The sequence below is a fragment of the Haematomicrobium sanguinis DSM 21259 genome, assembly GCF_000688395.1.
Lineage (GTDB): Bacteria > Actinomycetota > Actinomycetes > Actinomycetales > Micrococcaceae > Haematomicrobium > Haematomicrobium sanguinis.
Genome location: NZ_JIAG01000018.1, coordinates 1 through 46,210, shown reverse-complemented (window position 1 = coordinate 46,210; position 46,210 = coordinate 1). Strand labels below are relative to the sequence as shown.

The window sequence follows — 46,210 nt, the reverse complement described above, 5'->3', positions numbered from 1 at the left end:
CGAGCAAGACCGCTTTAGTGACGAAATCGCTGGTCTGCCGAGGATGCGAGAGAGGCTTTCGCGAGCCCTTGAGCGCAGCGTCCTGAACACCCTGCTCGCGCACCAACGCACGGACCCGGTAAAACCACGACCGTGATACTCCATGCCGCAAGCAAAACGCTTCCACATCACCATGAGAGGCGTTCTGCGGCCAGGAGAGAACGAGCTGACGAATTTGATCAGGAATACGAGTCATCCCCGCATTCTCAACCGCCACAAACCAGCACGCTCAAATGTCCACTATGTATTGAGACCTAACTGTCCACTATGTATTGAGACTTCACAGAGGCGAAAATGTGGTTTGCTTGACACATCGCATGTGTTGACAGAGTCGTTGACGCTTTGACCTTCAGGAGACCCCATGAAGAATCTCATTGACGTGCGTGAGCTTAGGAACCGGATGACCTCCGGTGAGCACACCGTCATTTTGGATGTCCGTTGGCAGTTGGGCGGACCCAACGGCCACGAAGAATACCGCAAGGGACATATTCCCTCAGCGGTATATGTTGATTTGGATGCCGAGTTGGCGGCGCCGCCGGTGGCCGCCGAAGGGCGGCACCCCTTACCGGAAGCCTCGCTGTTGGAGGACGCCGCACAGCGCTGGGGGATTCATCCGGGCGATACCGTGGTGGTCTATGATGACTGGTCCTCGATGGCCGCGGCCCGGGCCTGGTGGCTCTTGCGGGACGGCGGTCTGGATGATGTGCGCGTGCTGGACGGCGGGTTGGGCGCGTGGAAGGGCCAGGGCTATGAGGTGGACACCGGGGAAGAAACGCATTCCTTGGGCTCGGTGACGCTTTCGCCCGGGAACATGCCGCGATTGGCATTGGAGGACGTGCTGGAGTTCGCCGCGGACAACATTCTTTTGGACGCGAGAGCTCCGGAACGGTATCGCGGGGAGAGCGAACCGGTGGATCCGGTTGCCGGGCATATTCCGGGGGCGCTCAATGCGCCGACCTCGGCAAATGTTGACGAGGACGGTCGGTTCCTGGATCGGGGCGCGCTCGCGGATCGGTTCGCATTTCTCGGTGAACATCCGGGCGCCGAACTTGCCGTGTACTGCGGCTCCGGCGTCAGCGCGGCGCACGAAATTTTCGCGCTGGACCTTATCGGAAAGAGAGCGGCGCTGTATCCGGGGTCCTGGTCGCAGTGGTCTAACCACCCCGAGTTGCCGGTAGCGACCGGGGCATAGCGGCAAAGGGAACGCGGGGCTTAGCGCGCGAAGCATATTGCGCACCGCTACCGGAGCGGACTACGGTCAGAACATGACTGAAGCGATTGCCTATGCGTACACTTCCCCCACGACCGGCGCCACCCGTACCACCTTGGAGCGCCGCGCGACCGGGCCCGACGATGTCAACATTTCCATCGACTACTGCGGGCTGTGCCACTCCGATATTCACACCGTTCGAGGAGAATGGGGCGAGATCCCTTACCCCATGACTCCGGGGCATGAAATCGTCGGCACGGTGCAAGAAGTCGGGGAGAACGTGTCCGATTTCTCCGTGGGCGACCGCGTGGGCGTCGGGTGCATTGTCGACTCCTGCCGCGAGTGTGAAAGCTGTCAGGACGGATTCGAGAACTACTGCGAAGGCACTGGAATGGTCGGCACCTACAACGGTGTGGACCTGCGCCACGACGGCGAGATCACTCAAGGCGGCTACAGCACCTCGATCGTGGTCGACAAGCGCTATGTGCTGTCGGTTCCCGAGAGCTTGGATCCAGCGGCGGCAGCCCCGCTGTTGTGTGCGGGCATCACCACCTACTCGCCGCTACGTCACTGGGGCGTGCGCAAAGGCGATGCCGTCGGCGTGATCGGGCTGGGCGGACTTGGCCATATGGGCGTCAAGCTCGCCAAAGCCATGGGGGCAACCGTCACGGTCTTCACCACCTCGGAATCCAAGGTGGACGCGGCCAAGGAACTCGGCGCGGACCGCGTGGTCATTTCCAAGGATGAGAACGCGATGGAAGAGGCACAGAGTTCGCTCAACCTCATTTTGGACACTGTCGCCGCGTCCCACGACCTGAACCCCTACCTGGCGACGTTGAAACGGGACGGCGTCTTGGTACAACTGGGACTGCCCGAGGATGAGATGCCCCCGATCAATCCGGGGCTGATGATTCCCCGCCGGCGCAGCTACGCTGGCTCCATGATCGGCGGCATCCCGGCGACGCAGGACATGCTCGACTTTTGCGCCGAACACAACATCACCGCCGATGTCGAAGTCATCAAGGGAGACTATCTCGACCAGGCGTACCAGCGCATGATGGATTCGGATGTGAAATACCGCTTTGTGCTGGATTTGACGGAGGAAAAGTAGCGATGAGCACGCTGTTCACGAAAATCATCGAGGGCGAGATCCCCGGCAGATTTGTCTACCAGGATGATGACTGCGTCGCATTCCTGACGATCGCGCCACTCGCCGACGGACACGCTTTGGTGGTCCCGCGGGCCGAAATCGACACGTGGACGGACGCCGATCCGGCGCTCATGGCGCACCTGACCGAGGTCGCGCAGCGGATTGGCAAGGTGCAGACCGAGGTTTTCGAGACCGAGCGCGCCGGGCTCATCATCGCCGGGTTCGAGGTCCCGCACCTGCACATCCACGTGTGGCCCGCGCGCGGCCTGGAAGAGTTCAGCTTCGACAAGGTGGACAACAACCCAGACCAGGCCCGCCTAGACGAGAACGCCGAGCGGCTCCGCGAAGGGTTGCGCGCGGCCGGTTTCGCGGACAACGTCCCCGGCCCCGGCCCCCTGTAGCAAGTCGCCGTTAGACTCTTCTGCACCTAATTTCACCCACATTACGTGCAGAAGAGTCTAACGGCGTCACGCTGTCGCCGGACGCCCCCTCTCGCCTGTGGATAACTTCTGCGAGCGCGTCGAAAATGAGCTTGAATGCCTTCATGGCACGTACTCCTCGACCGTTTCCGAACGACCTTCCGCGGCGAGCTTTCCGCGTGAAGGACGCGAAAGCTCTCGGGATAACGCGAGGCGAGCTAAAACGCGCCTCGGTCAGCACGTTGAGCCGGGGAATACGTCTTGTCAAGGTGGAGACACCTGGCGAAGATGAAGCATATTTCGAGCGGCTCCTCGCCGTGCTAAACGAAACTCCCGGCGCAGTGGCGAGCCATCTGAGCGCCGCCCGCCTCCACGGCTTGCCCATCCCTCACAAGTTCCCCATCAAGTCCACGCGCAGCCACGGCCGTCTGCTACGGTACGCGCCGTGGTACGCATTGCATGTGACCCGCCCGCGAGGTAGCCACTCACCGCGGCGGCGGGGTGTACTGGGGTATTCCCGCGACGTGTCCCAAGACGAAATTGTGAGGGTCTCAGACATTGCGGCAACCTCGATCCCCAGAACGCTTCTCGACCTCGCTACCTGGTTACGGCCGGTTGAGCTGGTCATCGTCCTCGATCACGTAATGAGTCACGGAGAACGCGGTCCGCGGTTTATCAAAACGGCGAAGGTCTCTCGAGCCGAACTGGAAGCATATGTCGCCACGAAGTCGGGTTATCCAGGCGTCAAAAAATTGCGACTTGCACTCTCACGGGCGGTGGAGCGCGCTGACTCGCCGCCAGAGACACGGCTTCGACTTGCCTTGGAGGACAGCGGGCTACCGCTCTTCCACGTAAACGTCCCCATAATGGACGAGACCGGCGCCCCCATTTGCTGGCCAGACTTGTCTAACCATGAATTCAAGGTCTGCGTTGAATATGAGGGCGCCCACCACCTGACTCCCGAACAGCAACACCTCGACGCACGTCGCGATTACGCCGTTCATGCAGCGGGATGGTTGCAGGTAAAGATCACCAAACTAGACATGAGGTACCCGGAAATCGCGGTGGGAAAGGTGCGCTCCGCTCTGATGAAGCAGGGGTGGAAGCCGTGACGAGCTGGGAGCACAGCCGCCGTTAGACTCTTTTGCACGTAATGCTGGTGAGATTACGTGCATAAGAGTCTAACGGCGGGAGGGCTAGCGGAGGGCTTTGTGCAACGCCGCCCGGACGCGTTTCGCCGAGACGGTGTACGCGGTCCCGAGTTCTTGCGCGAAGAAGGACACGCGCAACTCTTCTAACATCCACCGCACGGCCCGTAACGCGCTGGGAATGAGCGCCCCGGCCCGCAGGGATGCAATCGCATCGTCATATTCGTCTTCCAACTCCTGCACCACGCGCATGCTCTCCCCATCGCGAACATACCCGGTCGGCAGTTTGTCCAAACGGCGCACCATCGCCTCCAGATAGCGCGGCAGCTGCGCGAGCTGCGCGTACCCGGTCGCAGCCACGAACCCGGTCTTCACCAGCAACCCCAGTTGCGAGCGCATGTCCTGATACGCGCTCTCCAACACCGGCGCCGGCGATTCATCCAGCGCCTTCTGTACCTGCACGGCCAGCCCCAGAATCCTCGCCACCAGCGACACCACCAGAAACGTCCGGTCCACCAATTCTGCCCGGACATTCTCGCGAACGGCGTCAAATTCCGCGCGCGTAAAGGGGAGCGCTTCGGGTAGCAACGAGTCGATCGCGGCGAGCGTGGAATCCGCAATGAGCGCGTCCACGCTCCCGTGCGGATTCTGCGTAAACACCAGCTTCTCGGTGTTGCTCAGATGCTCGGACACGTACCGCGCGGGGCTGGGCACCGATAGCGCCAACAGCCGCATCACACCGCGGCGCATAAACTGCGCCTGCGCGTCCGCGCTATCAAAAATCCGCACATTGACGCTCTCGCCGGCATCCACGAGCGCCGGATACCCTCTCACCGTGCGGCCCTGCACCTGCCGCGACACCTCGCGCGGCAGATCGGGTTCCGGCCACGTTGTCAGCCCCGTGCGTTCCAGCCCCGGCTTACCTTGGGCTCGGGTTCTGATGCCCGACGGCGTGTCCCCGACCTCGGCACCCCGGCTCACCGTGGCATTCCGGGCACCAGAGGGCCGAGTCTTGGGGGTCGCACCGACACTCGCAGCAATCGCGCGGCGCAACGCCGGGGTCAACTCTTCTTGCAGACGCGCCAAGTCTTGGCCCTCGCCGAGCGTATTTCCGCGCTCATCCAGGACGCGAAAGTGTGGTTTGAGGTGCACCGGGACCTGCTCCCAATTCCAGGACCCGGCCGGAATCACGTGTCCGCGCAGCCGGCGGAGAGCCAACTCGAGAGACGTCTCGAAATCGTCAACATATTCGGTAAAATCCTGCGCCAACATCGGCAGCACGAGGCGCGCAACCTCGGGTGCCGGCACCACGTTCTTGCGCACCGGCTTGGGAAGCGAGCGGATAAGAGCCGACACGAGTTCTTCACGGAGACCGGGGATCTGCCACCGGAACGGGGCCGGGTCGAGCTGGTTCAGGAACAGGATCGGCACTTTCACGGTGACCCCGTCTGAGTCAGCCGGATTCATGCGGTCCGCGGAAAACTCGTAGTCCAGCGATAGGTCCATGTCGCCGACGTGCCAGGTGGTCGGAAAAGATTCCTCGTCCAGATCCTCGGCACGTTCGTTGAGCAGCAACTCGGGGTCGAAATCAAGCAGATCGGGGGTCGAGTGCCGGGCGTGTTTCCACCACTTATCAAAGTGCCGCTCGCTCGTGACCTCCTTGCCGATGCGCTGGTCGTAGAAATCGAACAGTGTTGCGTCATCGACCATGAGGTCGTTGCGGCGCATGCGGGTTTGCAATTCTTCGACCTCGGCCAGGCGCTTGCGGTTGCGGTGGAAGAACCGGTGGTGGGTGCGCCAGTCACCCTCGACCAAAGCGTGCTGAATGAACAGTTCGCGTGCGGCAACCGGGTCCACGCGGGAGAACTGGATACGGCGTTGAGCGATGATCGGCACACCGAAGAGCGTGACCTTTTCGTAGGCCATCGCCGCCCCCATTTTGGAGGACCAGTGCGGCTCGGAAATGCTGCGTTTGACGAGGTGCGGGGCGATCTCCTCGGCCCATTCGGGTTTAAACACCGCGACGGTGCGCGCCCATAACCGGCTCGTTTCCACGAGCTCGGCCGCCATGACCCATTCGGGGTTCTTCTTGAACAGACCCGAGCCCGGGAAGATCACAAACCGGGTGCCACGCGCGCCCAAGTATTCCCGGGTGCGCTGGTCGAAGCTGCCGATATTGGACAGCAAACCGGAGAGCAAGCTCTGGTGAATCGCGTCTTCGCGTCCGGCAGGGTCAATCGGGCCTGGCTTCACCGTGACACCGACGGGTTTCGCCAATTGACGTAACTGGGCAATCAGGTCTTGCCACTCGCGCACGCGCAAATAGTTAATGAATTCGCGTTGGCAGAGCTTGCGGAACTGATTTCCGGAGAGCTCCTTCTGCTTTTCTTCCAGGTACCGATACAGCAGCAAATAAGAGGAGAAATCGGACTTCTCGTCGGCGAACCGCTTGTGCAGTTCCTGGGCGCGAGCCCGATCCTTGGGCCGCTCCGGACTGGGAAGTTCCCGGGGGTCTTGGATGGTGAGCGCCGCGGCCAAGACCATGACCTCCTTCACTACATCGCGGCGTCCAGCTTCCACCATCATGCGCGCCAACCGCGGATCGAGCGGCAGCGCCGCCATTTTCTGGCCGATCGCGCTCAAACCCGGGGCACGCTTGCCACACCGCGACGGCGTGGAACCGGCGCCCTGGCGACCACCGGCTCGGGAGGCTCCGGCACCTTGGCGTGCATCGCCGTCGTTCTTCTGTGCAGCGTTGTTGCGTGCGGTGGCGAGCGCACCCAGCTCGCGCAACAAGGTGACCCCGTCATTGACCGCTTTCGCGTCAGGCGGCTCGATGAAGGGGAAATCGGCAATGTCGGCGGGGGTGCGCGCAATGCCCATGGCCATCATGTTCAGGATGACCGAGGCGAGCGAGGTACGCAGGATTTCCGGCTCGGTGAATTCACGCCGGGAGGTGAAGTCCTCTTCGGAGTAGAGGCGGATGGCGATGCCGTCCGAGGTGCGCCCGGCGCGGCCGGAACGCTGGTTGGCCGAGGCTTGACTGACGCGCTCAATGGGGAGGCGTTGCACCTTGGTGCGGTGCGAGTAGCGGGAAATGCGGGCGGTGCCCGGGTCGATCACGTACTTGATGCCGGGCACCGTGAGCGAGGTTTCTGCGACGTTGGTCGCGAGCACTATGCGGCGACGGATCCCCGGCGGCCGCGACCCGAAGACGCGTTGCTGTTCGGACAGCGAGAGCCGCCCGTACAAACTGAGCACCTCGGTGTGCGCGAGAGAACGATCCCGCTCGATGAGGGCGCGCACGGCGTCCGCGGTGTCGCGGATTTCGCGCTCGCCGGAGAGGAAGATGAGGATGTCCCCGGGGGCCTCTTTCGCGAGTTCGCGGATGGCGTCTTCGATCGCGTCGGTCGGGTCGCGCTCCTCCTCGAGCGGGTCCTGGTCCGGGTTGTCGGTGTCCACCTCGCGGGGTAGGGCGAGCGGGCGGTAGCGGATTTCCACGGGGTAGGTGCGGCCCGAGACTTCAATGATGGGCGCTGGCCGGGGCTCGGCCCCATCACCGTCCGCCGCGCGCGCAAAGTGCTCGGCAAAGCGCGCGGTATCAATCGTCGCCGAGGTGATCACGAGCTTCAGATCCGGGCGCTGGGGCAAAATGCGCGCCAGATAGCCGAGCAGAAAGTCGATGTTGAGGCTGCGCTCGTGCGCCTCGTCGATGATGATGGCGCTGTAGCGTTTCAAGAGCGGATCGTCGGCGATTTCGGCAAGCAGGATGCCGTCCGTCATGAGCTTGATGCGCGTCGCCTTGGACACGTCCGCGGTGAAGCGCACCTGGTAACCCACCACGTCGCCGAGTTTTGTGCCCAGTTCCGTGGCAATGCGTTCGGCGACCGAGCGCGCGGCGAGCCTGCGCGGTTGCGTGTGCCCAATGAGGCCGCGCTCGCCGAGGCCCATCTCCAAAAGCATTTTTGGGATCTGGGTGGTCTTCCCGGAGCCCGTTTCCCCGGCAACCACCACAACCTGGTTATCCCGAATCGCCTCCATGATCTCCTCGCGGCGCGCGGAGACGGGAAGGTTCGGCGGGTAGGTCACGGTGATTGGCACAATTCAACTATTCTATGTGCCGCGGGCCGCCTCACGCGATTTCGCGCCCTGCGAAAGGCGCGCGGACACCGCACGCGCATAGTCGCGCAACGGCGCGGGTTCCACAATCTCAAAATCCTCATTCACACTCACGAGCATCCCGAGGATATAGGGAAGCGAATCGAACCCCGCGCGCACCGTGCAGGTGGCCCCATCCGTGCCCTCCTCAATGGTGGCAAAGTGCTGGGGGAAGCGTTCCACCACCCGGTTCGCGGGCGCCAAAAAACGTACGACGGCGATATGCCGGTAGGGCGATCCGGTGACACTTTCGGACACATACAGTGAGAGGTCCTTGGCCGGCGGCGTCCGGGGCGTGAACCGCTCCCGGTGGTGCGGGACGGACTCGAATCGGTCGGCGCGGAAAATGCGCCAATCCACCCGCACCTGATCCCAAGCGACCAGATACCAGCGCAGACCGGTATCGACCAGACCATAGGGTTCCACCAGTCGCCGGGCCGACTCGCCATCCGCCCGGGAGTACCGGAAACCCACCGCGCGGCGCTCGGAAATGGCGGTGGACAGGGAGGTCAGCACTTCCGGGTTGACCGGGGTCACCGGGCCGCGCGTGCGCTGCACTGCCGCACGCAGGGAGGCGAACTTAGGCCGCAGCCTCGACGGGAGGACCTGTTCCAGTTTGGTCAGCGCCCTGATCGCCGCTTCGCCAACGCCGGACACCGGGCTTGCGGTGACCGAGCTCAGCCCGAGCGCCACGGCCAGGGCTTCATCATCATCGAGCAAGAGCGGCGGCAATTGGGCACCGGAACCGAGCTGATAGCCCCCGGCCACACCGGGGGAGGCGTTGATCGGGTAGCCCAGCGATCGCAGCTTCTCAATATCGCGCCGCACCGTCCGCTCGGTCACACCCATCCGCTCGGCAAGCATTGGCCCGGTCCATTCGCGTTTGAGCTGCAGGAGCGAGAGCGCCTGGAGCAATCGCGCCGAAGTTTCTATCATGTGCACAGCCTAATCGCGATTGCGGACTGATGCTGTCCGGATTGACCTCGACTGGCCCCGCGGGCTGCGAGTAGCGTCAGCAGCATGACCGAGACGCAGCAAGAAACACCGAAGAAAAACTTCATCGCTTATCTGCCGCAACAGATGGCCGACTGGGAGATCGGGATGGCCGTCGCGGAACTGGCCAACGGGGACTTCACCACCCAGCCCGTCAACCTCACCTATGTCAGTGTGGACGGCAAACCGCTCGCCACCATCGGAGGCATGCGTGTCACGCCGGACAAAAGCGTGGACGAGGTCGACTGGGAGGGCGTGGACGGCCTCATTCTTTCCGGCGGCGAAGGCTGGTGGAAGGGCCTTGAGGGTGACGCCGTACTCGACCAGGTTCCCGGCCTCTTGAGCCGCGGCGCACCGGTCGGCGCGATTTGCGGTGCCGTGGACGCGCTGGCGGACAAGGGGATCTTGAATGGCCGCGAACACACAGGCAATCATCTCGACGGGCTAAAAACCAAGCCCGGTTATGACGGAGAAGCGACGTTCCAGGCGAACCCGGTGGCGGTGGACGGCACACTGGTGACCGCCAGCTCCAACGGCGCGATTCCGCTCGCCAAGTCCTTGCTCCTGCTCTCTGGCGCGCTCAGCGCGGACTTGGCCGAGGACTGGGCGGCCTATTGGGACGACTATGATCAATCCGCCATGATGCGGCTGTTTCAGAAGGCGGGCTACATGGACGCGGACGGCAATTGGCTTGAGCAGGAGTAATCCCGGCTTAAACGACAGTGGCGGCGGGGAGAAAACTCCCCGCCGCCACCATGTGTGACGTTTAGGCGTTGGACTTGCGGCCCGTGATCGCGCCGTAGACTCCAGCGACAACCAAACCACCAACAATGGCGAGAATCCAGGAACCGATGTTCCAGAATTCCATCTTTCCGCCTCCGAAGAGAAGGTCGCCAATCCAACCGCCGACGATTGCCCCCACAACGCCGAGAATAAGGCTAGTTACCCAACCGCCTTGAACTTTCCCGGGCATGATTGCCTTCACAATTGCGCCGACGATCAAGCCCAAAATGATCCAACCTAGAAAACCCATCGTGATCTCCTTACATAGATGTAGACAACTTCAGGACAACTAAATATTACCGCTCACATGGGTAAATGCTGGGAATGACTTTTTCGAGTCGGATTGGCGGGCATTGTGGGAGCCTCATGATGTACGACGGCGTTGCCACCAATTCTTTTTGCGCGCCTTGGGTTGCGCTAAAGGAGGCGATGGCTGGGAGGCGGGCACGCGCCGTCGTTCTTTCCATGCCTGCACTTCGGCGTCGATGTCTTTGGGGTCGGTCAACACCGGCGGCCCGCCCATCAACTGCAGTTTTGCCTCCTTAACCCGGGCGTTGAAGTCGTCGAGATGCTCGCGGACCTGCGTTTCGGAGCCGAGCGCGTCCAGAGTGGTTGGCAGGTTTTTGTCTTCAACGCGCAACTGGAGGGCCGCCGGACCGGTCCCGGTGATCTGTTCACGCTCCATCAATCCCTTGACCCACCAGTCTGGATCATTGCTGGTGACGTTTTTGGGGAGCGGTTTTCCGGAATAGGCCAAATTGTCGAAGGCGCCGCGCGCGATGGCCTGGTCGATGCTGGTGTTGGCCAATTTCGCAATGTCTGTGGTCGGGTTTATTCGACCTTGCGCGCCTTCCGGGATGTTCTCTCCACCTGCTTCGGCGCTCTGCTCCGCCTGGTAACGGCGTGCGGCGAGAAGAGGATCGCGATCGGGTGCGGAGTGCGGTGACATTGTTGCTCCTCGGTGCGGGTGTTGCGCGAATGTCCGTTAAATTCTACGGTGCGTAGAACTTTTACGAAAGGGCTAGCGAGCGATCGCGTAGCCCTGCATGCCGCGCGGATTCGCGGCGGCGAAGACTTCGCGTCGATCGCGGTCCATGCCCACGACGCACAATCGGCCCAAAGCCCAGTCGCCGGCGCGGTGAACGGTATGGCCACGGGATTCAAGGTCGCTGATGAGCTCGTCGCCGAGGCGGTCCTCGACGACGGCCCCGCGTGGTTCCCAGGTGCGCGGCCAGAATGAGCTCACTACGGCGGTGGAATGGAAGGTCGGTGCGTCAATGGCGGCCTGAGGCGACATGCCGAAAACCAAGGTTCTGATGAGAAAGACAATTTGCCACTGATCTTGCTGGTCTCCTCCCGGGCTGCCAAGAGCCATGACGGGGTGTCCGTCCTTGAGCACGATCGTTGGCGTCAAGGTGGTGCGCGGGCGCTTGCCCGGCTCGAGACTGGAATTGCCGCTGGGTTCCAGCCACGTCATTTGCAGACGGGTGCCGAGGGGGAAGCCGAGGTTCGGGATGCTCGGGTTGGACTGGAGCCAGCCGCCGGAGGGAGTGACGGCAATGATGTTGCCGTGCCGGTCGGTGACGTCGATGTGGCAGGTGTCGCCGCGGGTGCGGCCCGAGGGCTTGCTGGTGTTGTGTGTGGGCTTCTCAACCGTGGGCTCGCCGTGGCTCCCGTTCTCCGGCGCGGTGTATTCGGTGCGCAGCGGGGGAGTGAATGCGGGGCCGTGCTCCGTGAGTGTGCCGGGGAGTGTGCCGGGGCGGAACTCCTCCGATGCGCTCTCGGTGATGAGGGCCGCGCGTTGTGTGGCGTAGTCATCGCTGAGGAGGGTGTCGAGGGGCGTGGTGGCATTGTCGCCGTAGTAGGCGTCCCGATCGGCGAATGCGAGCTTCATGGCTTCCAAGATGGTGTGAACGCCGTGTGCCGTGGCGGGATCGATGTGCTCCGAGGGAAACTGTTCCAAAATTTTGAGGGTCTGCAGCATTACCGGTCCCTGGCCGAACGGGCCGGATTTGGCAATCGTATAGCCGTGAAAGTTCAGGGTCTGAGGCTCTTCATACCGCGCGCCGGTGTCCGCAAAGTCGTCCAGGGTGAGGACGCCGGCATGGGCCGCGCCGTCGGAGTGGAAGTGCGGGGTGGCCTGGAAGTCCACGATGGTTTGAGCGACAAAACCGCTGTTCCACTCGCGCCGAGCGGCCTCGATGCCCTGGACTCTGCCGTCTTCTCCGGCGGCCGCCGTCGCGTTCGTCGCGTTCGTCGCGTTGGCCGCGGTGTCCGCGAGTCGGCGCAGCACCGCCGCATACTCTGAATTCCGCACGAGCAAGTAGGGTTCCGGGGCGTGGCCGTTCACCAGCCATTGTTCGGCCGAACTCGGCCAGTGTTCGCGGAAGGTGTCTGCCATCGCATCAATTGTCTTGGCGGCCTGCGGGACAAGGGGGTGGCCGTTCTCGGCATACCCGATCGCATACTCCAATACCGAGGGGAGGTCCCAGGTTCCGTGGTCGCGCAACAACAGCAGCCATGCGTCGACGGCAGCCGGCACTGCGGCGGCAAGTGCACCGGAACCGGGAACCAGCTCGAGCCCCTCGCTGCGGTAGTGCTCCATCGTGGCGCCCTGTGGCGCCGGTCCCTGTCCGGCAAGGACACGCGGGCGACCAGGGGCCTCGGCGGTGCTGAAGATGCCCACGAGGTCTCCGCCCGGGCCATTTAAGTGCGGCTCCACCACGTGCAGAACAAATCCACCGGCCACTGCCGCGTCAAAGGCGTTGCCGCCGCGCTCCAACACGGCCTGCGCGCTCGCCGTTGCTAAGTAATGCGTGGATGACACGGCTCCGAAGGTGCCGCGGAGGGTGGGGCGAGTGGTGAACTCTGGTTCATGCTGGGCGACCATCTTGGTTTTCCTCACATCGTTAGCAGGTTGCGATCTTTTCCATCTTGACACCGCGATCATCTGGGGAGTCCACTTAACTTGAGGCGGCTTGTTACTGGTAGGTATTCACGAAGTTGTGTTTCTTGATCAGGACGGCCGCTTTTAGTGCGACACATCCGCGTCTCAAGCACGTTGAGACTCATCGAGTGGGGAGCGTCTATGACTTCCCTCCAGTTTTCCCCCACCCCTCACACCAAGAAATGGGACACCTCATGAAGAAGCTCACTAAGGGCACCATTGCTGCCGGAGTCGGCGTTGCTCTTCTCCTCGGCGGCGGCACCACGCTGGCCTACTGGAACGATTCGGTCAATATGGCGGGCTCCACGATCCAGGCCGGTAATCTGCAACTCACTCAAACCTCGACACCGACCTGGCAAATCAAGCACACCTCCGGCGAACTTGTGGCCGTGCCGGACATTACCGCCGTGCGCATCGTTCCCGGCGATCAGCTGGTGTACGCCGGAAATTACAACATCACCGCACAGGGCCAGAACTTGGCCTTCAAGGCAGACATCACCAGCGGTAGCATCGCGCCAAGCGATCCTGCCGACGAAAATGATGTGAAACTCTCGCAGCGCTTGGCGCAAAGCGCGGCGTTCTCGATCGATGGGCAGCCGGGAGCGACCAGCACCATCAAACACGAGAGCAACACCTCCGCAACCTATCCGGTCCAAATTTCGGTCACACTTGATTGGCCTTTCGGCACCGCAGGGGACGCCGATCCCATGGACAACGTCGCCAAGTTGGGTTCCGTGTCATTGTCTGATTTTGCCGTGGGCGTGACTCAAGTCGACGACACCACCACACCGTAACGCGAGGTCTTTCCTAGATCGCGTTTGAGGAAGCGGATTAGATGAGTAGCTTGGCGCCGGAGTCCCGGCGCTCTCGTCGCATTGCCGAACGCAGGGGGCGCCACGTGCGCCGCCTGCGTTCCTTGGCGACCGCTACCGCCTTGCTTGCGGCTTCCACTCTCATCGGAATTGCGGCGGCCGGCGGCACCTATGCATTGCTCAACGATAAGGCGACCATGAATGGCGGCACGATTAACTCGGGCAACCTTCAACTGCTCATCAACAATGCGCAGGCCGCCAATCTCGGCAATTTCACCATCACTCCCGCTCGTGCGCAGGCGAAGTCGTTTGTTATCACGAACACTGGGGACGTCAACGTGAACCTCAGCGCGGCTGCGACGAACACCTCGGCGCAGGCTCTGGTGGCAAACACCCGCATCCGGGTCACTCCGGTGGCATCCGCCGCGGCGTGTCAGCCCGGACTATTGGGGCAACAAGGTCCATTGGCCACCTATACCAACGCCAACCTCGGCTCGTTGAACAAGGGGACAACCGGTTTCTTTTGCCTTGAACTTTCTCTTGCCCCCGGAACACCCGTCGAGCAAAGCGGACAGCAATTCTCCTTTAACCTGACGGTCAATGGCGCGCAGAAGGCAGGCTGATATGAGTCCTGCCCCCACGCCGGCAAGCGTGTTCCGTCGCCACCGCGCGGCATTTGTTGCCGGTATCCTCGCCTTTTGCCTCATCTTCGGCGGCGGATTCGCATGGGCCTATTGGACCTCGAGCGTTCAGGGCACAGGTAATGTCACGACCACTGCGGTGACGGTCCAGGTGGCGGCAAACGCGGACCTGAATGACCTCTTCATCAACACGCATACGAGTTTGACGCAAACGGGCTCATTCACCGTCACAAACCCGTCATCTAACGGCGCCCCCGGCGATGTCTCTGCGACCCTCAGCGGTACGGGAAGCGCGTCCGGGTTCCCGGTGCAAATATGGCAAGTGGCGAATGCGGCCGCGTGCACCGCATCCACGACCGTCCCCTCGGGCGCAACGACGGGCACGTGGGGTTCGGCGACGGCACCCACCGTGACCGGGGTTGCCGCGGGAGCGACGGTCACGTATTGCGTGCGAACAGTCGTGGATCCCTACAACGGACGCAACACCATTGCAACGGCGTCGGGAAACTCTTCGGTGACTGGGACTATCACAGGGACCCTTGCTACGTCCGGCTGGTCGCCAAAGACGGCCACCGCGAGCGCGACTCTGAGCACACAAGCAATCTTCCAGCTGGCCACGAACTGGCAGGATCCGACCAAATCGCGCTGGTACATTCTCCGATCGCTGGCAAATAGCGGAATCTGTCTCGACGTGTCCGGCACCGGAACCGCTGCCGGATCGAATGCGATCTCGTGGAGTTGCTCCGGCAACCGAAACCAGACCTGGCAGCTCACACCCATTGATGCCTCGGGAAACCTTGTCACCATTCAGCCGTTGCACGTCCCCAGCATGAATCTGGGTGTGTACACCAACGGGATGCAGTCGCTAGTGACACCCAACGCCAACGACCAATCTCAACGCTGGTATGTGCAAGCGCGGCCCAGTTCTGCGTACCAATTCGTCAACGCAGCGACCGGCAAGTGTCTGGTACTCAAGAGTTCGCAAGACGGAACGGCCGTCGCGCCCGTGGACTGCAACTCGGCCACCGTGGGCGTCGCCGTGACGTTGAGCAGATTGCCCATTTCCTTCTCCAGCCCCACCGCAGGCTCCATCACGATCAGCGGGGCCGCCTCCGGAATGATTCCCTCCAACTTCAAACTCGAGTCTCAGCCCTCCGGCGGCGGGGCGTGGGCGCAACGTGGTGTCATTTCGAGTTCGAATCCGTTCTCCTTCACCTTCAGCACTTCGCTCATGGCAAATGGAACCTACAATCTCAGAATCACCGATGGTGCGGGCAACCTCATCCACACCATGACATTTACCAAGTCCTCGACGGGCAATACCGCAGGTGTAGGTTTCGGGTAATGCGATGACGAGTAGCCAAAATGTCGCCGCGCGCTTTGGTGGGGTGATCGCCGTCGTGCTTCTTGCCTTGGCGATTGCGCTGGCGGGTGCGATGCCCGCTCAAGCCAACGCGGATGACGTCGATAACTACCTTCAGGTCTCCCATGATGGCGAGAATTTTTCGGCGGCCGGGGACATTCCACTTTTTGAAAAGTTCGGGTACGTGGTGCCTGGGGACAACGGGACCGATTCGATCTGGGTGAAGAACGCCAGTCCTGAGCGTGCGCGGCTGTCGCTAGCGCTTGTCGCGATGGGGGTGCAAGGGTCGAGACTTGCCGAGGCGTCGACGCTGACCTTTTCCATGCCGGAGCGGGAAGATCGCTCGATGACCTTTGCGCAGGCGATGGCCGGTGGCCCCAAGACGACGCTGGCCGATGATTGGGTGTTAGAGGCTGGCGAGGTGGTGCGCATTGACGTGAACCTGCGGGTCAACCGCAATCTTGGCAACGCGCTGGGCGATGCAGGCGATGCGGGGCAAGGCGAGTCGTTTTCGTTTCGCTTGACTGCGGATCTTGCGCAGGTGGGGCCGGCAACCCCCAGTGAAAGCCCGGCACCGGAGCCGAGCGGCTCCCCGTCACCGACGCCCACCGATCCGGGCGGGGATTTGCCCATTACCGGCACCCAGGTTTCTTTATTTATTCTTTTCGGTGTCCTGCTCACCATGGGGGGAATAAGCCTTATTCTGAAATCACGACGCCGAAAGGAAACTCGTGGCTGAGGAGCACCCCCCAAATCTCACCCGCCGACAAATGCGGGAAATGCGTGAGTCCGAAGAACGGTCCGCGCCATCCGACCAAAATCGTGACGCACCCAGCGAGGCTGCCGCAAACTCCAATCCGGACCGGGCTCAGAGCCCTGAGAAGACCGGCCATCCGGTGCTGCGCGCCGTGGCGGCGGGGCTCATTTCCGGCCTCTTGCTCCTGGTGATCGCGGTGGGCGCGATGGCGATTATTGTTCCTGCCGCGACCGGCTCGCGGGCACTGACCGTCATGACTTCTTCGATGGAGCCCGCGCTTCCGGCGGGCACATTGATTGTCGTGAAGCCCCAGGACCCTAAAACTCTTGCGGCTGGGGATGTGATTACGTATCAGCTCAAATCCGGTGAGCCGACCCTCGTGACGCACCGCGTGCAGCAAAAGCTCACCCTGGCCGACGGTAGCGCGGCGTTGATCACCAAGGGCGACAATAACCCCAAACCCGATCCGAATCCGGTTCAAGAAGTCCAAGTTCAAGGCAAACTCTGGTACTCGATCCCATTTGTGGGGTGGGTGTCCAATGCGTTTACCGGCGATGCCCGCGCCTGGATAATTCCGGTAGTGGTCGGCGCATTGTTTATCTACGCGGCCTGGATGATATTTTCCGGGTTACGCGAGAAACGCCAAAAGGCGGCCAAAGAATCGGCGGAAAAGGCCTAAAGCTAGTAATTGGTGCCCTTGACAGGGCTGCAGCCGAACGAACTGCTTCGGTTCGAGTGGCTGGAAGCCGTGTGGGATTAGGCGAGGCTGGTCGGCTCCGACAACCGAGTGGCGTAGCGAGAGCAGGGCTTTAAGGCCTTCAAGGAGCCGAGCAGACCGCCTAGTACCGGAGGAAGTGGACGCGGTGAGAACGGCGAATGCGAATAGTGAGAGTGTCTGCTCAATCGCCGAGCGCTTCGGTAAGCATCGCAGAGCTGTTTGGCGGCACACGAGATCTGCTCTTCTGCATGGCAAGCACATGCTGGTGCGACGCATGCATCCGAGTAACCGCGACTAAGGACTCGTCGGCTCGGCGAATCCAACGATGACAGCGCGGATCTCATCAGTGATCTCGTTGCCTTCGGGCAGTACCTTGTGGAGGGCGTCGATGTCGATTTCAACGAGTTCGTGTCGCGCGTTGAAAGAAACTAACCCGATGTACTCATCAATGATCAGCTTCGCGGCCGAGCGTGAGAAACCCGAGTTTTGCAAAGACACCGAGCGCCGATCGGTCGTGCCGTACTCGATGAGTTCCGCCCAGTTTGGGGCTGCTGCATCGCCCAGGACGTGGCGACTCAAGTCAAAGAAATTTTGAAGGTAGCGGAAGATCTTGTGCCGGAGACCGTTCTCGATATCGGTCATCACCTGCTCAATGATGATGTTTATGTGGCGAGGCGAACGGACGAAGTCCTCTCTCGTTACTCTCCCATTCAGCTTGAACCAAATGTAGCCACGGTTCTGATGGAAATGGATTGAATAGTTAATGATGCGACTCAGCGGCTCAGCTTTGATCCAGTGGTTTGCAACCATCGCCCAGTAGTTCAGCTGCGAGGTGCCGTATCCCGCCCGGATCAAGCCGGGCGGGATGAGTGGATTTCTTCCGCCTGATTCTTCTTTCTCCCAGTTATACAGGTCGTAAAGGAGCCTCAGCATGGGCTGGATCTCAATCTGCTCACTGTCAGGAAAGAACTGCGAGCGTTCACAGTAAGTCTCGATGTATTCCAGTGCACGCTGTTGATATTTCAGCTTGATCGACGGTGACGTCCGGACCACTGCCGCGGGAACGCGAGTTGAAGCTACGACTGCTGCCAGCAGTTCTTCGCCGCTCCGGTTCTTCTCGAGGAACTTCGTGACTAAGGGTGACCCGTTATTTTCGAGATGGTGCAGGAAAATCAACGAACCGAAGGTGGCGAAGTTCGAGCGCGCCCCGACCGTGAACCCACTTGTGATTTCTTCCCCAGCGAGCACTCGCCCGATGTTGTTGAATTCGCTAGTGCGGCGTTTGTTCTTATCCACGAGAAAGCTGACCGCTTCCGATGCCATTGTTGTGGTCATAAGTGTCTTGTCAGTCCAGCTAGACTCGTTGATGGGAACGCAAATCACGTTGCCGGAGAACTCGCGCGTGAGCCTGCCCGCGCGACCCACCAGGTTCTCGAAGTCGACCTGTTCAAAAGGTGCACTTCCATGTTTCTCGGTGAGAACGAAAATATTCTTCGCAGGGAGGTTCACCCCTTCCAGCAATGTTGACGTGCAGAAGATGAAGTCCAGCGGGCCTGAGCCATCGAGGAAAATCGCTTCGATGCGCGCTCGCACCTCGTAAGGCATACGTCCGTGGTGAAAAGCGACGCCGTGCCGCAGGCAAGTGATCAAGTAGTAATCTACGTGCACGGAAGTCGATGCGAACTCGATCAGTGATTCGAGCGTCGGCGTGAGTGTGACAAGCGGACGGCTCAACGCAAAAGCGCGCGCGAGTTCGACTGTGGCACCCGTGCTGTTGCAGTACACCAGGTTGGCGGCCCGGGCGCCGAGCGTCGCCAGAAGGCCGTTCACGGTTCCAGGAAGTTGATGCTCGAGCTCGTGCTCCTCGAGCGGACCGCCAGATAAGCTCGCTTTGAAATAAGATGCCCGTTGAGTATGCGGGTTGACGTAGTACCGGTTCTGAGACACAGTCCGGTCTTGTACCGACAGACTCTGCTCCCCCAGATGTCCAAAGATCTCGAGGAAGATGCCTGGATTGGGGATGTTCGGAGAGGCGAATACCAGTTGCGTTGCGTACCGGCGAGTCGTTTCGTAAATCGCGTGGTAATACAGCGAGCTACGCTCGTCCTTCACTGCGGCAATTTTCTGCGCCTCGTCGACGAAGAGGTAGCGCACTGGCAGTCTGCCACTTGAAAGGTAGCGGATCAAGCGCTCAGGGGTCAGCACGAGTACCGATCGGTCGAATTGACGCTGAAGTAGCGGGCTCGTCTGTGGGAACGCCCCGACGTGGACGCGGGAGTCGGTAATTTCTCTTCGGAAATCGTCAACGAGCTGAGTGATAAGTGCTCGGGTCGGCACAAGCACGACAATCGCGCTGCCAGCAAGCTCATCTTTCGCGAGCAAGCTCTTGATGTAATCCTTCAGTATGAACGACTTACCGATCGAGGTTGGTCCCGAGAAACTAAAGAAGCCGGGTGTTGCCAGTGCACGGCGGATCTCGTATTGCGCATCGGTGAACACGAGGTTGCCGTCCGACGTGCGTTGCGTATGGAGTTTCGCTTGGCGCTCAACCTCGCGCTCGATGGGTAGTACCGGCAGCCCGCCGCAAAGTTCCCGGAGGTGATCGAGCCCCGGAAAGTTCCCGAGCTTGGAGAGGATCGCCGTTCCGTAAGCACGCAGTTCAAAGTCTATTGTGTGAAGCTGCGAAACCTGTGCGACAATTCGATAGGCCATGTTCCGATCTTCGGCAGCGTCGCTGAAAGAAAGCAGATCTGCGAATCGCAATAGATCGTTGACCTCTGCTTGGGACAATCCCTCAGGGGGCGGTTGCCGCACGAATGCCTGCGCGACCTCTCGTTCTAACAGATCCAGCAGTTCAAGAAAATAGTCACTCGCCCACACGTCGGCCACGAGCTCCTGCGCGAGGGCCACTAGATGTACCTCACAATCAATTTGCGAACCGAGTCGATGTTCGTCGCTCCGTTCTTGATGAACGGGACCGCCCAGACATAGAAGTGGTAACCTTCGAGGCCGGCATTAATGAGTTGGTCCTTGATGTAATCGAAGCGCGCTTCGACCATCTGCTTCACTTCGGCGTGAACGCGTTCGGAAAACTGTTTAGCAGTCATCTCGATGAGCGGCCAGTCGCTCGTATCGATCTCAAACCCGAGAAGGAGGCCAAACGCAGATTCCCTGGTGTGACCATTTCGAGTCGGTACCAAAATCGATTTCAAGAAATCGAGCTCGGCCCCTGAAAACGCTTCCTTCATGAGGTTAGAGTCGACGAGGTTTACCTCGTTCGAGAAACCGGTTTTTCGGAGCGTTGCCACGGACTTGATTGCGTCTGCGATAGCTTTCCGAAAGCTGGACCCGCGCTCCGTAGAGTCCGCGATCATCTTCGATTCGCCGTAGATCAGGTGGAATTCGCCTGGTTGGACTTGTAGGAGATGGAGACCGTCTGCGCCTTTCACATAGTCGTTTTTGTCAGTCTTGAGTTCCATCTTCGACAACAGTTTGGGCGCACGGAGATGGGACTCCAGGAAGCAGTAGAGCAGGAGTTCGCCTCCCTCGCCGTCGTTGATGTCGGCGGTGCGGAAACTCTCTTGAACTGCCTTCGTGAGTTCGTGTACGTTGCCCTGCGCGAGACCAGCGAATTTCCCTCGTGAGAGGACGTACGCGTACGAAGCATTCCCAAGCTGTTTATAGAGGTTGTCATAGTCAAACTCGCCGCCGTCGATCTTGAGAATGAAGAGCGAGAGATCGACTTTCGGTGCAACTTTGTGCCGGTCGAGCAACGGCGGGTGAAAGAGCGCGAGGAACTGCTCGGTATTCTTTAGGGAAACCTGCAGGTGACTCTCGTCGTGGGTCATCCGTATCGCCCCTTCGCCTAAATCGATCTCTAGGGAACATTATCCATGCTCGAATTGGCGCAAGACCCGCGACACGCATGGGTCTAGTCGCGGACTTCCGAGAGGAACGTGTGAGATTCGCGAGAATTCAAGGGCCGAAAATTCGCGGATCTTCGAGGAACCGACCTGAGGGCTCAAACTCGATCATGTCCTTCATCTCTTGACCGGTTTTCCAACCGTGATTGGCCCTAACAGGCGGGCCCTAGGAGCAAGCACCCGCCTTCACACGTCGTTCAGAAGACGTCCACGAATATGTTACTCATCCTGAGTCGGGGTCGTTCTCAGAGCTCGTCCTGAGGAGCATCGCCACTTGCAGCTCGAGGTTTTGGGCTCCGACGGATCGGTCTGAGAGGATCTGCAAGACAGTTCCGGTGGGATCTCTCGGATCGCCTCGGCGAGCACTCCTGAAGCCAAGTGTCCACTGCCCAATGGCCCGGATGAGTTCTCTCCGAGCATGGGCAGCCTCGCCAGAGCCGCACGAAGGTCTGGCGTGAATTGGTCGATCTGCCAGCAAGCCTCGTCGTGCGGTGCGGTCTTCTGATCAACTGCCGCGAGGGAAGCGGTCTTCGCTGCGTACGTGGCCGCACCCAACACATGGGCGACCATGTGGGCGACCGCCGATGCCAGACCCACAGCTCGGGCAGCCGCCGCCACCAACGGAGACTTCACCGACTGAGCGGCGTGTCCGAGAACCAACCACCGCTTGATCTCGCCATCGGCATCGAGTTTGTTGCGCCCGCAGGCGCGGGCGCGTGCGATGCGATCCCTAATTTGATTGTCCTCGGGCGCTTTGGCCTCGAACAGCGGCGGCACTCGTTCAGCGCAACCCGTTGCTCACAACGCGACGAGTCTACGATTGGGTCGGGCAGTTGCACGCGGAGTATGACAAGAACGAGCTGCATAGGCCGCTGGCCCGATGGAGGGTGCCGAGGTGTGTCGGGAGTTGAAGGCGGAGTAAGCGAAGCGGCAGACAGAAGAGACTTTGTTCACCAGCGCGCGCAACTCGAACAGCGATAGTGACGGAAGCTTTCTACCACCTTAAGAGCAATCGGTGCAGCTCGCGAATAAGCTGTCGCAATGGTTTCCGGCTGGGTCTCCTAACGGACGTTCGTCAAGATCGGGTACCTCGCAAAGGTCGATGCGGTCATCGCCATGCCAGACGAACTCCGCGAGAGCGCGAGCCGAACTGGACCGTAACGAGTCAGGCGGACCCGTCGCCCCAGCACTCGTCCCTATCCGCAACGGAGCAGAAGGCATGCCCGGTGCTAGCGGCTCCGAGCCGCATCGACCCGCGCAGGGGCCCGGGCGAAGGCGGAGCAGCGGGCGTAGCGGACGAAGATCCGCAAACCCATCCCCGTCTGCTGTCCCGGCTGGGCGTTCCCGACATGCGCGTTCGTCTTCACTTCGGGGTGAACTCACGGAATGGCTGCAACGCTTGGACCTCCACCAGCTCGCCATCCAACTCACCGATGAAAAAATCAACGGGTTCCACGCCGCGCTCGACGACAGCGTTACCGTCGCCAGACAGGTCGGCGCCGCGCGCGAGGAAGTGCCAACTGATCAGCGCGGACGAGTCGCTGACCGACGGGCACATCTGCGGGCGCTCTGACCATGCGTATTGCGATTGCGAGGATTGCGGCGCATGGGTGCGACCTCTCCTCGAAGTCCTTCTCCCACGTCACCAATGCAGTTTGCGACATCACGGCTACACGACGCCTGCGGGCAGAACCTGACATGAAGAGACTCGTCGCGCTCGTCCTGCACCTCGCCGATCAACTCCATCACTAAGAGCAGCACGACCACACCAACCTGAGTGCGGACGAGGAAGGACACGACAATTACGGCCCTAATGTCGACAATGCTAGCTAGCTGCGACGAAAGCCGCTGCTTTCACTACGGTGCCGTATCAGCGATTGTCGACCAGGGAGCATGCCTCCACGGGCGGACGGGACGATGGAATCTCTATCCCTACCCAGCGTCGAGCAAACGCGCGCAAAGCCGAAGAATTCGGCGCGCGGATCGTGGCGGAGTTCGTCGACACCGGGGAATCGGCCCGATCCGCCGACCGCCCCGACCTGAAACGGATGCTCGACTACATCGCCTCCCATCAGGTGACGTATTGCGTCGTCCACAAAGTCGATCGGCTCGCACACAACGGCCTCGACGCCGGAGTCCCCCTCGTGTCTGCTACCGAAAACATCGCCGAGATCCATCCGGCATGCTGCTTCAGGGGATCATGTTATCGATTGCAGAGTTCTATTCAAAGAATCTCGCTACCGAGGTGGTTAAGGGGCTGACGCAAAAGGCCACGTCCCGAGGCACTCCTAAACGTGCACCCATTGGCTACCTCAACGTCCGCAGACGTGACGAGCGCGGGCGGGAGTACCGCACCGTGGAGATCGATCCAGAGCGTGGGCCGATGATCCGTTGGATGTTCGAGCAATACGCCAACGGCGACCACACCGTCATCGAGCTGCTTGATGAGGTCTCTCCTCGGGGGTTGCGGACTTTGCCGAACCCGAGTCGACCGCCGAAGCCTGTCGCCTGACCCGGGTACTTCGCCATGCTCCGCAACCCCTACTTCGTCAACGTCGTCCGCTACAAAAGGCGTCGAGTATTCTGGCACGCATGAACCGTTGCTCTACCTCGACACCTTGGAGCGAGTGCAACGTCGCCAGTGCTCGAGGAAGCTTACATCGAAACGGCGTCGCATCCACGATCAGTACCTCAAAGTGTCGTTGTTCTGCCGTTCTTGCGGATCACGAATGCAGCTCGATTTCCCAACCAACGGCCAGGGTATCCGATACGTATACTGCGTCTGCGCAGGGCGCGTCACCAAACGCAAGAACTGCATCCGCAGAGCAGTGCCCGTAGTGGTCGCGTTCGACGAGCGGCTCGCAGCGCACTTCGCCGACGCCATCGACATAACCAGCCTCAAACGACACAGGATCGCATCGGCGCAGGACTTTACGACATCGACCGTTGTCTCACCCGAGAGCGTGAGGGTAGCGAAGGCAACCGGCGTCACCTCACCGCCGCAACGCAAATTATAATCGACTTCGCGACCATGAATGCGCGAACCGACGTCCAGGGCAAGCGCCTCGCAAACCAGGCACTCACGAAAGGCATCGAAATCAGCGAGGACGACCGAGCCACCATCCGCGTCGCCGAACCCTTCACCGCGATCGCGGACACACTAGCTTAGAACGAGGTCTCTCGTTCTAGTAAGACCTCTGTGGTGCCCTTGACAGGATTCGAACCTACGACCTTCTGCTCCGGAGGCAGACGCTCTATCCACTGAGCTACAAGGGCCAACCATTGTTCGGCCGAGCACTTCGTATAGGCTCGTGAACAACGGATAAAAGCTTAGCAGTCCGCGTGGTCAGACACGAACCGCCGGCAGAAAACAGGAGGTCCCCGATGACGAGAACCCGACCTGCGGCATTAGTGCTCATCCCGCTAGCAGCTCTACTGGTCCTGGCACCGGTGCTCCTATTGCTTTTCCTCCAAGCAACCCTTGGGCCGGGCCTCCCCGAATCGCTTCCCACGCACTGGGGTCCAAGCGGTGAGGCCGACGGCTTCAGCGACCGTGACGGCGTAGTCACGGGCACCTTGGTTGTCGCCAGCATTGCCACTCTCGCGGGGCTCGTGGGTGTCGCGCTCGCGCCGAAAAGGCATCTGATTGGCGCGTGGATGGCGGGCATCGGCGCCTCCGTGGCCGCGGTCAGCGCGAGTACCTTCCTCATGTCCGCCCTGGCCGCACAGAGCAATGGCGATACCGGTTGGGGGTTCCTTGCATTTTCGGTGGCCCTCTATTACGGCGCGCTACCGCTCCTCGCGCTTTGGTTGCCGCTCCGGCCCCGAGTCAGCGCCCAAGACCGCGCCGCCGAAGCGTCACCGCTCTGGCGCGAAGACCTCACATTCACCGGAATTCTCAAGGTCGTGCTCCTCATCGTGACTATTCCCGCGGTCCTCATGCTCTCGCTCGCGCTCGCCTTCCAGAACTGGGTTTTGCTGAGCGCCCTTCCCATCCTGATAGGCGTGATCGTGTTGATGCTGTCCTTCGCGAAGCTGGAGGCGGTCGTCACCCCGGCGAGCTTTGGGCTTCGGCGCCAGGGCTCCGGCCGGTACCTCAAGCGCATCCCGTTGCGCAGCATTAGCGCCGTGACCGCCGAGCGGCTTGACCCGATGCAGTGGGGCGGCTGGGGTTACCGGGTCCTTCCGGGGCGTTCGGCTTTCATTTCCGGGTCCGGCCCCGGCCTGGTGGTGACTTACGACGGCGATAAACGCTTTGCGGTTAACCTCGCCGATCCGTGGGGAGCCGAGAGCGCCCTGCGCTCAGAGCTTGCCAAACAGGACAACACCCCCGCCTAAGGAGGGGTGGCTAGTAGCCGAAGAACTCGTCGCGGTGCACTCGCTTTGCACCGGCCCGCCGGGCGGTGGGCGCCATCGTGTTCACAAAGTCCGGTGAACCGGACACGTAAGTGCGCCGCGCGGCAAGGTCTGGCACCGTTACGCGCAACGAGTCGACGTCGAACCACGGGACAGCATCGGCATCGCCTCGCGGTTCCTCGTAAACTTCATACACCCAGTCCTGCGGGAACCAGGATGGCATCGTCTCGCGTGGCGGACCGTACACCCGCACCTGCTCGCGCACCGGGCGCGGCGATGCGGCGTCCGCTTCGGCGACTTCGCGCAACCATTCAATGTCGGCGGCATAGTTGGCGAACATGATGAGCAACACGTCATGTCCGCGCCCCTCTCGCGCGAGCCACAACAGGTGGGAAAGGAACGGCGTGATTCCGACGCCCCGAGCCAGAAGCAAAACCTTGGGCGACCCCTGGCGAGGCAATTGGAAGTCTCCCCAGACACCCACCGCACGCAAGAGCGTCCCCTCGCTCAGGGCGTTCATCGAATTTTTGAAGGAACTCGACTGGGCGCCCACGCGCATGCCGAATCGCACCGTTTCTTCGCCGGGTGCCGACGCGATCGAAAACACCCGCCGAGGTCCGCGGGAGTCTGCGCGGTGTGCCACGTGTAGCTCGGCAAATTGTCCCGCCTTGAAGGGCAGGGGGCGTAACGGTTCAAAAATGAAGGACTTGCCCTCATGACCGCGGTCCTCACTGCCCACATAGCGCAACTTCACCGCGCCGCGCGCGTTCATGGCAAAGGCCACCAGATTCCCAACCACAATGCCGAGTTCGGGGGTATTGGTGATCACCGGGTTCGCCGGAAACGGCACAAACGCGACGAGCGCCATCAGCCCTGCCACGCTCATTTGTTGCCATTTGAGCGGGGGCAGGGTCAAGGGCTCGCTCACCATGAACCCGGCCGCAAAAACAATGGGGTATGCCAGCAGGCCCGTACTCAGCGCATCAAGGAAGCCGTTCCCCCCGGAGACCAACCGAACAACCACAATGACTAGTGCCACGCCCACATAGACAGAAAACAGCGCCCACCGGTTCGTCCGATAAATCACGAGCGCCGCCGCAATCAACACCAGAGGGAAGAGCGCGCCGGTGGCGACCCACCAGGTCGCCACATTCGGGAACATGAACGGCAACAGCGGGGAAACCAAGCCCACCACCACGGCGCCGAACGCGGCAGGATTGAAAATATGCCGTCCACGCCAGGTCACCAGGAACTTGGAAAGAGCCGCCAGAACCGCCGCGAACACTAGGGACAGCAAGGCGCTGGGTTCGGCACTCGGCCAAAAGATCAAAAACAACAGCAGCGCGGTCACCAACGAGGAGTCCACGTGCGCACCAACCCCAACGGCCCAGCCCAGCACCCAGCTGACACCGCACACCACAATGACGAGCACCGGCAGGGTGACGAGCGCGTCCACCACGGTAAAAGGCATCGTCCCGCCAAGGCTCAGGAGCGTCCCGGCGAGAGCAATCACCGCCAGCACAATCACCACCAGCCGATACATCGACACCCGGCCCAACTGGTGGTCTAACCAGTTTTTGGATTGCGTCACGATCTTCACACCAGTGCCCTCACCATTTCCCTCGATCCCTCGCTCTTCCCATCGCTGAGAACACGCAAGCCTTTGGCGCCGCATTCGGCTTCCACCGCGTCCGCCGGGGCAAAAAATAGGGCGGACGCTGCGGCATCTGCCACCAGGCAGGTCGGCGCGACGGCCCACGAAGCCACGACCGTATGCACCGGAGCTCCGGTGCGCGCATCAATAATATGATGCAGTCCGTCTCCCCAGGCGCGGCGGTTGCTTGCCGAGGCCGCAAGGGCAAGATCGCGAAGCTCCACCACGCCAATCACGCGCGCCGGATCGTAGGGGTGTTCCATACCAACCCGGAGCGCAAAGTCACCGCGCACCCTGAGGTCTCCGCTCGCGTCGACGACACATTCCTCGACGCCGTGCTCACCCAACACCGATGTGACCAAGTCCACAAGCTGTCCCTTGCCGGCGGCCCCGACATCCAGCATCACACCCCGGGGAACCTGCACGTCGCGTCCGCTCCACCACCCGGAATCCCAGGCGGGCGCGGGCATAGGCGCGCCCGCGGGTGAAAGGCGGTAGGCGCCGTCGTACCCCAAGCGCGCAAGGCTTGCGCCCACCCACGGTGAGATGGCCCCGGAACTCACCCGATCGAGCCACGTATAGGTTCGCTCGAGGTCACGAGCCGAATCCGGAAGATGCGCCGCCCCGCCGCGAGCGGCAAGCCCGGAAACCACCGAATCCGCGCGGAAACGCGAATAGGTGAGGTCGTAGTTCGCAATCGCCTCCGCCACCGCGCCCCGCACAGCAGCGGTCAACGGCGCGAACGTGGAAATCGCCCACGGCACTCCAATCGCCTCAAACTCCCACAACTCGGCGGGGAGACGGCGTTCAGACACCCTTAGCCCGCAGCTTCCGCCTTGATTTGCTCCAGCGCGTCCATGAAGCCGCCGCTGGTCAGCGAGGATCCGGCAACCTTGTCCACCGACACCTCGTCGATGCTCTTGCCGACGACCAGGTCATTCACGCCGCCAATGAACTGCCCCTGAAAATTACGGGTGTTCGGGTTGCTCGGGTAGCTGGTCAAATCCAGGCTTTCGATGACGCCGTCCGCGAGGGTCAAGCTCACACCGATTTTCTCGGTGCCGTTGGGGGACTGGTAGGTGCCGTCGGCCGAGTAGGAGCCGTCCTTGTATTCGCCGCTGGCCGCGGTGGAATCGGGGCTGGCCGCGCCGCTCCCGGTCGCCTCGCTGGGCGCGCTGGATGGGGCAGCGGTTTGCGGTCCGGGGCTCGTCAGCGTGCTCGGCTGCGAGGCGCAACCGGTGAGCACTGCGATCGAGAGCGCGGAGAGGGAACCGGCGATCGTGACGGATTTGGGCAGTTTTTGCATGGCAAACCTCGATTTCATGAAGGGCGTTTTCTCGTTCACTAGGGTATGACGAACCGGCCGCCCACGCGGTTCACCACCCGCCCATGATGCACGGCGTCACTGAACATGAGTTGAGCGCCCGCCGTCGGTATGCTTGACGGGTGACTCCTGAAGAACTCTCCGCAACGCTGACCCAAACCCTCCGGGACGCCGCCGCAACCGGCGCCCTGACGATCCCCGATGAGGTGCTGGCGCGCGAGGTTCGTATCGAGCGGCCCAAAAACCGCGAGCACGGGGACTGGGCCACCAACGTCGCGATGCAATTGGCAAAGCCCGCCGGGATGGCCCCGCGCGCGGTCGCCGAAATTCTGGCTCCCCTTTTCGAAAAGAACGACGGCGTTGCCTCCGTGGAGATCGCCGGTCCGGGTTTTTTGAACATCACCTTGGACGCTGCCGCGGCCGGGACGCTTGCGAAAACGATTGTGGACGCCGGGGCAGCGTTCGGCGCAAGCGAGGGAATGTCCGGGCAGAACGTCAACCTCGAATTTGTGTCTGCGAACCCGACCGGTCCGATCCACTTGGGCGGCACCCGGTGGGCGGCCGTCGGCGACTCGCTAGCCCGGATCTTCCAATCGCAAGGGGCGAATGTCACGCGCGAGTACTACTTCAATGATCATGGCGCGCAGATCGACCGATTCGCGCGGTCGCTGGTGGCCGCATATCGCGGCGAGAGCGCACCCGAGGACGGGTACGGCGGAGCGTACATTGCCGAAATCAAGGACGCGGTCCTGTCCGAGCACCCGGAGGTTTCAGAGCTCGAGGGCGAGGCTTTGCAGGAGGCGTTCCGCGAGCACGGCGTCAATCTTATGTTTGATGAGATTAAGGAGTCGCTACACAATTTCCGGGTCGATTTCGATGTCTATTTCCATGAAGATTCGGTGCATCGCGACGGCTCGGTGGAGACCCTTTTGGAGGGCTTGAAGACCTCCGGAGCGCTCTTTTACGAGGACGGTGCCTGGTGGTTGAAGTCCACCGATTACGGGGATGACAAGGACCGCGTGGTCATTAAATCCGATGGCAACGCCGCCTACATTGCCGGAGACATCGCGTACTTCAAGAACAAGATGGACCGCGGATTCAGCACGGCGATCTACTTGCTCGGGGCGGACCACCACGGGTACGTCGCGCGGCTCAAAGCCGCGGCGGCGGCGCTCGGCTATGACCCGGCCAGCGCCGAGGTCATCATTGGGCAGATGGTGAACCTGGTGCGGGAGGGCAAGCCGGTGCGGATGTCCAAGCGCAACGGGACCATTGTGACGTTGGAAGATCTTGTCGACGCGATCGGCGTGGACGCGTCCCGCTACGCTCTGGCCCGCTATTCGGCGGACTCCAATATCGATATCGACCTGGATTTGCTCTCCAAAGCGAGCAACGAGAATCCGGTGTTCTACGTCCAGTACGCGCACGCCCGCACTAAGGCTGTGGATCGGAACGCGGAGGCCGCCGGTGTGGACCGCTCCGAATTCGACGCCAGTCTGCTGGATCACCCCACCGAGAACGCACTCCTGGCCGCACTGGGCGCCTACCCGAGCGTGCTGGCCCAGGCCGCCGGATTCCGCGAGCCGCACCGGGTCGCCCGCCACTTGGAAACGATCGCGTCGGCGTACCACAAGTGGTATGACGCGCGCCGCGTGACCCCGTTGGCAGGGGATGAGGTCACCACCGACAACCGGACCCGTTTGTGGCTCAACGACGCCACCGGGCAGGTCCTGGCAAACGGACTCGAGCTCTTGGGCGTCAGCGCGCCGGAGAGAATGTAACCCGCTGTGGCTGCTTCACCGCTGGCCCCGGCCTGGCTGAATTACCCGAACGACGCCAACGAGCTTAACCCTGCATTGTGGGCGCAGGGCGTTTCCCGCCTGGAATCCGGGGAACTGGCCCTGGACGGCGTGGGCGTGCGCGAACTTGCCGCACGCTATGGAACACCGGTATTTGTGATGTCGGAGACCGACTTTCGCTCTCGCGCCCGCGCCTTCCGCGACGCATTCAATGAGGCTTTTGCGGCAGAGGGCGGAGCCGACGTGTATTACGCCGGCAAAGCGTTCTTGAGCCTGGCCGTCGCCTCCTGGATGAGTGAAGAAGGGTTGCGAATCGACACCTGTTCGGGCGGGGAACTGCTGGTCGCGTTGCGTGCCGGAGTTGACCCGGCGCACATCGGATTGCACGGCAATAATAAGAGCGACGCCGAACTGAACCGCGCCCTCGAGGTAAACCTCGGCCGTATTGTGGTGGACAGCATCGATGAGTTAGAGCATCTTGCGGCGCTCGCAGGCGCGCGTGGAACCGTCGCCAACGTACTGCTACGGCTCAAGCCCGGCGTGCATGCGCACACTCACGAATACATTGCCACGGCGCACGAGGACCAAAAGTTCGGCCTCTCCATGCTCGCTGAGGACCAGGACGTTTCCGAAGCAATGCGGGCCGTCGACATTGCGCTTGGCTCCGACGCGATCAATCTTTGGGGTGTACACGCGCATATCGGCTCGCAAATATTTGACCCCGAGGGCTTTGAAATGGCCGCCGTGCGGTTAATCGATTTCCTCGCCGATATCGCTCACCGGCACCGAGTCCAACTCCCCGAACTCGACCTCGGCGGTGGATACGGTATTGCGTATACGCCCGAGGACACCCCGCGAAAAGTGGCCGAAATCGCCCAGGCGATTGCCGCCGTCGTGCGCCAACGGTGCGCCGAAGCGCAACTTGAGGTGCCGCGCATTTCCATTGAGCCCGGACGCGCGATTGCCGGACCGAGCACCTTCACCCTGTACACGGCGGGTGTCAGAAAAGACGTAGAGGTGGACGTTGCAGGCGGTACCGCCACGCGCCGTTACCTTTCCGTGGACGGCGGGATGAGCGATAACCCGCGCCCGGTGCTTTACGACGCGGACTACTCCGCTGTGCTCGCCTCGCGCGCATCGGGTGCAGAACCGATCCTCACCCGGGTGGCGGGAAAGCACTGCGAATCCGGCGACATTGTGGTGCGCTCGGCGTACTTGCCGGCGGACGCGGGGCGCGGCGACTTAATTGCTGTCCCGGGTACCGGGGCGTACTGTTGGGCGCTTTCCAGCAACTACAACTATTTGGGGCGGCCGCCGGTCGTGGCGCTCAAGGATGGCGCCTCGCGGTTGATTGTGCGGGGCGAAAACGAGGACGATCTCCTGCGCCGCGACGTGGGAGCGAATGAGATGGGGAGTGAATGAGCATCGAGTCGATCAGCGTGGCGCTCTTGGGCGCCGGGACCGTGGGAAGCCAAGTCGCCCGGATTATGGCCGAGGACGCCGAAAGCTTCACCGAGCGCATCGGTGTGCCGATGGAACTGGTCGGAATCGCGGTCCGGGATATCGACGCGCCGCGCGACACCGAACTCCCGCGCGAGCTACTGACCACCGACGCCGACAGCATTATCGATCGAGCCGACATTGTCGTGGAACTGATGGGCGGGATCGAACCCGCCTACACGCTGGTGCGCCGCGCTTTGGAAGCGGGCAAGAGCGTGGTTACCGGCAATAAGGCGCTACTGGCCGAATATGGGCCTGAGCTGTATGCGCTGGCTAACGAATCCGGCGCGCACATTTCCTTTGAGGCCGCCGTTGCCGGGGCCATCCCCATCATCCGGCCGATCCAGGACTCGCTGTCCGGGGATCGCATCACCCGGATCCTCGGCATCGTCAACGGCACCACCAACTACATGCTGGACAAAATGGACACCACCGGTGCCAGCTACCAGGAGGTGTTTGATGAGGCGGCGGCGCTCGGGTACCTCGAGGCCGATCCCTCTCTGGACGTCGACGGTCACGATGCGGCGGCAAAGGCCGCCATTCTTGCCTCCATGGCGTTCCACACCCAATTGCGCAAATCCGATGTGTACACCGAGGGCATTTCCGCGGTAACCGCGGCAGACATGAAGGCCGCCGCCGAGGACGGCTACGTCATTAAACTGTTGGCCGTCGCAGAGCTTTTGGACGCGGAGGAAACCGGGGTGAGCGTACGGGTCCACCCGGTGCTCGTGCCGCGCGAGCACCCGCTGGCCGGGGTACACGGCGGATTCAACGCGATCTTCATCGAGGCCGAAAACGCAGGCGAACTCATGTTTTACGGTGCGGGCGCCGGCGGCAACCCGACTGCCTCCGCCGTCATGGGGGACCTTGTTTCCGCGGCGTGGCGCCGGGCAACCGGGGGACCGGCGATTACCGAGATCACGCCGCTGCGCTTGCCGATTCTGCCCCTGGACAAGGCGCAAGCGAGTTTCAGCATTGCCATGGATGTGCGCGATGAGCCCGGCGTGCTCGCCGAAATTTCCCGCATTTTTGCCGATAACGGTGTCTCCATCGAGACCATCCGACAAAACATCGACGCCCAGGACGCGAACGGCAACCCCAGCGCGCACCTGCGCGTTGTCACGCACCGTGCGAGTGAAGCGAACCTCGCCGCCACGGTGGCCGCACTGAAGAACGTGAACGCCGTCGCCGAGGTGACGAGCGTGTTGAGAGTAGAAGGAGCCTAGCGTGGCCCACCAATGGCGAGGCGTCATCAACGAATACCGCGACCGACTTCCCGTGCAGGAGGACACCGAGGTCATTACCCTCGGCGAGGGCGGCACACCGCTCGTGCACGCCAAGGCGCTCTCCGAATACACCGGAAACACCGTGTACTTAAAGGTCGAGGGCATGAACCCCACCGGCTCGTTCAAAGACCGCGGCATGACCATGGCGATGACCGCGGCGCTCGCCGAGGGCGCCCAGGCGGTCGTGTGCGCGTCAACCGGAAACACCTCGGCGTCGGCCGCCGCCTACGCGACAAGTGCCGGCTTGAAGTGTGCGGTGCTGGTTCCCGATGGCAAGATCGCGCTCGGGAAACTCTCCCAAGCAATTGCGCACGGGGCGGACCTGCTGCAGGTCCACGGCAACTTCGATGCCTGCCTCGACGTGGCACGCAAACTCGCCGAGTCCTACCCGGTGTTCCTGGTCAATTCGGTCAACCCATATCGCATCGAGGGGCAGAAAACCGGTGCCTTTGAGGTGGTGGACGCCCTCGGCGATGCTCCGGACTACCACCTGTTGCCCGTCGGCAACGCGGGCAATATCACCGCGTATTGGAAGGGCTACCAAGAGTACGCCGCGCCCTACGTCAATGATGCGGGCGAGGAACTTGAACCGGTCGCCACGAAAACCCCGATCATGTGGGGCTTCCAGGCCGCCGGCGCCGCGCCGATTGTGGACGGTCACCCGATCACCGAGCCCGAGACGGTGGCCACCGCAATCCGGATCGGCAATCCCGCCTCCTGGGAGGGGGCGGAAAACGCACGCGACGCGTCCGGCGGGGTGATCGAGGCGGTCACCGATGAAGAAATCCTGGACGCGCACCGCTGGCTGTCTTCCCGAGAAGGGGTTTTCGTGGAGCCCGCCTCCGCCGCCGGGGTCGCCGGTCTGCTGAAAAAGTACGCGGCGGGTCAGGCGCCCACCGGGGCCACGATCGTGATCACCGTCACCGGGCATGGGCTCAAGGACCCGCAGTGGGCGTTGAAAAACGCGGATGGCACCGAAGTGCACCCCACCAAGGTGGAGTACGACGTCGTGTCCGTCGCCCGGGCGCTCGGCCTTGAGGATTAGCGGGGGTACTTCGTGAAAAATTTGCCATTAGGGATCCGCGTTGGAGCCTCCGTCCCTGCCTCCGCCGCTAACCTCGGTCCCGGGTTCGATTCTTTGGGCCTGGCCCTCGAGTTGCGCGATGAGGTGCGGGTTGAAACCGTTGCACCTGGCGACGCGACCGTGACGGTCACCGGCGAGGGCGCGGACACCGTCGACCTGGATCAAAACCACCTCATTATCCGCCTGATTGGCGAAATCCTCGCAACCCGAGGATATGCCGCGCCAACGCTCTCGCTGGAGGCCAAAAATTCCATCCCGCATGCGCGCGGATTAGGTTCCTCGGCCGCTGCGGTGAGTGCCGCCGTCGTACTTGCCTCTGTGCTGCTCCCCGAAGACGAGCGGCTGAGTATCCCGGAAATTTTTGCCTTTGCCACCACGATCGAGGGGCACCCGGACAATGTCGCGGCGGCGCTCAGCGGCGGCCTGACGGTGTCCTGGGCGCTGGCGCCGAAGATGTCTTCGTTCACGATCGCGCCGGTGGCCAAGACCTTGCGCGCCGTGGTGTGCGTGCCGAGCTTTCCGCAGTCCACCGCCTCCGCGCGGGCGGTCATTCCCGAGACCGTGCCGCATGAGGATGCGGTGGCCAATTCGGCGCGGACGGCGCTCATGATGCTTGCCGTGGATTCGAATCCGATGCTGCTCATGGATGCGACCGAGGACTTCCTGCACCAGGAGTATCGCTCCGGAATTCTGTATGACTCTTTGGAACTGATGACGCAGCTGCGCGATCTTGACCTTGCCGCCGTGATTTCCGGTGCGGGCCCGACGGTCCTCGTGCTCACTCATGAGGAGGGGCCGGGAATAGTGGAGCAGGTGAGTCAGGTTGTGGATGAGGTAGCCGATGACAGCTGGCGTGTCCTTGACTTAGGTATCGCCGAGCAAGGTGCTAAACTAATAGAGCACAAACGGTAATCCGTGTTGACGCAAATCCTTCCGATGGAATCTCCGCAAGAAGAACTGATCGTCAATTAATCGTGCACTCAAGACTTCACTTCCTTGATAGTGACATGCGCCCGCGCACTGTGACGAGTCAGGGTGAGGCACTTGGAAAGTATGGGGTTTGACACCCCGGTTCATGCTTCTGAAACACATGAGCCGTGTAAACACACGCGATTCTCAAACAAGATGAAGAATCGCCTGACGAGGGGGAAGGAACCTTCGTGACAGAAACCACTGACCTGAATTCAGGTGTGGCAACCATGGAAAAATCCGAATCCAACGGATCTGGCGCAAACGGCAGCAAGGCCAACGGTTTGGCATCGCTCAAGCTGGCGCAACTTCAAGTCTTAGCATCCCAGCTGGGTATTACCGGCGGTTCCAGGATGCGCAAGGGCGATCTGGTCGCCGCGATCAGCGACCATCAGCGCGGATCCCAGGTGGCCGATCGCAAGAGCGAGCCGAAAGCCGAGAGCGCCGCGGAGAACGGCGCTGCTTCCGCTGAGAGCGGCGAGGGCAAGAAGGACCGTGGGAGCCGTACCCGCAACCGCAACAAGAAGCCGGAAGAGATTGCCGGCGAGGCTGAAACTGGTGCCGAGGGCGCTACCGAGTCTTCTACCGAAGGCGGCGATGGGGACAACCGCGAGGGCCGCGACGGGCGCAACAACCGCCGCAATCGCAATAACCGCCGCGACCGGGATAACCGGGACAACGCTTCCGAGGATTCCTCGGACCAGGGCCGCTCCGACCGGGACCGCTCAGAACAGGGCCGCTCTGACCAGGGCCGCTCTGATCAGAACAATGACGGCAACTCCGGTAACAACGGCGGAAACAACCGCAACCGAAATGACCGCAACAACCGCGACAACCGGAACAATGACCGGAACGATCGCAACAACAACCGCAACGATGACGTCAACGAGCGCGGCGGCCGCAACAACCGCCGCAACCGCAATGACCGTTTCCGCGACCGCAATGAACGTCGCCGAAACCGCGGGAACAACCCCGAGGTGGATGAGGTCGAGCTGACCGAAGATGACGTGCTGTTGCCGGTCGCCGGTGTGTTGGACGTTCTGGAGAACTACGCGTTCATCCGCACCTCCGGTTACCTCCCGGGCCCGAACGATATCTACGTCTCGCTGGCGCAGGTGAAGAAGTACAACCTGCGCAAGGGCGACGCCGTGGTTGGCGCCATCCGCGCGCCGCGCGAGGGCGAGCAAAACAACTCGCGTCAGAAGTTCAATGCCCTGGTCAAGGTCACCTCGGTCAACGGGAAGAACCCGGAAGATTTGAAGGACCGGACCGAGTTCAACAAGCTCGTGCCGCTCTACCCGTCCGAGCGTCTGCGCTTGGAAACCGAACCGAAGAAGATCGGTCCGCGCGTGATCGACTTGGTCTCCCCGATCGGTAAGGGTCAGCGCGGTTTGATCGTGTCCCCGCCGAAGGCCGGCAAGACCATGATCTTGCAGTCCATCGCGAACGCGATCACAATCAACAACCCGGATGTGCACTTGATGATGGTGCTCGTGGACGAACGTCCCGAAGAAGTCACCGACATGCAGCGCAGCGTCAAGGGCGAGGTCATTGCCTCCACCTTCGACCGTCCCGCCGATGACCACACCACCGTTGCCGAACTCGCTATCGAGCGGGCCAAGCGTCTGGTGGAGGACGGCAAGGACGTTGTGGTGTTGCTGGACTCGATGACCCGTTTGGGCCGCGCCTACAACCTGGCGACCCCGGCATCCGGACGTATTCTTTCCGGTGGCGTGGACTCCTCCGCGCTGTACCCGCCCAAGCGTTTCTTCGGCGCCGCGCGCAACATCGAAAACGGCGGTTCCCTGACCATCCTGGCTACCGCCTTGGTGGAGACCGGTTCCAAGATGGATGAGGTCATCTTCGAAGAGTTCAAGGGCACCGGCAACATGGAGTTGCGCCTCTCCCGCGCTCTGGCAGACAAGCGCATCTTCCCGGCCGTGGACGTCAACGCGTCCTCGACCCGTCGCGAAGAGAACTTGCTTTCGCCCGAAGAGGTCAAGATCATGTGGCGTCTGCGCCGTGTGCTGGCCGGACTCGAGCAGCAGCAGGCCCTGGAGTTGCTCACCAGCAAGCTCAAGGACACCGGCTCCAACGTCGAGTTCTTGATGCAGGTCCAGAAGACCACTCTGGGCGCCAAGGGCGAAGACGACTAACACCCCACCACCCCCTTCGCCGAGTTGCCACTTCTGACGCTTATCGTTGTGTCATAAGCGTCAGAAGTGGCAACTCGGCGAAACGTGGGTGCGCACTGGGTTACCGTTTTCGAAGATAAGAGGAAAAACGCATGAGTGAGTCGGACCAATCTGCACCAGACCAGTTTGCCTCTGTGCAGACGCTGCTCGATGAACACGCCGACATCCAGACCCAGCTGAGCAACCCCGAGGTGCATGCCAACCAGGGGCTCGCACGCAAGCTGGGCCGCCGCTACGCCGAACTGAACGGCATTGTGGAGGGCTACCACCGCTGGAAGACGCTGCGCGATGACCTCGAGGCCGCCCGCGAAATGGCCGCCGAAGACCCGGAACTCGCCGAGGAAGTGCCACAGCTTGAGGCAGACCTGGACAAGGCACACGAGAAGCTCAACCGCCTCTTGATCCCGCGTGACCCCGATGACGGCCGCGACGTCATCATCGAGGTCAAGGCCGGAGCCGGCGGCGACGAAGCTGCGCTGTTTGCCGGCGACCTGCTCCGCATGTACTTGCGCTATGCCGAGTCTCGCGGCTGGAAGACCGAAATCATTGAGGCCAATGAGTCCGATCTCGGCGGCTATAAGGACGTCCAGGTCGCCATCAAGGGCTCGTCCAACGACCCCGCCGAAGGCGTTTGGGCGCGGCTCAAATTCGAGGGCGGCGTGCATCGCGTCCAGCGCGTTCCCGCCACCGAATCCCAGGGCCGCATCCACACTTCGGCCGCCGGTGTACTGGTTTTCCCCGAGGTCGATGAACCCGAAGAGGTCGAGATCAACCAAAACGATCTCAAGATTGACGTCTACCGCTCATCCGGCCCCGGCGGTCAGTCCGTGAACACAACCGATTCCGCCGTGCGCATCACCCACTTGCCGACCGGCATTGTCGTCGCGATGCAGAACGAGAAGTCGCAGCTGCAAAACCGCGAAGCCGCCATGCGAGTACTCCGCGCACGGCTCCTCGCGCACCAGCAGGAGCAGATCGACGCCGCGAACGCCGAGCAGCGCAAGTCTCAGGTGCGCACCATGGACCGCTCCGAGCGCATCCGCACCTACAATTTCCCGGAAAACCGTATTGCCGATCACCGCACCGGCTACAAGGCATACAACCTGGACGCGGTCATGAACGGCGAACTGGAGCCCGTCATCCAGTCCGCGATCGAGATGGATGAGGCCGAGCGCCTCGCCGCCATCGGCAAAGACGTTTAATCGGCCGGGCCCAGCACATGGACCTGGCCGCCGCCCTCAATAACGCCACCGAGACCCTCGCGCGCGCAGGTGTTGACTCGCCGCGCGCGGACGCCGAGCTCTTGGCCGCGCATGTCCTCGATGTTTCGCGCGGCCGCGTCCAGGCGCTGGCTCTGCTCGATACCGAGATCGACGCCGTCTATCAAGACCTTATTGCCGAGCGCGCCTCCCGCATCCCGCTCCAGCACCTGACCGGCGTCGCGTATTTCCGCAACCACACGCTCCAGGTGGGCCCCGGCGTTTTTGTGCCGCGCCCGGAGACCGAGACCGTTGTGCAGATCGGCTTGGACTGGTTAGCAAGCCGGGCCAACCCCGCGCCCACCGTGGTGGACCTCGGGACCGGCTCCGGCGCGATCGCCGTCTCGATCGCGCTCGAACACCCGGCCGCGCGCGTACTCGCGGTGGAGCTGGACCCGCTCGCGCACTCGTGGGCCGAGCGCAATGTGGCGAGCACCGCCGTCGAACTTCATTTGGGTGACCTGGCCACCGCGTTTGGCGAGTTGGACGGCCAGGTGGACCTGGTGATGTCCAACCCGCCGTATGTGCCGCCCGGCGCGGTGCCGCGGCAGGTCGAGGCGCGCGAGCATGATCCCGAGGTCGCGCTCTACGGCGGCGGGACCGATGGACTGGATGTGCCGCGCGCGGCGGTCGCGAGTGCCGCGCGGCTTTTGCGCCCGGGCGGGCTTTTCGTGATGGAGCACGCGGAGGTGCAGGAAGCGAGCGCGGCGGCTTTGATGCACGACGGCGATACCTGGCTTAACGTCACAGGTCACCGTGATTTGACCTCCCGTCCGCGCGCCACCTCCGCCACCCGCGCCTAACCCCCTCGACTGTGTAGCAGTTAATGCCCATGTTTGCGCTAAACATGGGCATTAACTGCTACACAGTCGAGGTTGTGAAAGAATCCTCTGGTGAGTGAAATTCTTGATGTGCAAGCGAGTAGCGAACGCGACGAAGCGCTGGAGCGTGCCGAAAAGGCGATTGCGGACGGCGAACTAGTCGTCATCCCGACAGACACGGTTTATGGCGTTGCGGCCAACGCGTTTTCCGCGCAAGCCGTCGCTCTGCTTCTGGCATCCAAGGGCCGCAACCGGACGATGCCGCCGCCTGTGCTCATCGCCAGCCACGCCACAATGCCTGGCCTGGCCCGCGACATCACCACCGACGTCACGAAGCTGGCACAAGAGTTTTGGCCAGGAGCGCTCACCATCATCGTCCACGCCCAGCCCTCGCTGACCTGGGACTTGGGAGAAACCAAGGGGACCGTCGCACTCCGGGTCCCGGATGACGAGGTCGCCCAAGAACTACTGCGAAAGACCGGGCCGCTCGCCGTATCCTCGGCAAACCGCACCGGACGTCCTGCGGCGCGGACCGCAGCCGAAGCCCAAGAGCAATTGGCGGACTCAGTGACGTTTTACCTCGACGGGGGAGAGCGGAACGAATCGGGGGAGCCCTCCACGATCGTTGACGCGACCGTGACGCCGATGCGCGTGGTGCGAGAAGGTGCGATTAGCCTCGAGCGGCTTCGCGACGTGGTCCCGGACATTGAGGACATTGAGGGGAAGGGGCCGGATAACGCGGACGACGCCGATGATGTCAGCGAGGACGCTTCCGCAGAGAGCTAGCCTTCCCGCACGTTTTCGAGTAACCGCAACACGGCCCTATCCGGCGTGAATCCTTGCTCATCGGCCCAACCTTGCGCCTGACCTTGCCCGAACCACATGAGTTCAACCCGGCGAACTAAGCCGTGCAGTCTTTCCCCGAGCAACCCCGAGACGGCATAGCCCGCCCGAACCGCCAGCCGACACAGCGCAGACGGCAGAGACGCGGGCTCCTTTCCGCCGGCCGAGCGCAGGACAGAAACGGCGGTTGCTCCCTCCCAGGGTTGCAACACAATCTGCGGGGGCACCGTAGAGACGAGCGCGACGTAATAGACGAAATAGGCAAGTTCATCGACAGAAGACGCCACGGAAGGGCCGAGTCCGCTCCCGGCGACACTGGAGAGCGGACTGGATGCCAACCGCACCAACTGCTTGGTGGTCTTTCGCTCGGCGCCCTGTACCGAGGTCGCCCGAATCGACACGACCTCCACCCCGGGAAGCCCGGCCGCCACGATCGCCAGAGCTTGCTCGCCCAAAGCCTTTGACCGGGAATACGCGCTAAACGGGGCAACGCGCTCGGTTTCATCCAACTGAGCGACATTGCCTTGCACCGCGGCGCTGGAAAGGTGGACCACGCGGCGCACTCCGGCACGCGTCGCGGCGTGGGCGATGAGCGCCGGCAACAGACCATTGGCACCCACCAACGCCTCATCGCCCTCGGCCTCATCGGGGCTGGCAAGTCCGGCCGCGTTGATCACCACGTCAACCCCGGCAAGCTGGGACGCCAGATCCCCGGCGGCAAAGTGCACCCCGGATTCCGCCGCCAGCTCGGCGGGAGTACTCGCCGCGGTGTAGACGCGCGGCGCGCTCAAACCCCGCACTGCGACCAACCCGGCGGGAGCCGAAGACACCAACGCCCGCCCAATAAAACCGGACGCACCGAGCACGGCAATAGTGAGCGGTCGAGACGGCTGAGGCAGAGGAGGACGAGTCACGAGATCAATTCTATTTCAGGAATATACGAGCGCGGTCGGAATGGCGGGGGCGCAAGTTAGCGAGACACACTCTCGCGCGCCGGGACGCCGAGTTGAACGTCGTCCAAGGACTGGCCAATCAGCGCACGCGAATCCCGCCAACCGCGCAGCAGCGCTTTCACCCCGTGCACCTTATGTTCCACGAGGCCCAACCGTGCGAGTTCCTTCAGAAACGTCAGCACGGTGCCCAGCGCGAAGCCCACCCGGCTGAACTTTCCCTCAGCCTTCAAATATTGCGCCACCAAACCGCGATTGCGCATCGAGTAGTACCGCGACAGATCGCTGGAATCATTCAGGTGCCGGATCCCCAGATCGATCTGCTTTTGCGGCCGCACCTTTTGAATCACAAAGTCATTGATGAGCGCCACCGGCTGCCGTTGGGACACCTTCCACCCGAACATCGTGTCGTCGCCATTGATGAAGAACCGCGGGTCTGGCAGTCCGTTCTCGGCAATGACCCCGGCACTGACAAACATGCCCTCGAAACACGCCACATTGGTATGGAAGATATCGGCATCGCGGAAGATATCGCCCTGCACCGGCAGCGGCACGCCGGTCCAGGAGTTGAAGTCATGCTGCCAAAAGAACGGCTCGCCGTTGGCATCGTAGCGCCGCCCGTGCAACACACCGTACCTACCCATCCAGGGCTGGAAGGCGGACAATGCCCCGGGAAGGACGCGCACGTCGTCGTCCATCACCCAAACCCAATCCGCGCCTTCGGCGAGCGCGCGCTCAATGCCGGCCGCAAATCCGCCCGCCCCGCCAATATTGGCGGCCAAGCGCTCGGAGAGAATCGGAAACGGCGCCTCGGCGGCCGCACGCGCAATGACTTCCGGGGTGTGGTCAGTGCTCGCGTTGTCCACCACCACCACAAAATCAGGCGCGGGATCCATCGCAATCAGCGAATCGAGCAGGCCCTGCAAGTAGGTAGCACGGTTGTACGTCGTGACGGCGACAGCAATCGTGTTAGAAGCCAAACTCATCGGGTGGACCAAACTTTCTTCCGCGGATTCCTGACCAGTATGCCTTGAACCACTGGGAGAAACCTTTGAGGTCCCTGCGTGTCACGAAATAGATCGGGTATCCGATCGCGTCCGCCACGAGCGAGCGGGCCCGCCGGTATTTCCGCGTCAAATAGCCGCGGTTGCGGAAGAAATAGAACTTCTTGAAGTCGTTCTCCGGAACCAGCACATGAAGGCGATCGCCGAGCACTTCCTGCACTTCGCCCCAGCCCGGTGGGTGGGAGAGTGCAACCGTCGTCACGGTGCCGAACGGGATGCGCGCCTTACGCAGCCGCAGCATGAAATCCGTCTCATCGCCGCGGATAAACATCTTGACGTCCGGGATGCCGACCCGGAAAAACACGTCCGAGCGGATCAGCGCGCCATTAAAAAACTGTCCAATATTCTCGATGAACTCGAGACGCTCCACCGCGTCGCGCTCATGCGTGAGGTGTCCGTCGATGCGGAAGGGGAAGGACAGCTTGTGGTGGTCAGTGGGCGCCACAATAAGAGGTACGACGACGTCCTGCCGCCTTTCGCGGGCGGCCTTCAGTAGGTGGGTGAGCACCTGGGGGGCCTCGGGGTGCGCATCGTCATCCATAATCCAGATCCATTCGGCGCCGCTCGCCAGCGCAGAGAGGATCGCGAGCGAGAAACCGCCGGCGCCGCCGAGATTGCGATGGCTGCGCAGGTACTCGATGGTGCCCGGTGCCGCTCTGACGATGCTCTCCGCGCTGTAGGTTCCCGAGTCGACCAGGTGCACCGAGGCGATGGCTGTGTCCTGGGAGTCGAGAGCGCCCAAGAGCGTGGCGAGATCCTCGTGGCGGTTATAGGTGACCGCGGCGACGGCGACGGTGGGCGTGGTGTTCATGGTCTCCTTGGCACGTGCCGGTTAATCTCGCGGCGCACACGCAAATTGGACGGGGTCTCGATCACGGTAAGGTTACTATCTTTGTAGTCGGTCCACACGTTTGGACACCCCGGAAGGAATCGAGTTTCTTGACTCTATGAGTGAGATCAGTACGCGTGAGTCACCGCGCGCACAGGGCGACAAACCGGCGCTGTGGTTGTGGCTTCAAGTTATTTTCGACTCGCTTTCCTGGGCGATCGCCATTGCGTTTGCCTACCTTGCACTGAATCTTCGCTACGACTTTGCGTCCGGCCCGGCAGTTCCTCCGGGTGCTGCTCCGATGCCAAACCCGGAAGTGCTTCCTGATTTCGCGTCATTTCTTCCCGGGTATTTTCTATATTTAGCGGTTGCGATCATTGCGCAGTTCGCGGTGGGCTACGGATTCGCCCTCTACCGCGGTCGCTATAGTTTCGGCTCCTTCCAAGAGGCGAAACTTCTGGTGGCGGTCGTGATCTTGGTCTCGGTGGTGCTCTTTGTGTTTGGGCTGATTGTCGGGCCGCTCACCACGCCGCAACTGCCGCGAAGCATTGCCGTGGTGGCGTTCCCGTTTGCCTGTATCTTTATGGCCGCGTCGCGGTACCTCAAGCGCACCTGGGTGGAACTCAAGAATGGGCCGGGGGAGTCAGCGGTGCCGGCCGTGGTGTACGGTGCGGGATTCGTGGGGGATTCTCTCGTCTCTCGCATGGCCCGCGACACGAATTCGCCCTACCGTCCGGTGGCGCTCATCGATGACGATCCGGCCAAAAAGCACTTGCGCATTTCCTCGGTGCCGGTGCGCGGCGGATTCACGGACATTCCAGATGTGGTGCGGCGTACCGGCGCGAAGGCGCTCATCGTCGCCATTAATAATGTCGACTCGGCCAAGATTCGAGAGATCGCGGATCTTGTGGATGGCCTTGGCGTGCGCGTGCTGGTGATGCCGCCGCTCAAGGACATGCTCGGGCGCAAGAGCGAGGACTTCTCTTTCCGCGACGTGGCGATTGAAGATTTGATTGGCCGGCAGCCGGTGCAAATCCGGACCGATGACATTCTGACCTATGTGCAGGGCAAGCGTGTTTTGGTGACCGGCGCCGGTGGGTCCATCGGATCGGAGCTGTGCCGCCAGATTGTGGACTTTAAGCCCGCGGAGCTGATCATGGTGGATCGCGACGAGACGGCGTTGCAGTCAACCCAGCTTTCGATCACCGGGCACGGGCTCCTAGACGGGCGCGATACCGTACTGGCCGACATCCGCGATGCCGAAGCGTTGCTGGACATCTTCTCCGACCGGAAGCCGGAAGTGGTCTTCCACGCGGCAGCCCTCAAGCATGTATCGCTGTTAGAGCAATACCCGGTGGAAGCCTGGAAGACCAATGTCGAGGGGTCGCTCAATGTTTTGAGGGCGGCGTCCGCGGCGAAGGTAGAGACCTTTGTCAACATTTCCACCGACAAGGCCGCAAACCCCACCACCGTTTTGGGGCACTCGAAACGTCTGGCCGAAAAGCTTACCGCCTTCTTTGCCTTTAATACCGAGGGCAAATACGTTTCTGTGCGCTTCGGAAATGTGCTGGGTTCGCGTGGCTCGGTGCTCCCGCTCTTTACCGAGCAAATCCGCAAGGGTGGACCGGTCACCGTGACCGACCCCGAAGCAACGCGGTTCTTCATGACGATCCCGGAAGCCTGTCAGTTGGTCTTGCAAGCGGGTGCCCTTGGCAAGGACGGCGAGGTCCTCTTGCTGGACATGGGGGATCCGGTGCGCATTTTGGATGTGGCGAAGCAAATGATTGCGATGTCCGGGGCGGATGTCGATATTGTCTTTACCGGACTCCGTCCAGGCGAGAAGCTCCACGAAGAACTCATGGGGGAGGGCGAGATTGACTCGCGTCCACTTCACCCCAAAATCTCACATGCGCAAATCCGGGTGACCGACCCCGAAGAGCTGGAACTGCAGACGTGGCTGGCACGCCAGGGCATCGAGGAGAACTCGGCGCATCATCCGAAGCCGCACGGGGACGGTTTAGGTGCAGCCTAAATGATCGGACTTCATCAGCTTCTCGCACTGCCATTCTCGCTTCCCTTTCTCCTGGCGTTGCTCGTGAGTCTGCTTTCGCCCTACATCGTGAAGCCGCTGCTGCAACGCGCCGGGGTGATCGATGTCCCCAACGAGCGCAGTTCCCACGAATCCGTCGCCATCCGGGGCATGGGCATTTCGATTGCCGCCGCGATTGTGATCGGGTTCTTGGCGGCCGCCGGGTTCACCGTCATGGGGGACGGCCAGCTCATCCTTGTGGTGTGCTCCCTGGTGGCACTCGCCGCGGCGACGCTCGGCTGGCTAGAGGACATTCGCGGCGTTTCCGTGAAGGTGCGGGCGGCGGTGCAACTGGGCATTGGTTTATTGGGAACGGCCGGGCTCATCCTTGTCACGGGTCAAAACTGGATGTGGCTCGTTGCCGGCGCCGTCGCCGTGGCCGCATATATCAACGTCGTCAATTTCATGGACGGTTTGGACGGAATTTCCGGACTGCATGCCGTGGTTGTGGGACTCGCATTCGCCGTCGCTGGGATGCTCACCCCCTCGAACTGGCTGACCATTGCCGGGCTAGTCATTGCGGCTGCAGGTGCCGGCTTTTTGCCCTGGAACATGGGCAAGGGTCTCGTCTTCATGGGAGATGTCGGAAGCTATGTCCTCGGGGGCACTATTGCGATCGTCTCGGTGGGGGCGTTCTTGGACGGCGTCAAAGTCGAATACATCTTTTCGCCCACACTCATCTATTTGGCAGATACTGCGTACACCCTGGTCAAACGCGCTCGCGAGGGCAAGGCGTGGTACGTCTCGCATCGCGAACACGTTTATCAGCGAATCACGGACCTTGGCGTTTCGCGATTGGGTTCGGCTCTGATCGTGACGGCGTTCAGCGTGGGCACCAGCGTCTTGGGAATCCTTGCGGCGGCCGGGCAGATCGGCGTTTCCATCGGGGCGACGATCCTGTGCATCGTCCTCATCATCGCGTATCTCTCGTTGCCAGGGTTTCTTGCGAAGCGACGTGCGGACCAGAGCGAACAGCCTGCTTAGACGCCTCCCTCTGGTTCGCGAGTTGCCACGTGTGACGCCTATGCCGACGGTGGTTTCAAGGGGCTAGTGCAACACCTGAGTTTTTTGGAGTGTGTGTCGTGCCTGCTGTGATTCCGTGGTGGAAGGTTTCGTTGTGCCTTGAT

Annotated in this window: 39 protein-coding genes, 1 tRNA gene and 2 pseudogenes; 25 read left to right on the top strand and 17 right to left on the bottom strand. The window is 61.9% G+C overall.

Annotated elements, in window-relative coordinates; all coding sequences use genetic code 11:
- Window positions 1-235 (bottom strand): annotated as a pseudogene (locus O148_RS17850) (hypothetical protein); the annotation flags it as partial.
- Window positions 236-400: 165 nt separating this feature from the next.
- On the opposite strand from O148_RS17850, the gene O148_RS0113405 reads away from it, so the two are divergent.
- The 4 genes from O148_RS0113405 (at window position 401) to O148_RS17845 (ending at window position 3,930) form a co-directional block, all read left to right on the top strand.
- On the top strand, window positions 401-1,231 hold the full coding sequence (locus O148_RS0113405) for a sulfurtransferase (RefSeq protein ID WP_026531329.1): 831 nt from the start codon (window positions 401-403) through the stop codon (window positions 1,229-1,231).
- Window positions 1,232-1,304: 73 nt separating this feature from the next.
- Window positions 1,305-2,360 (top strand): NAD(P)-dependent alcohol dehydrogenase, encoded by a 1,056-nt coding sequence (locus O148_RS16695; protein WP_035746234.1) that lies wholly within the window; start codon window positions 1,305-1,307, stop codon window positions 2,358-2,360.
- Between the two features lie 2 nt (window positions 2,361-2,362).
- Window positions 2,363-2,800, top strand: a complete 438-nt coding sequence (locus O148_RS0113395) for an HIT family protein (protein WP_026531328.1) — start codon at window positions 2,363-2,365, stop codon at window positions 2,798-2,800.
- Between the two features lie 542 nt (window positions 2,801-3,342).
- A complete protein-coding gene (locus O148_RS17845) occupies window positions 3,343-3,930 on the top strand; it encodes a hypothetical protein (protein WP_026531327.1) in 588 nt (195 codons plus the stop codon).
- A gap of 84 nt (window positions 3,931-4,014) precedes the next feature.
- Here the strand turns inward: O148_RS17845 and O148_RS0113385 are convergent, their stop codons facing one another.
- Complete coding sequence (locus O148_RS0113385; RefSeq protein ID WP_026531326.1) at window positions 4,015-8,067, bottom strand: DUF3418 domain-containing protein; 4,053 nt, start codon at window positions 8,065-8,067, stop codon at window positions 4,015-4,017.
- Between the two features lie 12 nt (window positions 8,068-8,079).
- Window positions 8,080-9,060 carry a helix-turn-helix transcriptional regulator gene (locus O148_RS0113380; protein WP_026531325.1) on the bottom strand — a complete coding sequence of 327 codons (981 nt, stop codon included), beginning with the start codon at window positions 9,058-9,060 and terminating at the stop codon, window positions 8,080-8,082.
- Between the two features lie 84 nt (window positions 9,061-9,144).
- On the opposite strand from O148_RS0113380, the gene O148_RS17255 reads away from it, so the two are divergent.
- Window positions 9,145-9,822, top strand: coding sequence for a DJ-1/PfpI family protein (locus O148_RS17255; protein WP_051620223.1), 678 nt, complete (start codon window positions 9,145-9,147; stop codon window positions 9,820-9,822).
- Window positions 9,823-9,883: 61 nt separating this feature from the next.
- On the opposite strand, the gene O148_RS0113370 is transcribed toward O148_RS17255, so the two are convergent.
- The 3 genes from O148_RS0113370 to O148_RS0113360 all read right to left on the bottom strand — a co-directional run bounded on the left by O148_RS0113370 (window position 9,884) and on the right by O148_RS0113360 (window position 12,790).
- On the bottom strand, window positions 9,884-10,150 hold the full coding sequence (locus O148_RS0113370; RefSeq protein WP_026531324.1) for a GlsB/YeaQ/YmgE family stress response membrane protein: 267 nt from the start codon (window positions 10,148-10,150) through the stop codon (window positions 9,884-9,886).
- Window positions 10,151-10,264: 114 nt separating this feature from the next.
- Entirely contained in the window at window positions 10,265-10,849 is a 585-nt protein-coding gene (locus tag O148_RS0113365) for a DnaJ family domain-containing protein (protein ID WP_026531323.1), read from the bottom strand.
- Between the two features lie 72 nt (window positions 10,850-10,921).
- Window positions 10,922-12,790, bottom strand: a complete 1,869-nt coding sequence (locus O148_RS0113360; RefSeq protein ID WP_026531322.1) for a gamma-glutamyltransferase family protein — start codon at window positions 12,788-12,790, stop codon at window positions 10,922-10,924.
- Between the two features lie 251 nt (window positions 12,791-13,041).
- Here O148_RS0113360 and O148_RS0113355 point away from each other — a divergent pair, with 251 nt between their 5' ends.
- From O148_RS0113355 to O148_RS16685, 5 genes are read left to right on the top strand one after another with little or no spacing between them, the layout of a single operon-like run.
- On the top strand, window positions 13,042-13,641 hold the full coding sequence (locus O148_RS0113355) for an alternate-type signal peptide domain-containing protein (RefSeq protein WP_026531321.1): 600 nt from the start codon (window positions 13,042-13,044) through the stop codon (window positions 13,639-13,641).
- Window positions 13,642-13,682: 41 nt separating this feature from the next.
- Window positions 13,683-14,282, top strand: coding sequence for a TasA family protein (locus O148_RS0113350; protein WP_026531320.1), 600 nt, complete (start codon window positions 13,683-13,685; stop codon window positions 14,280-14,282).
- Between the two features lies 1 nt (window position 14,283).
- The gene (locus O148_RS0113345; protein ID WP_035746219.1) at window positions 14,284-15,645 is read left to right on the top strand and encodes an RICIN domain-containing protein; all 1,362 of its coding nucleotides are present in this window, start codon (window positions 14,284-14,286) and stop codon (window positions 15,643-15,645) included.
- Window positions 15,646-15,649: 4 nt separating this feature from the next.
- A complete protein-coding gene (locus O148_RS0113340; RefSeq protein WP_026531318.1) occupies window positions 15,650-16,402 on the top strand; it encodes an LPXTG cell wall anchor domain-containing protein in 753 nt (250 codons plus the stop codon).
- Window positions 16,395-17,099: a signal peptidase I gene (locus O148_RS16685; RefSeq protein WP_084157317.1), complete on the top strand. Its 705-nt coding sequence runs from the start codon at window positions 16,395-16,397 to the stop codon at window positions 17,097-17,099. The genes O148_RS0113340 and O148_RS16685 overlap by 8 nt, the downstream gene beginning before the upstream one ends.
- A gap of 333 nt (window positions 17,100-17,432) precedes the next feature.
- Here the strand turns inward: O148_RS16685 and O148_RS0113330 are convergent, their stop codons facing one another.
- From O148_RS0113330 to O148_RS0113315, 4 genes and pseudogenes are all read right to left on the bottom strand, one after another.
- Window positions 17,433-20,048: a DEAD/DEAH box helicase gene (locus O148_RS0113330; protein ID WP_026531317.1), complete on the bottom strand. Its 2,616-nt coding sequence runs from the start codon at window positions 20,046-20,048 to the stop codon at window positions 17,433-17,435.
- Window positions 20,048-20,986 carry a HamA C-terminal domain-containing protein gene (locus O148_RS16680; protein WP_051620222.1) on the bottom strand — a complete coding sequence of 313 codons (939 nt, stop codon included), beginning with the start codon at window positions 20,984-20,986 and terminating at the stop codon, window positions 20,048-20,050. Before O148_RS16680 ends, O148_RS0113330 begins: the two co-directional genes overlap by 1 nt.
- Window positions 20,987-21,280: 294 nt before the next feature.
- Window positions 21,281-21,844: pseudogene (locus O148_RS18135) on the bottom strand (putative immunity protein); the annotation flags it as partial.
- Window positions 21,845-22,424: 580 nt separating this feature from the next.
- Window positions 22,425-22,619, bottom strand: a complete 195-nt coding sequence (locus tag O148_RS0113315; protein ID WP_026531316.1) for a hypothetical protein — start codon at window positions 22,617-22,619, stop codon at window positions 22,425-22,427.
- Window positions 22,620-22,923: 304 nt separating this feature from the next.
- On the opposite strand from O148_RS0113315, the gene O148_RS18280 reads away from it, so the two are divergent.
- From O148_RS18280 to O148_RS17840, 3 genes are all read left to right on the top strand, one after another.
- On the top strand, window positions 22,924-23,322 hold the full coding sequence (locus O148_RS18280; RefSeq protein WP_075204375.1) for a recombinase family protein: 399 nt from the start codon (window positions 22,924-22,926) through the stop codon (window positions 23,320-23,322).
- Entirely contained in the window at window positions 23,262-23,573 is a 312-nt protein-coding gene (locus O148_RS17245) for a serine integrase family protein (RefSeq protein ID WP_157374645.1), read from the top strand. Before O148_RS18280 ends, O148_RS17245 begins: the two co-directional genes overlap by 61 nt.
- 519 nt (window positions 23,574-24,092) lie before the next feature.
- The gene (locus O148_RS17840; RefSeq protein ID WP_157374644.1) at window positions 24,093-24,230 is read left to right on the top strand and encodes a hypothetical protein; all 138 of its coding nucleotides are present in this window, start codon (window positions 24,093-24,095) and stop codon (window positions 24,228-24,230) included.
- A gap of 31 nt (window positions 24,231-24,261) precedes the next feature.
- On the opposite strand, the gene O148_RS0113290 is transcribed toward O148_RS17840, so the two are convergent.
- Window positions 24,262-24,337: transfer RNA gene (locus O148_RS0113290), tRNA-Arg, on the bottom strand.
- Between the two features lie 108 nt (window positions 24,338-24,445).
- On the opposite strand from O148_RS0113290, the gene O148_RS0113285 reads away from it, so the two are divergent.
- A complete protein-coding gene (locus tag O148_RS0113285; protein ID WP_157374643.1) occupies window positions 24,446-25,399 on the top strand; it encodes a DUF1648 domain-containing protein in 954 nt (317 codons plus the stop codon).
- A gap of 10 nt (window positions 25,400-25,409) precedes the next feature.
- Here the strand turns inward: O148_RS0113285 and O148_RS0113280 are convergent, their stop codons facing one another.
- The 3 genes from O148_RS0113280 to O148_RS0113270 are packed head-to-tail and all read right to left on the bottom strand — an operon-like array spanning window position 25,410 to window position 28,395.
- Complete coding sequence (locus O148_RS0113280; protein WP_051620221.1) at window positions 25,410-27,017, bottom strand: ferredoxin--NADP reductase; 1,608 nt, start codon at window positions 27,015-27,017, stop codon at window positions 25,410-25,412.
- Window positions 27,014-27,886, bottom strand: a complete 873-nt coding sequence (locus O148_RS0113275) for an FAD:protein FMN transferase (protein WP_169737541.1) — start codon at window positions 27,884-27,886, stop codon at window positions 27,014-27,016. Before O148_RS0113275 ends, O148_RS0113280 begins: the two co-directional genes overlap by 4 nt.
- A gap of 2 nt (window positions 27,887-27,888) precedes the next feature.
- A complete protein-coding gene (locus O148_RS0113270) occupies window positions 27,889-28,395 on the bottom strand; it encodes an FMN-binding protein (protein ID WP_240470873.1) in 507 nt (168 codons plus the stop codon).
- A 122-nt stretch (window positions 28,396-28,517) separates the two neighbouring features.
- On the opposite strand from O148_RS0113270, the gene argS reads away from it, so the two are divergent.
- The 9 genes from argS to O148_RS0113225 all read left to right on the top strand — a co-directional run bounded on the left by argS (window position 28,518) and on the right by O148_RS0113225 (window position 40,094).
- Entirely contained in the window at window positions 28,518-30,176 is a 1,659-nt protein-coding gene (gene argS, locus O148_RS0113265) for an arginine--tRNA ligase (protein ID WP_026531308.1), read from the top strand.
- Window positions 30,177-30,182: 6 nt separating this feature from the next.
- On the top strand, window positions 30,183-31,616 hold the full coding sequence (lysA, locus tag O148_RS0113260) for a diaminopimelate decarboxylase (protein WP_026531307.1): 1,434 nt from the start codon (window positions 30,183-30,185) through the stop codon (window positions 31,614-31,616).
- Window positions 31,613-32,920 carry a homoserine dehydrogenase gene (locus tag O148_RS0113255; protein WP_026531306.1) on the top strand — a complete coding sequence of 436 codons (1,308 nt, stop codon included), beginning with the start codon at window positions 31,613-31,615 and terminating at the stop codon, window positions 32,918-32,920. Before lysA ends, O148_RS0113255 begins: the two co-directional genes overlap by 4 nt.
- Before the next feature lies 1 nt (window position 32,921).
- Entirely contained in the window at window positions 32,922-34,025 is a 1,104-nt protein-coding gene (gene thrC, locus O148_RS0113250; RefSeq protein ID WP_026531305.1) for a threonine synthase, read from the top strand.
- 12 nt (window positions 34,026-34,037) lie between these two features.
- Window positions 34,038-34,976 (top strand): homoserine kinase, encoded by a 939-nt coding sequence (thrB, locus tag O148_RS0113245; RefSeq protein WP_026531304.1) that lies wholly within the window; start codon window positions 34,038-34,040, stop codon window positions 34,974-34,976.
- Between the two features lie 248 nt (window positions 34,977-35,224).
- Window positions 35,225-37,189: a transcription termination factor Rho gene (gene rho, locus O148_RS0113240; RefSeq protein ID WP_026531303.1), complete on the top strand. Its 1,965-nt coding sequence runs from the start codon at window positions 35,225-35,227 to the stop codon at window positions 37,187-37,189.
- A gap of 131 nt (window positions 37,190-37,320) precedes the next feature.
- The gene (gene prfA, locus O148_RS0113235; protein ID WP_035746216.1) at window positions 37,321-38,430 is read left to right on the top strand and encodes a peptide chain release factor 1; all 1,110 of its coding nucleotides are present in this window, start codon (window positions 37,321-37,323) and stop codon (window positions 38,428-38,430) included.
- A 17-nt stretch (window positions 38,431-38,447) separates the two neighbouring features.
- The gene (prmC, locus tag O148_RS0113230; RefSeq protein ID WP_035746214.1) at window positions 38,448-39,290 is read left to right on the top strand and encodes a peptide chain release factor N(5)-glutamine methyltransferase; all 843 of its coding nucleotides are present in this window, start codon (window positions 38,448-38,450) and stop codon (window positions 39,288-39,290) included.
- A 90-nt stretch (window positions 39,291-39,380) separates the two neighbouring features.
- Entirely contained in the window at window positions 39,381-40,094 is a 714-nt protein-coding gene (locus tag O148_RS0113225) for an L-threonylcarbamoyladenylate synthase (RefSeq protein ID WP_035746211.1), read from the top strand.
- Here the strand turns inward: O148_RS0113225 and O148_RS0113220 are convergent.
- From O148_RS0113220 to O148_RS0113210, 3 genes are read right to left on the bottom strand one after another with little or no spacing between them, the layout of a single operon-like run.
- Window positions 40,091-41,065, bottom strand: coding sequence for an NAD-dependent epimerase/dehydratase family protein (locus tag O148_RS0113220; RefSeq protein WP_169737540.1), 975 nt, complete (start codon window positions 41,063-41,065; stop codon window positions 40,091-40,093). The genes O148_RS0113225 and O148_RS0113220 overlap by 4 nt on opposite strands.
- A 56-nt stretch (window positions 41,066-41,121) precedes the next feature.
- Window positions 41,122-42,087, bottom strand: a complete 966-nt coding sequence (locus O148_RS16665) for a glycosyltransferase (protein ID WP_051620219.1) — start codon at window positions 42,085-42,087, stop codon at window positions 41,122-41,124.
- Entirely contained in the window at window positions 42,071-42,976 is a 906-nt protein-coding gene (locus O148_RS0113210; protein WP_026531298.1) for a glycosyltransferase, read from the bottom strand. The genes O148_RS16665 and O148_RS0113210 overlap by 17 nt, the downstream gene beginning before the upstream one ends.
- 136 nt (window positions 42,977-43,112) lie before the next feature.
- Here O148_RS0113210 and O148_RS16660 point away from each other — a divergent pair, with 136 nt between their 5' ends.
- Together O148_RS16660 and O148_RS0113200 are read left to right on the top strand one after the other, a co-directional pair.
- Window positions 43,113-45,026 carry a polysaccharide biosynthesis protein gene (locus O148_RS16660; RefSeq protein ID WP_051620218.1) on the top strand — a complete coding sequence of 638 codons (1,914 nt, stop codon included), beginning with the start codon at window positions 43,113-43,115 and terminating at the stop codon, window positions 45,024-45,026.
- Window positions 45,027-46,067, top strand: a complete 1,041-nt coding sequence (locus tag O148_RS0113200) for an MraY family glycosyltransferase (protein WP_035746208.1) — start codon at window positions 45,027-45,029, stop codon at window positions 46,065-46,067. It abuts the gene before it with no gap.
- Window positions 46,068-46,210 lie beyond the last annotated feature (143 nt).

What these genes read in the sequence shown, in the direction of transcription:
- O148_RS0113405 (WP_026531329.1), top strand. Translation starts at nt 401, where the DNA reads ATGAAGAATCTCATTGACGTGCGTGAGCTTAGGAACCGGATGACCTCC.
- O148_RS16695 (WP_035746234.1), top strand. Translation starts at nt 1,305, where the DNA reads ATGACTGAAGCGATTGCCTATGCGTACACTTCCCCCACGACCGGCGCC.
- O148_RS0113395 (WP_026531328.1), top strand. Translation starts at nt 2,363, where the DNA reads ATGAGCACGCTGTTCACGAAAATCATCGAGGGCGAGATCCCCGGCAGA.
- O148_RS0113380 (WP_026531325.1), bottom strand. Translation starts at nt 9,060, where the DNA reads ATGATAGAAACTTCGGCGCGATTGCTCCAGGCGCTCTCGCTCCTGCAG.
- O148_RS17255 (WP_051620223.1), top strand. Translation starts at nt 9,145, where the DNA reads ATGACCGAGACGCAGCAAGAAACACCGAAGAAAAACTTCATCGCTTAT.
- O148_RS0113370 (WP_026531324.1), bottom strand. Translation starts at nt 10,150, where the DNA reads ATGGGTTTTCTAGGTTGGATCATTTTGGGCTTGATCGTCGGCGCAATT.
- O148_RS0113365 (WP_026531323.1), bottom strand. Translation starts at nt 10,849, where the DNA reads ATGTCACCGCACTCCGCACCCGATCGCGATCCTCTTCTCGCCGCACGC.
- O148_RS0113360 (WP_026531322.1), bottom strand. Translation starts at nt 12,790, where the DNA reads ATGGTCGCCCAGCATGAACCAGAGTTCACCACTCGCCCCACCCTCCGC.
- O148_RS0113355 (WP_026531321.1), top strand. Translation starts at nt 13,042, where the DNA reads ATGAAGAAGCTCACTAAGGGCACCATTGCTGCCGGAGTCGGCGTTGCT.
- O148_RS0113350 (WP_026531320.1), top strand. Translation starts at nt 13,683, where the DNA reads ATGAGTAGCTTGGCGCCGGAGTCCCGGCGCTCTCGTCGCATTGCCGAA.
- O148_RS0113345 (WP_035746219.1), top strand. Translation starts at nt 14,284, where the DNA reads ATGAGTCCTGCCCCCACGCCGGCAAGCGTGTTCCGTCGCCACCGCGCG.
- O148_RS0113340 (WP_026531318.1), top strand. Translation starts at nt 15,650, where the DNA reads ATGACGAGTAGCCAAAATGTCGCCGCGCGCTTTGGTGGGGTGATCGCC.
- O148_RS16680 (WP_051620222.1), bottom strand. Translation starts at nt 20,986, where the DNA reads ATGACCCACGACGAGAGTCACCTGCAGGTTTCCCTAAAGAATACCGAG.
- O148_RS0113315 (WP_026531316.1), bottom strand. Translation starts at nt 22,619, where the DNA reads ATGTGCCCGTCGGTCAGCGACTCGTCCGCGCTGATCAGTTGGCACTTC.
- O148_RS17245 (WP_157374645.1), top strand. Translation starts at nt 23,262, where the DNA reads ATGTTATCGATTGCAGAGTTCTATTCAAAGAATCTCGCTACCGAGGTG.
- O148_RS17840 (WP_157374644.1), top strand. Translation starts at nt 24,093, where the DNA reads ATGAATGCGCGAACCGACGTCCAGGGCAAGCGCCTCGCAAACCAGGCA.
- O148_RS0113285 (WP_157374643.1), top strand. Translation starts at nt 24,446, where the DNA reads ATGACGAGAACCCGACCTGCGGCATTAGTGCTCATCCCGCTAGCAGCT.
- O148_RS0113270 (WP_240470873.1), bottom strand. Translation starts at nt 28,395, where the DNA reads ATGAAATCGAGGTTTGCCATGCAAAAACTGCCCAAATCCGTCACGATC.
- O148_RS0113255 (WP_026531306.1), top strand. Translation starts at nt 31,613, where the DNA reads ATGAGCATCGAGTCGATCAGCGTGGCGCTCTTGGGCGCCGGGACCGTG.
- prfA (WP_035746216.1), top strand. Translation starts at nt 37,321, where the DNA reads ATGAGTGAGTCGGACCAATCTGCACCAGACCAGTTTGCCTCTGTGCAG.
- prmC (WP_035746214.1), top strand. Translation starts at nt 38,448, where the DNA reads ATGGACCTGGCCGCCGCCCTCAATAACGCCACCGAGACCCTCGCGCGC.
- O148_RS16665 (WP_051620219.1), bottom strand. Translation starts at nt 42,087, where the DNA reads ATGAGTTTGGCTTCTAACACGATTGCTGTCGCCGTCACGACGTACAAC.
- O148_RS0113210 (WP_026531298.1), bottom strand. Translation starts at nt 42,976, where the DNA reads ATGAACACCACGCCCACCGTCGCCGTCGCCGCGGTCACCTATAACCGC.
- O148_RS16660 (WP_051620218.1), top strand. Translation starts at nt 43,113, where the DNA reads ATGAGTGAGATCAGTACGCGTGAGTCACCGCGCGCACAGGGCGACAAA.
- O148_RS0113200 (WP_035746208.1), top strand. Translation starts at nt 45,027, where the DNA reads ATGATCGGACTTCATCAGCTTCTCGCACTGCCATTCTCGCTTCCCTTT.